Consider the following 57,671-nt stretch of genomic DNA (forward strand, 5'->3'; position numbering starts at 1 on the left):
CTTTCTTGATAGTTGACCTTCATAAAATATCCCTTATTTTTCTGGCATTGTAGCACTTATTTGGCAAAATGGTATTAGGACAAGTCCTTTATCAATAGCCACAGCCTCCTGTTCCTTAACGACTTCTTTGAGCAGTTTTTTGAGGTCAAAGGGGGCGCGCGCCAGAGTTTTGCAACCAGATTCAAACCGGTGAACCTCTAGTAAAGTATTGACTAACGAAAGCAAATTTTGGTTACTGTTGCCGATGGTTGCGATCGCCTCTACCGCTTGAACGGGCAGTTCACCGAATTTCCCTCGTTGGAGTAGGGTCAGCATTCTATCAGCGCCGACTAGGGGAATCCGCAAGTCGTGGGTAAGACGAGCCACAAAATCCTCTCGTGCCTTTGTCATTTCCAGCATCGCATCTATGCTGTGTTTGAGTCGCAGGAGGCTGCGGACACGAGCCAGCAACTCATTTACCTGGATGGGCTTGCAAACGAAATCATCAGCCCCCAAGTCGAGTCCATCTGCTATGGTTGTTGAGTTGTCAGCCGCCATTAACAGGATGGGGATAAAGGGAAGTTGAGGATTTGAGCGAATTCTGTAAGTTACTTCGTAACCGTCTACTTCTGGCATCATTACATCCAACAGGAGTAAATCTGGGGGCGACTCCTCAACTAAAGCTAAAGCATCAAGTCCGCTAGAACTTGTACTGACGCAGTAGCCTTCTTCGGAGAGGATAGCCTGCATAATAAATAAGTTGTCAGTCGTATCATCAACCGCCAAGATTTTACTGCGTTTATCTCTCATTGCCCTGGATTTCTCTCGCGCCTCCATCCAAAGCTTACGAACGAGTCCATATCTTCTGAGTCAGCCTTTTGGCGGATAAAACTTAAAAACTGTTGATAATCTTGAAGCTGCTTGGATTCTTCCAACTTTCGCTGCTTTCTGATTCGCAGCAAGTAGTCTTTGAGGCGAACATACCGCCATCCAACTTGAAACCCCAGCTCGTATATTTGAGTGGCTTTCGGATTCGCGATCGCGTTGAGTAAGGTTTGTGCGACGTTTGGCGAGCCTTCGTCAGAAATTGTTCTCCTGCTTTTTTTTCCATCCCTGCAACCTTTCCAAAACTCTTGGCTGCTAGTTGAAGTGTGGATGGAAATCTTGTACTCTTGCAGCGTCGTTTCAAGCCAATCTAAGTCTTGTTTTCTGTCATTTGAGAGCGAATCGTTGGGCTGATACTTGTTCCAAGCGCGGGCTAAAGCATTTAGCGACTTTTGAAAATCTGCCAAAAAACAGTCTAACAGGGTTTGATACTTTGCCGGCGGTGAAAGTCGGCTGTGGTTTGAAAGAGTGTGACTTTGTGGCATAACTGTCAACATAAGCCAAACAGGGTTTGAGTTTGCTTTTTTCGGTTTCATCTCTATGTCTCTAACCTATCAACTGCCAAGCTCGATCGAATTCTACCTAAAAGCTGATTTCTCATTCACTGTCGCCAAGCTAATAATTTCTCCTTCATTTCTCCTTCACTGCCACTCTTGGTTAGAATTGTTAGCGTGCGCGACTTTTCTTTTTACAGAAATAGTTGTTCTGTCCCGTGCGCGATTGCCTGTACCAGACCGCTCGCCAAAAAAGAATGTTCTCTCGATTAACACAGCATCCTTCACAAAAAGTTAAACTTTGCCTCCCACCAGCCAGGGCAGAAATAATATCAAGCCCTTTACTCGGCGCGATCGCGCCGCTCGCCCGAAGTATAGCTAGGGATTAGGGTAGCTCTTACTAGGGACTAGGGAAAAAACGAACTAGAATCAATGGTTTTAGGAACTTGAAATATCCTAACCGCCTTGCCGTTTGCTGTATGACAGCGTCCGCTAGAAGTCGCATATTTAATTACTCAGAAGTTTCCGAGCGCTTCTGTCTTTGAATGGGTACAACCATCCCTTCAATGGCGGAACTTTTTCTCTAGAATCCGGTTGCACGGATTAGGCAGAATGCGGCATTGCCCTTGTTTTTTCTAATCTACTAAGAGGGATTCTAGCTCTATTAGAATTTTTTGGAGGCGCTTCTGCTTCTTTGGATCGCTCCAAGCTTTGGACTTGTTCGCTTTTGTTAAAGCTCCTTTGATTTTGGTTTTCAGATTTTGTTCCGGTTCTTCTTCCGAAGTACCTGCCTTTAAATCCGCGATGCGTTCTTTAATCTGAGTTAAAGATAGACCTTCAGCGATCGCCGCCCCTAGAAGCGACTTTCTTGCCTGCTCGTCTTTTACTTTGGCGATCGCTCGTGCCTTGGTATACTCGATCTGACCTCGGCGGAGGGATTCTTGGATGTCTGACGGCAGCTTCAGCAGTCCCAGTCTATTGCTGACGAAAGACTCCCATGACATCCGCCCCAATTCGCTAAAAACCTTGACGACTATTTGCATTTCATGATGAATGATAACGTTATCATTCATCCTCTGTACGTCATTTTGCATCCGGTAGAGCAGTCGCACCACCTCTTCGAGATCGTATTCAAGGTGATGGGAGAGCAGTTGCAATATCCCCTCCGTTTCTTCGACTGGGTTGAGGTCTTCCCGCTGGAGGTTCTCAACTAATGCAACGCGCAGAGCTTGCTGTTGTGTCAAGTCCCGAATGATAACAGGGACTTCTGTCAATCCCACTTCTTTTGCAGCTCTATACCGCCTTTCGCCTGCTACTAGCTCGTATTTTTCCTCTCCCAAAGGACGGACTAATAGAGGTTGGAGAATTCCATCAGTTTTTACTGACTGAACCAAAGCCTGCATAGCTTGGGAGTCGAAGTATCGGCGAGGTTGAGAAGATGGAAGCTCGATCGACTCAATCGAGAGTTGTCTTTCTGCCGTTGGTTCTGGTACTTCATCATCTCCAAACAAAACGCTCAAATTGGCTTTACCTTTATAGGGCTGGTCATTCTTACTTGACATTGAGTTTCTCCATCTTGGCGGCTAGCTGGTCTAATATTTTGACGACGGGATTTTTAGGTTCGTAAACAGCAAGCGGGACTTGTTTCTCGGAAGCATCTGCGAAAGCAGTTATGCGCGGGATGGGGGTGTAAACGGGACCGAAGGTCGTAAACTGCTCGCTCATAGCCTTGAGAGTCCGCTTGTCCTGAGAGTTGGCAGCAGCATAGCGGGAGGGAACAAAACCAGCTATCTGCAAAGAGCGGTTTCCTTTCTTTCTGATTCTCGCTACTGTTTGCAACAGGAGGTTGGTGCCCTCAAAGGCTTTGTAGTGAGTCTCAACGGGGACTAAGACGTGATTCGCCGCTACCAGGCTGATGTAGCTGAGCAACCCTAAACTGGGAGGGCAATCTATGAGGATGAAATCGTAGTTGTCTTGAATAGGGGCGATCGCATCTTTGAGGCGAACTTCCCGAAAATCCATGTTAACCAGTTGAATTTCAGCCGCGCTGAGGTTGATGTTGGTAGGAGCCAAATCCATACCGTGAATGCCCGTGTGGATGGAAAGAGGTTCCTCATTGACAATGGCATCAAACACAGTTTTATCCAAATTCTGAGAGTCAACCCCCATGAAGAGCGTTAGAGAACCTTGAGGATCGATATCGATGAGAAGAACCTTGTGGCCTCGTAAGGAGAGGTGGTAGCCGAGATTGAGCGCGATCGTGGTTTTCCCCACACCGCCGGCTTGATTGAACAGTGAGATTATCTTTGTCATGAATTGCCCCCCGGTAGCGTGCCACCATAGTTCCAATACGGAGTGCAAAAGGAGGCGGCGGTTAAAACTGTAAGCATATTTACACTTTTGTTGAAGTTTGGGAATGTCTGCATTTTAGGCATGAACCCTCACTATCCCCAGACCGTTTTGTAGAAAAACTATAGTTATACTCTCATATCAAGGTGATGTCTCTGAAGGCGCATTAGGAATTTTTTTATTTTTTCCCATTCGGAAAGGTAATTGCCAACAGTGACCATACCGTTGCTGTGAAAGACAACGGCAATGCGGTCGGGTGCATGAATGCTAGCAGGTGCCGCTAAATACTTCTAAGCTCGCTCTTTCATTGACTTGTAGGGATAAGGATAGTTGATTGTTAGTTTGAGCGAGCCAGGAAGTACCTCTGGTTGATTAATAATGCAGTAAATGAGATATCCAGCCCGTTCCACTTCGGTCGTTGCCAGAGGCGAGAACAGGGCTGATTCACAAATGGCGCGTTTAATGAGTCGCGCTCTGCTGCGGTTCTCAAACAGAGCTTGCACAAACTGGGTGGGATTGGCTATAGCAGGAGATAGAAGCTTGCAAAATTTTTTAGGATGAACTGTCCGAAGGTAATGGATAGCAGCTTGTCCATTAAATGCTTCAACTAGAGATGGGGAAATTTGCAAGTGCTGAAGTAGCAACTCAATATCTTCATCAGTATTGGTTACTGCCCATAAATTATTCTCGAGCCACCCCCAAACTATCTGCTCAGCCTCTTTGTCAGTTGCTACCAAAAAGCGATTTCCTTTGTAGGTAAACCCTGATACGTGGGGCAGTTGGGGGAGAGACCAGTCGGCAAGAGCGCGATCGCTGTCCAGTAGCAATAGGACGGATGCTAGTATGTGCCTCCTGCTGTGCCGCAGCGGATCGGCGACGGGTGCAGGCTGTCGAGAGCTGTATTGATAGTCAAAATGCATGGGAACGCCGTTCTCCTATTAACAGTACAAGTTACTGCTTAAAGCTAAAAGCTAAAGGCTGTAAACTCAATCCGCCGTCCCTCCTAATTTCCCACCTCAAAAGTCATCGGCAAAATTAATCTTGCGGGCTATTAAAACGCGATCGAGAGGCAAAACTATCGTCCGAGTGGCTGTTGTTTCTTGTAATTCCAGCTAGTTATAGCAATAGGCAAAAGGCATTTGTTCAATGGCTTATTTCCGGACAATACTTTTTGATAAAACAATTACTGGTTTAATGTTCTATGCCTTGAGAACTAAAGTTAGTTACAACTGAAGGCGTACCGAGAGCGACAAGAGCGCATGATAGGTTGGTTGCTAAAAGATCGACGCGCTTTTAGATGGCGGAACACTTATGTTTTTATACACCATACAGAGATTTCCCCCTGACTATATCTTGAGGCTAAAACAAATAGGGCTGGCTTTTTTTGAGAAGATAGCAACTGACCGAGCAATAGCTGGAGAAACTCAAGATTTTTACCAGGGATTGCTGGCGGGATTGGATCGGGCAGTTAAATTAATAGACGAAGAAAGCGGTGTACAAATGCTTAGCCTTTTAGAAGCTAAAATAGCAACTTTTATCAATGATGAAGAAGATAACTCACCCGAACAAAGTTTAAGTTCAAGTTCAGTAGAAGGTGACTGTAAGCTATCCATTTCTAGGTTGCCTGTTAGATCTATTTCTCAACTTAGACAAATTGGAAGAGAAACCAATTGCGGACCAGGTATAGAAGATTGTGTCTGCATCGGCGAGACTCAAGATTTCTATCACGGCTGCCTCGCTGCGATTGATTTTGCTCTGTCCTTGGCAGGTGAGAAATATGCCTATGCTCAAATCAGTCTGGTAAAAACTAATGCCGCCAATTTCATCGAATTAAACAAAGATTGGGAACGCCGAGTTCTTGAGCTTAAAGGCTTATCCTCCTCAAAGAGGCAAGATAGGCAACCAAAACAAAATTTGCTGGTTTGGCTTTCGCAAGCGGATGGTGACAATCAAGTTGGGACGTTGGTTGGTGAAGGAGAGGAGGATGAAGCTGATTTGCGATCGACAGAAACAGGAACTTTAGAAGCTGAAATACAGGAGCAAGATTTAAAGAGCGATCGCTCTAATTCTAGCGAACTAATCGTACCTCTTACTTTAAGCAATTCGGCTATTTTGAAATACCAGAATGAAAGTGAAGAGCGAGTACGAGAACAGTTTACAGAAGAGGTAGTAAAGCTGCCAGAAGAAGAGCGTTTAGAGCTAGAGAATTTGCTCTCTAGGACTTTATTAGATGGCTGCCAGCAGTTGAAGCTAGGGAAACGCAAAGTTATAGAAGATTGGACAGCCTCTTTAGAGGATGGTGAAGCAATCAGGGTGATTTCAGATAGAGACAGCCACATCGTCCTACGGATTACTTTAGAGGGTGAAGTGCAAAGCGCTCTATCTTATGGCGATGCAGAGGTATTGGGTGCAACTGTTAAAGAAAACTCAGAGGATTTGGCTATATTCTCGAATTGGTTAGAGCCGATAATTCCGAACCTGCCAGCAGGCGATTTGAATCCTGATTCAGTACCGCCAGCACCGACAATGGATATTCAGCAGGTAAAAATGGCTGAGTCTATCCTGCCAACGGCTCAAAGAGCTTTTGAGTATTTAATCAATTATGCACGCGATCGCGTGGAAGAGACTGATGAGTACACTCGCGTTCGGGTAGGAGATTTGTACGATCTGATCGTGGGAGAGTCGGAAGGGGTTTCGGTGTCTTCTCTGACTGTTTCTGTCCGAGGGGAGTTAATCAAGGTTCGCGGAGAAGATTTGGTTTTAGCTCAGGGTATTTCCTCTGAAGATATTGATTTTTGGGCAGTGGTTGCAGAAGAGCTAGATCGGATAGAGGCGAGGAGTAGGGATGATGAGCGATCGGAACCAGATAGTCAAAGTGGTTTAGGGGGCTGAATCCCTCGAAATACCCCTCTTTTGTCACTCGGGGAAAATAACAATAAGAACCAAATTTTTACTGTATATAGAGCGAGCATTTGAGCGTTTATTTTTTGACAGGGCATTGCTGAATTAGGGTATGATAAATTTATTTATAGTGCTCTCGCCAAAAAATAATACTTCAAAAAACGCAGAGCTTATGAAATGTCCTGAATGTCAGTCAACTCATGTCAATAAAAATGGTCAGAAGAAAGGTAAACAGAATTATATTTGTGTCGGTTGTGGCCGACAATTTATAGATTGCTACCAACCTCATAAAGGTTACTCGGAAGAAGTTAAACGTGAATGTCTCAAAATGTATGTCAATGGTATGGGTTTTCGAGCAATTGAGAGGATTAAAGGAGTACATCACACCAGCATTATAAATTGGGTAAAGCAAGTAGGAGAATTGCTCCCGGATGCTTACGAACCAGAGACAGTTCCCCTGGTGGGAGAACTTGATGAACTAGAAACATTTGTTGGTCAAAAAAAATAAGCTTTGGCTATGGACAGCCGTAAATCATTTTCAACCAGGGATTTTAGGATGGGTATTGGGAGGTCATAGTGCTATAACTTTTCGGCCACTATGGGAATTAATTGGCAATTGGAAATGTTACTTTTATATCACAGATGGATGGCCAATTTACCCCATGTTTATCCCAGATGGAGATCAAATTATCTGTAAAACTTACATGACCAGAGTAGAGGGCGAGAATACGCGACTAAGACATTATTTGGCTCGACTTCATCGCAAGACACTGTGCTATTCTCCAGGAGGTAGAAATGCTTAAACATTCAATGAGGTTAGTAATTCATTATCTTAAGTTTTGGGAGGTTCCGGTTCCCTATCCATCGTATCATTTCAATCGCGCTCTTGCCGAGGCAAATCGGGTAGCCAAAACATCCCTTGACCCCATTGGTGACAAGTTAAGACTTAATTGCATTTGTCAATCAGTAATATTACTCAAAAAAACTGCTTTTTTAGGAGTGGAAAATTCACGATTTGAGAGCGAGTAGGTATAAATATCACCCTCGGCACGATCGCACGATCGCCCAAATCTCAGTTTTGGGCCCAAAATCCGAGTAAATGTTGAGCATAATTGCTGATTGACAAATGCTTTCTTAGCTTAACTTGTTACCAATGCCTTGACCCCACAAATCATACCTCAATTCAGCAACGCCAAAAATTCTCCTAAAAGCAGGTTTTGTAGATGCACTTACTCCACATAATTGAGGACTCTCACAAATATAGGGGGCCGATTGCTTCTGGCTTGGGAAAGAAAGCTCACGTCACCAATCGGGAATTTCTTCAGGCTCCGAGTCTAATAGGTCTTGTGACAGTTGTGACAGTTGCTCTCTCGGTAACGGCACAGCAGACAATTCATCCTCTACAGGGGGAAATTTTGGTAAATTAATGTTAGGTGTTCTGAATTCATACCAAGTAACGAGCCTAAAATCAAATTCATCCCGATGTTTAATTTTGTAAACTGTCATTGACTTTTCTCCGGCAATTTACCAGTTATTGCCATCTGGATAAACCCGGCTTGTGGCGGCACTTTCTCGCCATCAGTCCCCCCTGGACGCTGTTGAAAATGGAGGTGTGATCCAGTATCAGCCGTACCCGATTTTGCAATGACAGTCGCCTCATTTAAAGGCGGGGTCGGAAAGACAACTACAGCACTGCATTTGGCCGCTTACTTGCAAACTAAAGCACCCGCGCTTTTGGTGGACGGAGACCTCAATCGCAGCGCATTGGATTGGTCGGCTCGTGGCTCTCTGCCGTTCAAAGTGGTGGATGAGAAGCAAGGCGTTAAGTTTGCTAGGGACTACGAACATATCGTCATCGACACGTCTGCCAGACCCGCACCGGATGAACTTAAAACCCTAGCAGAAGGATGCGATTTGTTGATCCTGCTGAGTTCTCCCGATGCAATGGCCCTGATCGCCATGCTGCAAATGGTCGAGGCTTACATTCGCTTTCGTCCAATTACCGCATTTTGCTCACGCTCATCCCGCCAGGTTCGAGTAAAGTAGGGATTGAGTGCAGGGCAACCATTGAAAAAGCTGGACTGCCCATCTTCAAGTCTGACGTAAGGCGACTGGCAGTATTTCAAAAGGCAGCCCTCGCAGGGGTTCCCGTGAGCGCCGTCAAAGATGCCTACGCTAAAGCAGCTTGGGGTTGTTACCTCGCCGTCGGCAAGGAGATTTTGCCATGAGTCGCTTTGATGATTTGCTAAAAGCCAAGAAACTCAAGCCGGGTGAACCTGAACCCTCGCCCAGTTCCGCGTTGTCCAAAAGCAAAGACCCCAATTTTGTCCGCACTACTGTTTATCTGCCAAAGCAATTGCATCGCCAGCTTAAATCTGCTGCTGCACAGTCAGGCTCCGAAATGAGCTCCCTTGTTGAAAAGTCCGTTGTTTAATACCTCCAGCAGTTCGATGCCCATGAATATCTAAGCATTTAGATGATTAAATATTTAAAAATCTGACAAGGTTGCCCCTGAAACCGAATGACTTCAAAAAAGAGCTGTTGGGAGCGAAAATTGGGGAAACGAGATGAGTAGCGATCGCTCAAAGCTAGTTCTTGTCTTGGTCAAAAAGGCATTATTGGAAAGAAAAGAGCATAAAGGTGAGCCAAGCGAATAACGAAAAACCCGAATCGCGGCACGGTGCGACCGACCCCAACAAGTGTAAACAAATGGAGCGCAAATAAGGTTGGAAGCTCTTAAGAGTAGAAAAAACTCAAAACCCAATTAAAATAAGGGTATGATCATGATTCAAGCCCAAACCATATCCAAACCAGTCACCTTTGACGAATTCGTTGCCTGGTACCCAGAGAACTCTGCCCACCGCTACGAACTACACAACGGAGTTATTGTGGAAATGCCTTTAGGAACAGGCGACCATTTCGACGTTACGGGCTTTCTTCGCTTAAAACTATCAGTGGAAATTGACCGATGCGAGCTACCCTACTCCATCCCGGTGACTACCTGCTCAAACCCGTCCGTAACGAAGCAGGTTATCAGACTGATGTATTTGTTCTGAACAGAACCGCACTCGCCAACGAACCGCGCTGGAAAAAAGAATCCATCATCACGATTTCTTGAAGCAGGGGGTCTAAAGCGTGCAGTACCTTAACGTGAACGTAAAGAGCATCCGGTACTCCCTTACCAACTCGGCTTTGTTGGCAACAAGAAGCGATCGCGTCAATCTCCAGTATGGTAGAGTACATTTGTTCTAGTTTGTCTTGGCTATTGTTGCTAAAAGCCATTGCGCTCATGGATAAACAATTGCTACTTCCCAGAGAAACTTTTTGAGTTTCTTTAATTAAGCCATAACTAGGATTTTAGTAATTTTTAGACGATCCTTTGCTAATCTATTAACAGAATTTTTATGGTCAAGCAACTCAGCCTTAATTTAGATGGTGTTATAGGCCAAATTAATAGTGTAAATCCAGTCTTTGCTCGTCACGAGACGTTTCATCCCCGGTTTGGTTGGCTCAAAAAAGGTTTCGATGCCGCCCAGAAGAATGCCAACAATTCCAGCATTTTTTTAGATGATGATGTCCCGATCCGACTAGGGGTTGGCAAAAACATGGTAAATGCCATTCGCTATTGGTGTAATGCCTTCAAAGTGCTAGAAGATGATATACCAACAGAATTTGGCGAGCTTCTTTTAAGGGATAATGGTTGGGACCCATTTTTAGAAGACCCCGCTTCTTTATGGTTGCTACATTGGAACCTGCTCAAACCTCCCTGCAATGCAACAGCTTGGTATTTCACATTTAATATTTTCCGCCAAGTCCAATTTTCCCAAGATGAGTTTTTCAACGCCCTGTGCGATTACAAAGATACTGTAGCATCTCGTATCGTTGAATCTTCAGTTAAAAAAGATGTCAGCTGTATCCTGAGAATGTACGTCGAACAAGGAATCTCTAAGGCGGGTGTTAGCGAGGATACCCTTGATTGTCCATTTACCGAATTAGGGATTATCCATACTGCTGGAGACTCCAGACACTATACGTTTCGAGTCGGTGCCAAAGGTACTTTACCGCCAGAGATAGTTGTTGCTACTTGTTTGGAATATGCTAGTTTGGTCGGACGGGAACAAAGAACAATCTCGATTTCTCGGCTTCTCTACGATGTTGGCAGTCCAGGTATGGCGTTCAAACTAACAGAAAGTGCCATCTGCGAGGCTATCGAACGAGTGGAGAGACAATTAAGCTCAATTGGCTTCTCCGAATCAGCGGGATTAATTCAATTTTCCTATACTTCTGAGCCAGAGCAGCTGGCAAACGATATTCTAGACAAATACTACAGAGATCGATCTAAAGGGGCTAAGAATGAATAAACGTTTATCTCAATATTTCAGCCTCAAGCGGCGCTACTTTCGTTCTATCAACTTAGAACGGGATCTAGAAAAAGTAGATGCTTTGGAAGGCTATATCCCAACAGAAAGGTCACTTGATGCCATCAGACGTATTCTAGCGGGATTGAACGGGACTTCCAATCACCGAGCTTGGACGTTGACTGGGGTATATGGTACTGGCAAATCCGCCTTTGCCCATTTTCTGACTTCTTTATGTGCTTCTCAAAACAGCCCAATGCGGCAAGAAGCACTAAAAATTGCCGCTACAGCATTTGACTCTGATAGTTTGGAATATCAGGCGCTGAATGAAAAAATACCAGAGCCAGGTTTATTTCGTGCCGTTGCTACTGCCCAAAGAGAGCCATTAAGTAATACTATAGTTAGAGCACTTTATCGGGGAGCCGAACTATTTTGGACGGCACAACAACGAGCTAAAATTGGCGTTTGTAGAGAGCTGTTAGACCTAAGTAATGATATTACAGATGGTAAGATTATAGACAGCCGCCAGGCTCTAAAGTTAGTACAAAAAGTAGCAAGTAAAGCTGATACTGGTGTTTTATTAGTTATTGATGAATTAGGAAAAAACTTAGAATTCGCCGTTCAAAACCAAGGAGTAGAAGATTTATATTTATTCCAGCAATTAGCGGAACTACCTAAAGATAAGAATTATCAAATTTATCTACTTGGGTTGTTGCACCAATCATTTGCTGATTATGGAGAGAGATTAGCATCTGTACAGCGCAACGAATGGGCAAAGATTCAGGGAAGATTTGAAGACATTCCCTTTAGAGATTCTGACGCACAAATGATGAGGTTAATTGGTCAAGCGATTGACTCATCTCAAGCTGAAACAGTTCTTTGCGGAATTCACAATCACGTAGCTGAGTGGTTTGAATATTTGCCAAATGATATTACAAATGATATCACTCCTTCTATTCTAACTGCTGTTTACCCATTGCACCCTATTGCAGCATTAGTATTGCCAAAATTATGTAGTCGTTATGCTCAAAACGATCGCTCTCTCTTTACCTTTCTCACCAGTGCTGAACCTTATTCGTTTCAAAATTATTTAGAAGAAACTTCAGTAGTGGCAGGGGATGTTTTACCAACCTTAAAACTATATAGAGTTTATGACTACTTTATTGAAGCAGTGGGAGTAGGATTAGCATCTAGACCCAATCTGCAACGCTGGGTAGAAATTCAAAATTTAATTGACGATGCTAAGAGTTTAGATGAAGACAGTTTACAAGTATTAAAGATAATTGGTATTTTAAACCTGATTACTACTACAAGTCCATTGAGAGCAACTCGCAGTTTAGTCACGCTAGCTATGTGTGATATTGCTACAGATGATAATAAATTGCACTGGGAACAAAAAATAGAGAGCCTCCTACAAAAGGGTATCCTTACTTATCGACGCCAGTTGGATGAACTGCGAATTTGGCAAGGTTCTGATTTTAATGTTGATGCTGAGTTATCTAAATATATCGAGCAAGAACGATCGCCTTTAGTAAATCTTTTATCTACAGTTCGTCCTTTAACTCCTTTAATTGCACAACGTCATAGTTACAAAACAGGAACATTACGGTATTTTGAACGCAAGTATTTAGATGGTTTAGAAAATTTAAACCAACTACGGTGTTCTCATTCTGATTGTGATGGATTAGTAGGATACTGGGTTGATAGGCAGTTACCCAATCAAGTTCCTTCCCAAACAGCGGATGGAAAGCCTTTAATTATTTTGGCGGCTGCTAAACTTGATTCATTACAAATTAGAGCGCGAGAATTTGCAGCCTTGAAAAAAATTCAAACCAGCGCTTCTGAGTTACAAACAGATGGAGTAGCCAGACAGGAAGTTCGCTATCGGTTGGTGCAGGCTGAGGAACTATTAAATGAGACCTTAGCTTCATCATTTGATGTAGGTGCTAATAAAAATTCTTGTTGGATTCAAGGGAAATCAGAAACAATTAGCTACATTACAGATTTTAATGCCAAGCTTTCTGAGGTTTGCGAGCGAGTTTATAGTTCGACTCCTATTCTTTGGAATGAATTAATTAATCGCCGTGAATTAACTTCTCAAGGGTCGAAAGCGAGACGGGAATTAATTGAGGGGATGCTGGAACACGCAGAGGAAGAAAGACTTTCTTTGCAAGGAAATGGCCCAGAAGTTAGTATGTATTATTCTGTCTTGAGTGAGACGGGAATTCATCGCCAAGAAGAAGGAACTTGGGGATTTTATCCACCAAATGAAGAATCTGGTGTTAGCACGATATGGCAAGCGATTGAGGAATTTTGTTTTTCTGCTAAGGAGAAACAACAGACTTTAAATAATCTCTACAAATTATTAGAAGCACCTCCTTATGGTGTTAAACAAGGAGTAGTTCCGGTACTGCTGGCGGCGGTTTTGTTATACCACATCGATGATGTGGGGGTTTATCGTGACGGTACATTTATTCCAGTTCTAGGAGCGGAACATTTTGAGTTGTTCTTAAAAGACTATTCTAGGTTTGCTGTTAAGTATTTTGAAGTGGTGGGATTGCGATCGCAAGTTTTCAAGGAACTGGAAACGATTTTGCGCTCGTCCAATGCTCAAATGTTAGCAGGAATTAGAAATGCAACGCTGCTTGCAGTAGTAAGACCGTTATTTCAGTTTGTCAAAAAGCTGCCTGCTTATACTAAGAAAACCAAACGTCTGAGTTCGGAAGCATTGGCTGTACTCCAAACTTTACAGCAGGCGCAAGAACCCGATGAACTACTATTTACTTCTTTACCAAAAGCTTGTGGTTTACCTCCTATTGTGGCAAGTGATGAGGACGATGGTACGGTAGCGAAAACCTTACGGAAAAAGTTAGTTGCAGCGCTCCATGAGATTCAAACTGCTTATGATCGTCTATTAACTGAGTGCCTATCTCTGCTGCATAGCGCATTTGCCGTGCGGAGTAATGAGGATAGACTACGGGAAGACTTGCGGGTGAGAGCCAGTTATTTATCGGGTCAATGCTTAGAACGTCATATCAAGAGTTTTGTGATGGCGGCGGCAGATGAAACCAAGAAGGACGCTGAATGGTTAGAGGCATTGGTGATGATTGTCGCTGACAAGCCTGCTGAGTCTTGGAATGATGAAGACGTTACGAATTTTGAAGTTAAGCTTTCGGACTTGGCGAGAAAGTTCAAGAATTTAGAGGCTATTCAGAAAGATGCTCAAACCCGCGCTAGAGAAGGGTTTGAAGCGAGGAAAATTACGGTGACGCGCCCTGATGGACAAGAAACTCACTCTCTTGTTTGGTTCGACCATGAAAGTCAAACCAAAATTGATGGCGTTGTCGAGGAAATTGTGGGAATATTAAATAAGTATGACAATCCCCAGCTACAACAAGCTGTAGTAGCTAAATTGGCTGAGTGGGTCTTGGGGTCAGTTTCTCAGGACGGTTTGGTTAAAATTCCCAGAAAAAGCCAAGAGCCAAAGGATGAGCGAAAAACCAGTTAGACACATTTTGGGCCTATCCGGTGGCAAGGACAGCACTGCCTTGGCAGTGTTGCTGCACAAAAAGATTCCACAGATGGAATACTTTTTTTGTGATACCCATAAGGAGTTACCCGAAACCTACGAATATCTTGAGCGGATCAAAGCCCGTCTAGGCATTAAAATTCATTATCTAAGTGCTAAAAGAGGTTTTGACCATTGGCTGGAAATTCATGACGGATTGTTACCGTCACCGCAAATGCGCTGGTGTACTGTAATGATGAAAATTAAACCCCTTGAGGAATTTGTTGGGAATGACGAAGCTATTAGCTACATAGGCATTAGGGCAGATGAAAACCGTGAAGGTTATATTTCTACTAAGCCAAATATTAAGCCTGTTTTTCCATTTAAGGAACGCAGATTAGTTAAAGCTGATATTTTCCGAATTCTTGAACAAAGTGGAATTGGTTTGCCAGATTATTACCGTTGGCGTAGTCGGTCTGGTTGCTTTTTTTGCTTTTTCCAACGCAAGTATGAGTGGGTGATGCTGGCGCAGGAACACCCCGATCTATTTGCTGAAGCAGTTAAGTATGAGCAAGGACATAAAGACGGTAGAACATACACCTGGGTTCAAGGGGAGACTTTGTTGGAATTGCTTGAGCGTAAAGATGAGATTATTGCTCAACATGAAAAGTCAATGGCTAGGGAAGTTAAATCTCTAGGTAAACAATCTTTAGCAGAAGTATTGGAAAACATACTTGATGAAGAGGATAACGAACTACCCTGTTTAGCTTGTCACTTATAATTAGTTGAGTAAAAAGATATGGATATTTCTAGAGTATTTACTAATAGAAGTGAAGCGATACTTAACTTTTTTCAGCAGCCTGGTATTGGTTACTATATCCCTTTTTACCAACGTGAATATAGCTGGGATACCGAAAACATAGACCAGCTAATGGAAGATATCTGTAGTGGTGTCAGGGACATAGTAGATGGGGCAAGCGATCCTATCCATTTTATGGGAACACTTATTCTTGTAACGGATAGCAATCCAATAGTAAATATCAAACCACTTGATCCTCGTGCTCTGCCAATTCGTGTGGATAATGTAATTGATGGACAGCAGAGGATTTCAACGATAGCTATTGTTGCCTGCCAATTATATAAAAAATTATGCCTAATTGAAAAGACGCTTCCAACTGTTCAGGATTTTGATGGGTTGAGAGAAGCAATTAATACATATGTTGATCGGCTTATTGATGTTTTTTCACTCGATCTTAGAAGAGGTACTCCAAATCGCAAGCCGTTAATAATTAGAGCTTCTATAGATCAATGGACATTTGATGGTAAGGAGGATAATTACAAGTCTGAAATTTCTTCGTACTTGGCAGCGTTTATACGTTCTATACATACCAAGTCTAACTTGCCCGAGGGAGCTAATAATTCTTTAGTTGGGAAGAATATTAAAAGAATTAATCAATTTTTAAAGAATATAGAAGAAGCCCACGAAAGCAAAGACACAGATTTTCCGCCAGCTTGGGACATCCTTCGCAGGTTTTCAGAAGTTGATTTATGGACATATCCTCGACCAGACCTAGTAAGCAGGGTGGAAAACCGAGGAAATCCGATGTCTAGTGAAGAGAAGCAAATATGTAGCCTAATTCAGTTATTTGCTTTTTGTCACTACTTACTTCAGTGTTGTTGTTTCACTATTATTCAACCTATTTCCGACGTGAGAGCATTTGATATGTTCCAGTCTTTAAATGCGACAGGAACTCCTCTCACTGCATTTGAAACATTTAAGCCGTTGGTAGTTAACCATGTTGAATCATCTGGCTCCAGTTTTAAAAGCTCAAATTCAGAAAAATATCTTGAATCAGCCGATAGATTACTAAGTTCAAGAAAAAGCGCTTCATCAAAGAATAAATTAACTAACGAATTTTTAACTCTTTTCGCTTTAGTACATGATGGTTCAAAGCTGTCAAAACAATTTAGTGTACAAAGAAGATGGTTGAATGAAGGATATGAAAGCAGTTCTTCTGCCCCGAGTAAAGAAGAATTTATTAATCAAATAGGTAATCTTGCAACCTATTGGGATAACATAGTTAATTTTAATCCATTAACAACTCCTTTTATAGGGGGAACTGATAATATTCCTGAACCTGATAGAGGGCTAGGAACTGTTTGTATTAGCTATATTCAAAAAGCTAATCATAGGATGGCAAATACAGTTCTAAGCCGTTTCTATGCTCGGGTTATAAGAAGTGAGCAAAATGCAGACAAAGAATTTATTTTGGCTTCTAAAGCTATAGCAGCATTTTTCACTCTATGGCGTTCAGCTTTATCTACTTCAGGTCTGGATGAAGTTTATAGGAAACTATTAAGAGAGCATATTTCCTGGGAGAAAGGAGATGCTGAATTAACTACGCAGTTTCTCAAAAAGTATTTAAAGGATGTGCTAGCAGGTAAAAATATTGGAACGAAATCTGACTGGTTAAATAAAGCAAAAGATTATCTAAGATACGATGAATCTGCAACAATTTGTAGATTTGTTCTTTTTATTGTATCCGAAGATACAATACCCGATCCTAATGTTCCAGGTTTGATGAAAGTTGGAAATCGGGGTTCCACTCCATCTTATTTAACAGCCCAAAGATGGATTTCTGATGAGCTGAAAAGCATTGAGCATATAGCGCCACAAAAGCCTGAGTATCGTTCAAGCTGGGAGCCACTTCTATATGAGAATGATAACTATCAGCGTATAGGAAATCTAACTCTTCTTCCTACCCCAATTAATAGCTCACTTAGCAACAAAGGGTGGATAGAAAAGTTTATCTACTATCAGCACTTAGCTGAAACAGACCCAGCTAAGTTAACCCAATTACAGTCTGAAGCTCAGAGTTATGGAGTAGTCTTAAATCCCCAAACTATAGATTTATTAAAAAATACGCCGACTAAACAACATCTTGCACCAATAGTTCAATTAGGTGCTACTTGTGTATGGGATAAAGACTTTGTAGAGCAACGTAGTGAGCGGATTTGCGATATTTTGTGGGATCGTCTCTACCAATGGATAAATTAAAGTTAGAAAATTTATTGAATATTAATTTGAAATGTTTGAAGTTGTATAATTATTGATGTGAACTATGTCTTTACAATCGTCATCTTGTCAAGTATCTGAATGGATCGGTTTTCTCCGTCAATATGGACCCATTCCTCGAAATGATAATATGTACGATGAGGCGATTCAGCGTGCGCTCAGACGTAAAAAAATTCAGCCTATTGCTTTTGAAACTGAATATCTAAAAGAATTACTAGATAACTTTAGGGCAGCAGAGCCAAAAACTGTTATTTTGACAGGTACAGCAGGGGATGGAAAGACCTACTACTGTCGAGAAATATGGGAACAGCTAGGTGGTTCTTCAGAAAGATGGAACCAGAGTGAGGAAAAAATTCACACGCTAGAACTTGCTAATAGCCAGTTATTTGTTATTAAGGATTTAAGCGAATTAACTTCTGAGGAAAAACTTTCGCTATTACCTCAAGTTGCAGCAGCGATCATTGGAAAAGATACAACTAAAGTTTACTTAATTGCTGCTAATGATGGTCAGCTTGTTGAGGCATGGGCAGAAGCAGAGATTGCTGGAATTATCGAAGTGCGACAGGTAATCGAAGACCTGCTAGTTGAAGACTTGCGTGAAAAGGAACGCTTTAATGTCCGGCTTTACAACCTCAGTCGCCAGAGTGCCGCTATTATCTTTCCACGTATCTTAGATGCGGTGTTGAAACATTCTGGCTGGCAAGTATGCGATCGCTGTCCTCAGCAAAACCTTGGCTGTCCAATATGGGAGAATAAACTTCGTTTGGAAGGTACAGAAGCTAACCGAACGACAAGAGAAAGACTGACTGATCTGCTAGAACTCTGCGAACTCAATGAGATGCACCTACCTGTACGTCAGCTACTCTTGTTAGTTGCCAATTCGTTGTTTGGTCATCCGCATGCCAAAGATAAATTACTAACTTGCCAACAAGTTCCCAAGATTTTAGAGTCAGGGACAACTTCATTAGCTAGTCTTTACCGTAATATTTTTGGGGAGAACCTTCCTGAACGTAGGCGTGAATCTACAGCAGTTTTCAAAGTGTTGCGAAGTTTTGGCATTGGAACTGAGACGAGTAACCAGATTGATAACATCCTGATTTTTGGAGCAGACGATCCTGAATTGAAGCCTTGCTACCAGCAGCTAGTTCTTTCCGATTCCTACTATGGTGCTGATGTAAATTACCAGGCTCAACAACGAGCTTATTTAGAAGGTGAGTTTGTCGGCAATCGCTCGGATTTTTTAAATGTCCTACAATCTCAAAGACAGCGATTATTTTTCACGCTGCCAAACGATCGCGTAGCCGATTTGAGGTTGTGGAATCTCACTGTATTTCAGTATGCAGGAGAGTATCTGAGCGATGTTTACAAAGTTTTGAAAGAAGGCAAGAAAGTATCCAAGCATATCCTTGTTCGTATAGTACGAGGGTTAAATCGCATTTTTACAGGCTTTCTAGTAAAAAACCAAGATGAACTTATCTTGGCAACATCAGGAAGTTACTCTCAAGCAAAAATTAGCCGCGTTTACGAGGAATCAATATCTGTAACCAAGAAACGTGGTGAAAGTATTTCCATAGAATTATATAAAAACCAGCGCCAAGCCAGCTTAATTGTTCATCTCTCTCCAAAGCTTGAACCTATTTCGCTAAATTTAACCTTAACTCGCTATGAATATCTGAGCCGAGTGGCAGAAGGAACTTTGCCAAGTAGCTTTTCTCAAGAATGTTATGAAGATGTTCTTGCTTTTAAATCACAGGTACTCAAGGGGCTTGCTCTTAGAAAGCAATCAGAAGGTGAAGACGAGGACTCTGAAGAAGCGATGAGCATTCGTCTGCTAGAAGTAAACAATGACGGTATTGCTAGTTCGCGTTCTTTGGAGATTTACTTGTAAATGACTGAAACTCTCCCACGACCACAGAATATTGAGGAAACTCAACTTACTATGTGGGTTGATGAGTCCATTTGGGGGCATCGCCTACATGACGAGCAAACACCTTGGCTCTGTATCTTAGAGATGCTGTGCATTGCCCAGTCAGAAGCACGCAATGGGCAAGCTTTCGTAGAGAAAGAATATAACAGTCTTCAGTATTCTACGTATCCTCGGCTTTACCTTCGCAATATTCTGTTTAATAACCCTCATCTTGAGGCAATTACATCCGAATATTTAGGTAATACTGAACGTTGGAATATGTGGATAGAAGCAATTGTTAATAACGTGGGAGGTCTGACTTCTCCTGATTTTAACTACTTAGAAGCTAGATTTTCCTCTTTCAAAGATTTTGCACAAGTTGTCAAATTTATTCAATCAAATTCTATTGAAGGAGACAGCAATAAGCGGTGGAGTTCTAAATTCGTCTTTCCTTACGGACCTGATTGCTTGTATGAAGATCTTGGGGTTAAGGGCACTAACATAACAAATGACCGTCGTTTTTTTGGGAGAACAGGCGAACTCCTCTACCTAATGCTATGTCGAAGTGGTAGAGGAGAAGAAATCCTTTCACACCTGCAAAAACTAGGAATTATGGCTAGTGAATATTCCAGTGACCACAAAGATTCAAAGTGGAATAAATGGAATAAAGTTATTGTTGCCCTTCAACCAGAACACGATCGCACTGTAACAAAGTCAAGTGGTAAACCACCTTACCTTCCATACCAGAAGTTACCTGAATACGAACGCCTTGCTGATGATTGGCTAAACATCCTGCACTGCAATCTGCCTGATTATGATGCACTACCCCAGATTGTTACTATCACGGGACTACATCTAATCATCTATCTCCTAAGCCGTGCCAAAGCTGTACTGGGAGAACTAGAACCACCTCGATTCATATTGGAGATTATTGCTCCTAAGAAGACAATTATTCGTGACTTAGCCTCAGATGAATATCAGAAAAACAACAGCCTGTCTCAACGTGCGATCGAACATTACATACGTGGCACAATCGAACTTCCCGAATGGCAGATATGTCTAGAATCCTTTAATCCTCTTGAGGAAGCGATCGAACTGCTGCAAGAGCGATTTGCATGGCTGGCTAAGGAGGAGGACGATCTAGATGGAGCAAGTTCTCCTGAAGGATTGCTCGACAAACTGCGAGAGAAGGCAGTCAAGCGGCATAAACAACATCTTGCTAAGTGTCACAGTAGTTGGGCACGCGAGATTGGACTCTCATCTAGCAGAGGGAGCAGACGCACTCGCTATGCTCCTACCGATACTCTCCTGAGAACATTAGTTCTGACCTGCGTCCCCCATCGTATGGAATTTCAGGAATTTCTGCAAAAGCTTTACCAGAAGTATGGTTTTGTCATAGGCGACAAACAAGCCGAAGACATTATTAGTTCAGGCAATGCTGACCGCGAAGACTTTGCAGCAAATGCCGAACGATTGGAACGTCGCCTAGCCAGTATAGGGCTCCTGAAGCGTCTGTCTGATGCCTGTGCCTACGTCCGAAATCCTTTCGTAGTGGAGGTGAACTCATGCAAGCAATTGAACTAATTGGACAAGTTGCGACTAATTTCCTCAAACGTTCCATCAACGCCGATGAAACGACAGAGGGCGTAGCTCGGTTTCTGCTCGATCGCCTCACTGCCCAGCAGGTAGCAGCTATCTGCCGCACCATTTTGCAAGACTTTCAACTCTCATCACTGATTAAGATTCAAGTTCCGCGAAGCTTGGTAAAAAACTGTGAACTGCCCGACGAGATTCTGACTGACGAATCGACCGTTCACCTACGACACGCACCTTGCGATCTCTCTGCCCTACTACTTGCCAGCACTAGCGACGATCAAGCTCAATCTCTTGGCGACATTACACCTTTGGGAGCACAGGAACTTAAAGGACAGGTTGACCTCTGGATTGACATTGCTGCTGCGAATTTGCCAATTTCTGATGACCAAGTGGACTACTGGCGTAAAGCGCTAAATGGCCTGCGAAAGGTGGGAACCCCTAGCCTAGAAAATTTTGCCCAGTACATTGTTGAAACTCGATCGCGCATTGAACAAGAAGGTATCCCTGTTGTTGATGCGTTGGGTTGGGCGTTGCCTTCCCTGCGACTGCCTCGTGACTCCAAGTATTTCAGTGCTATTCCCGAAACCCAATGGGGACGGGCTACTCGTTGGGAGAAACTATTTCAACAAGCTTTTACTAAACGTGCTTGCCTGCTGCTAAAGCAAACACCGACGCGCAAACCCCTTGATGAACAGGACTTACAATCTACCTTTGAGAAAGTTAGAGAGGAAATCCCCACAAATGCTCATCCTGCGATCGCAAGATTTATCAGCAGTTCCGCAGGATGGAACTCAGAAACCGAAGCCTTGGCGCAGTTTGAATGGGAAGCAGACAATATTAACCTGCTATTCACAGGTTTGCAGGCACAGAAGACTGATATCGCATCCTTGACACTTGCTTTTTTTGAAGACGAATATCCTGAAACTCTCACCGCAGACGAAACTCAGTATCTCAATGCACTCAAGAAACGGAACAAAAAAGAGGCGCTTGACGAAGACCGCGAATTCTACGATACCCATCGTAACGAACTTGATGCAAATCGCCAACTAAAAGCCAAGTGGGATAAGTTCGTTTACGGACAGGCGATCGAATGTACAGATTTCCTCATTGGTTTGCTGCAAGCCTTTGAACGCCTATTTGAGCAGGCAGACTCAGTGGAGGGCATTAAGTCGCTGAAAATTACTACACAAAAGAGTTCTGCTAAAAGCAAGTGGCTGGACTTAAATGCTGATGTAGGGCTGTACTTTTGCACACGCTATCGGGGTTTTGAAAAGCTCACTAGCCCTTACATTAAGTGGGAAACGCACTGGCTCTTTAAGTACGACACATTGCTAAAAGATTCCAAGAAAAAGAATAAGTATCGTAAAAACATTTCAGCTGCCAAAGCAGCAACGGAAATCAAGTTTTATGTAGAGATGCGCGACAGTGGACAAGACCTGATTGCCAAGACGCAATTGATTTGGAAAGGCAATCCCAACACCATTGGGATGGAATTGTACAAAGATTTAGAGAGACTGTTGTCGCAATCTCCCTTCCAACTGTCTCAGGTTTCACTAGAACTTGTCAGCAAGAAGGGTCGCCTACAAGGGATTTCTCTGTCAGATGTAGGAACTCTGATGGCTGCTTACCGTCAGGATCGAGGCTCGCTGGTCGGTAAGTACGAAGCTAAGTACAATCTCGACAAAACCTTAGCCACCAAACTCAAGCAAGCGGTGTCCGAAGGCAGACTCTCTCAAGAAGCGTCTGAAACTATTAAAATGGCTTGGAAAGAGTTTAATGAGACTTACAGACAAGCGATCGCTAGCTTCCTCGATCCCGAAAGTAATGGAATTGCCAGCCCCTACCTACTTTACCAGTGCGAAGCCTACGGAAAGCTGCTCTCGGTCATCCTGACCCACGCTAAGGGCGATCGTAATCGTCTCGACTTTTATCAACCTGTTTTGCTCTTAGGGTGTGTGCGTGTTGCACGAGGTAAGCCTGCTGCAATCGTTGCACCTTGGCATCCTCTGAGACTAGCTACTCTTGCTATCAAAGCACGACAAGTTGCAGGGCTACTTGAATATATTACTTCCAACTCTGAAGTCTACTTTGGTGATTCACGACTGTTTTTTACAGATCTGAGAAATGATATTGTCCATCCTTATAGTCCAGAAGTTTGTGTTGGCTATCAGGGAAAGCAGCCAGAAATCCTAGCTGTTTCAGATACAGTTAATGATTATTCCTTGATGGAACGTCCAACAAAAGATGAAGATGAAAGATTTACCAACGAAGATCCTGCCAAATCTGCTGAAAAATTGTTGGGATTGGTGCGTCGCTATGTTGAATTACAGCCTCACGAAAAAACAAATTTGAGCATAATGCTCTATCAGACTGACTCTATTAAATTACCTCAAGCGATCGTTAATAAACTTGGCGAAGAACTACAAGAAGATTCTGAAGAGGTTCGCTGTCAGGTGATTCTGCGCCACAGAAATAGCCAAAAACTTGCTAAACTCTACGAGCAAATAATTGAAAGTTCTGATGTAGATCCTGATGCTTTCATTGCTAGTGAAGTTTCACAGGACTTTATGGCTAGACTGCGAATAGCAGTAATGTCTAATGATGTACCTACTGATAATCCTAGAGAAGGAAAGTTTGCAGACATCGTTTTTCTCCAGGATGCGATCTCCCGACAAGCTAAAGTTACTTGGCAATCGTCTCCCTTTGATAGCAGTGTACTCAATATCCTAACGCATTTTCCTGCACGCTGGTCACGCAAACGTCCTGCTGCAAAAGATGAATTAAAGTCAACTGTCTATCTCACTTGCCCCAAGCAGCCTACTGTTGGTCAAGTTTATATAGACATGGTGTATAGCATTATTGTCAATGAAGACTGTCCATTAGGACAACACTTCCTACCCGCACGTCAAATTTCTTTTCAAGAAGAAACAACCAAAACAATTTTCGATGAAATTCATCGTCTAGGGGAGTGGGTTGTTAACTATGATGACTTACTAGAACGGCGGCAATTGGTCAACCAAGGAGTTAAAGTTATCCGCTACCAACAAAACCGTACAGATGAACGAAATTTCTTAGTTTCGTCGGATGCGCCATTAAACTTATTAAAAGTATTGGTTAGGAAACGATTGGAAGCTCTTAATCTCCATATTGATAGAGAACACATTGACAAGCTTGTAGAAATTTTTATTGATAAAGCAAATGAGCTTTCTGGAGACATTGTACTGCGGGCTGCTAAATGCGGTAGGTTTGCCAGTGAACTAATCGGTGTTGTTCTAAGTAAGGCATTAATTACTGCTGAAATGGGAGAACACAACCATATCGGCTGGTATTTTCTTGATGATTATGCTTCTTGGCTGGGACAGAAAGAGGGACAGATTGCTGACATCATGGCAATTTCGCTACAGCACGTACACGATGAGCCTGTACTAAAAGTGATAGTGTCGGAAGCAAAATATGTTGACATAGCGGGACTAGCAGATGCTCGAAAAACTTCCCAAAAGCAGCTTAGGGATACAGTCGATCGCATTGCTAATGCCCTATTCATCAGCCCAAGTCGCCTCGATCGCGATCTATGGTTGTCTCGTTTGAGCGATCTTCTGCTGGAAGGCATAGAATTTAGTGCTGATGCTAAAGTGCCGATTGAGCAGTGGAGAGAAGGCATCCGCGCCGGAACAATACGAATTGATTTATCCGGTTACTCTCACGTTTTTATTTCCGGTACAAGCGGCAGTGGGGTTGAGAGCGAACGGATTCCCATTCCTAAAGTCAATCGCTGCTTCCAAGAAGTTTTTGATCGAGAATTAGTGCGTCGCATCGTTCTTGCTTATGAAGCAGAGCAATCGCTCTTTACTATTCGCGAACAAATAGGCGATGACAAACCTTGGTTAATCTCTCAACCCTTATTCCCGGCTAACAGAGTGACATGGGTTCTAGGTATTGAAGAAGCGAGTCAAGTACCAAATGTAGACGTGACTCCCGTAGCAGGTAATGAACCTGATGTAGACGATGAACCGACTCAGCCGTTTCAACTGCAGTTTCAATCCCATCTCGATACTCCTACTTCCACCAACAATACTCCTTCTACAACTTTAGAAACCGATGATAGAAGCAATTGGGCTAGTTCCGCTCTTGTCAGATGGTGCCAACAATATCAGGTACAGACAAGCCAGAGTGATGCTACTTCTGTTAGATGGCTGAACGATACTGCCATAAAGCTTAAAGGAGCATTGATAGGATACGACCTGCAAGCTAAGATACTCGACCAGAGGCTTACACCGAATGCGGCAATTGTGCACCTGAAAGGTTCTGATAAGCTTAAGCTCGAAGACATTGAGAAACGGCGATCGCAACTTCTGACGACTCATGCTCTGAACATTATCAGCGTCTATGGTCAACCCGGTGAAATTGTCGTTTCGATCAGTCGTCCTCAACGACAGGTTATCTCACTACGAGAGGTTTGGGCGAAGCGAAAAGTTAATCGCTCACCATCTGGTATTAACCTCAGTCTCGTGGTTGGGGTTAGGGAAATTGATGGTGAACTGCTATACCTCAATTTAGGCAGCAACTTTGAGAACCTCCAACAACATGCACCCCATACCTTGATTGCTGGGGCTACTGGAAGTGGTAAATCTGTTTTGCTGCAAAATCTTCTTCTAGACATCTGCGCTACAAATCCGAAGGAACTGTGCACTATCTACCTAATTGACCCAAAAGCCGGTGTAGACTACGCTAATATTGAGGAACTGCCCCATCTGCGCGAAGGAATCATCATTGAGCAGGATCGGGCGATCGATGTGTTAAACGAATTGGTAGCTGAAATGGACTCCAGATACCTAAAGTTTAGGCAACAAAAGGTTAGAGACCTTCTATCATATAACAACAAGGTTTCTGAAAGTGAACGCTTACCTATTTTATGGCTGGTTCATGATGAATTTGCTGAATGGATGCTAGTAGACGAATACAAAGATGCTGTATCCTCAGCAGTTCAACGGCTAGGAGTCAAGGCGAGAGCGGCTGGAATCCATCTTATCTTTGCCGCTCAACGTCCGGATGCCAACGTTCTACCTGTTCAGCTTCGAGACAACCTTGGTAATCGGTTGATTCTAAGGGTTGAAAGCATTGGGACTTCAGAAATTGCACTTGGCCAGAAAGGAGCAGAAAACTTGCTAGGGAAAGGGCATTTGGCGGCAAGGCTAACCAATGAGCCAACTATCATATACACGCAAGTTCCATTTCTACATGATGCAGATTTTCCATTAATAGTGGAATCAATTAAAGCTGACTTTAAATAAAAGCTAGTAGACTGACTATTGAATATTACTGTTTAGAGGATAGAGAATTTATGGTTCGTTGGGATAGTACGCAAATGTCAATTGGAGACATTCGTGATTTAACAAACTCTCATCGCCTTGAGTTACGACCTGATTTTCAACGGCAGGAAGTATGGGCTGTAGCAGCAAAAATTATGCTTATCGACTCAATCCTCAAAAATATACCAATGCCTAAGTTCTATTTGCTTAGAAATATTCGAGGAGAGGCTACTTTCCGCGCAGTAATTGACGGTCAGCAAAGGCTTAGAGCAATTCTTGGCTTTATGAACAATGAGTTTGCACTCAAAGCTCCTCCTTGTGAAGCTCACCTTCATAACAAGTATTTTCAAGATTTGCAACAGCCAGAGCGAGATAAATTTATCAATTATCGAATTGATATGTATGAAGTTACGGATGTCACAGATGCTGAAGTGCGGCAGATGTACTCTCGCGTTAATAAGTATGTAAAGGCACTTAATAAACAAGAATTAAGACGGGCTGATTTTCCTGGAGATTTTTTGGATGTTGCAGAAAATGTAGCCTTATTAGATATTTTTGATGATTTCAGGATTTTTACTCCTGCAAATCGCCGTCGGATGGCTGATGTTGAGTTTGTGTCTGAACTTCTTGCTCTAATGATCCGAAAAAAACCGTTGGATAAAAAGGAACAGTTAGATTCAGTTTATGAAGAATATATGGAATGGGCTGAGCCTCATTGTAGCGAGACAAGAGAATGTTTTAATCAAATACTGAGTGATTTTCAACGTATTTTTGATGAAGACGAATTAGCTACCGTTAGCTCTACTAGATTTCGCCAAAAAGCTGATTTCTATGCATTATTCGGAGCTATCTATAATCTTCGTTGCAGGGGAGGGAATATAGATAATCGGGACTTAACGCCTCTCCGTAGGGATTTATCTCTTCTTGATTCTTGCATTGAACCTTCATCAGATATTAGCGTTTTACGAGAGTATGCAATCCATTGTGTTTCAGATGCTAATTCTGCATCGAGTCGTCGTTAGAGAATCAATTTTTTGGAGTCTATTCTTCAGGGTACTTATCTGATAAAAATATCAGGAGATACTGCACGTTTCTTCTCTCAAATTCTCTACGATGGCGGTGGATTCTGTCCACCAGGAACTCAGACTTGCTTAGTATCTGAATTAGATTTTCAACCAACAATAGAAAATTCTGTTATTGCATGGTACAAGGAAAATCAAGTTTTCCAAATGGAGAATGCTGGATTTATTAGAAGAGAGGTTTTAGAAGAAGTAGATTCCAGCGTTTGGCTGGTAATAGATCCATTGTCTCAGGAACCTGATACTGAGGGAACTCAGTTGGAGATTAATGTATGACTAGCATTGAGTTTAATGGACAAATATATGTCCTGCCCGACGAAGTTAAAGGCATTGACAATTCTCAATATAAAATTTTAGAGATGCTAGGTAGAGGAGGTAATGGATCTGTATTTGAATGTGAAAATGCTGCTACTGGCGAAACATTTGCACTAAAAGTTCTCCTTAATTTAAAATTTCCTAGAATTGAGAGGTTTGAAAGAGAGATTCAAATAATTAGTCGCTTGAGTCATGAGCATATTGTTACATACATAACGCATGGCAAGATGTTAATCACTCATACTCCTAAGCGCGAAGCACGTTCCAGGAACAGAAGCTATCCAAATCCATTTGATGTTTCTTTCATAATTATGCGTAAGGCTAATTCTAACTTGAGGGAATTTCTTACCCAAAGCTCTTCCCCATTACGATTTGAAGATTATTATGGACAATTCGTTGGTCTCGCCAAAGCACTTGAAAAGCTTCACGTTGTTGCCATGCATCGTGACATCAAGCCAGATAACATCTTGATTAGTGCTGATGTTTGGCAGATCTCTGATTTTGGGTTGTGTGCATTAATAGAGGAAACTGAAAAACAGCTTACTAGAGCCGAAGAAGCTGTAGGACCCAGATACTGGATGTCACCTGAAGCTGTTTCAAAGGCAATGGGACTTGGAGATGTGATTAATTGCTGTTCCGATCTCTTTCAACTTGCCTCAGTGTTCTGGTTTGTTGTGACACGGCGACCACCAATCGGTATCCTAACAATGGACGACTGGTCGGGACCCCCATCCCTTGGTCAGCTTCTTTTAGACACTCTTCAACACAATCCATTGCGTAGACCTAGATCCACTACTGAATTTCTTCAACAGTTAGAAGACGTTAGATTCAGCTAATATGCTGTCTGCTGCGCCTATCAATATGATAGTTGAAGATTGAAGTGAATATGAGACGAGCGAACATAGAATTTGGTAAAACCAGAAGATTTAAACCGCTCACAAACCTGTATAGTTACCTATCTTCATCTAAATGTTAAATAGCTCATTTAATCCAAAGCCCATTTACCTCGATTATCATGCTACAACTCCTGTTGATATTAGGGTTGCCGATCGCATCTACCACTACATGACTGAAGAATTCGGCAATGCCAGTAGTGTGGATCATAAGTATGGCAATCGCGCTGAAGAAGCCGTCAAACAAGCTGCTAAACAGGTGGCTGAGCTAGTTGGAGCTTCACCGAGAGAAATTGTTTGGACATCGGGTGCAACCGAGAGTATTAATCTAGTAATTCAGGGTAGTCTCTTCCCCTATCCTGGAAAACCTCACCGGATTGCGCTGCTGCCACTTGAACACAAAGCCATTCTCGACACCTGCCATATTCTAGAGAAACGCGGCTGGACAGAACTGACTTACCTCCAAGTCGATTGCAGAGGAAGACTCAACCTCGATTATCTAGAACAGGTTTGCGCTGATGGACTCTCCCTCCTCTGTGTTATGGCAGCCAACAATGAGATTGGCAACATTTACCCAATTCAGCCAATCGCTCAGATTGCTCAACGCTACGGTATCCCGTTCCTCTGTGATGCCTCTCAAGCGGTCGGGAAAATCCCCTTAAGCTTTCAGGACTGGGGCATTACATATCTGGCAATCTCCGCTCACAAACTGTATGGGCCAAAAGGTTCAGGAGCTTTGGTTGTCAGAAAAGGGCATCACCTAGAACCAATTCTATTTGGGGGAGGGCATCAGAAAGGAATCAGGTCTGGAACTCTAAACGTTCCTGGTATTGTTGGTCTGGGAGAAGCTTGTCACCTGCGTTTGCTGGAAATGGATGAAGATGAGAAAGCGATCGCGTGTCTTAGAGACAGATTGCAAAGCTTACTGATAGATAAAATTTCTGGTTTAATCATAAACGGAGATTTGTCGTGCCGTTTAGCTGGCAATCTGCATATCTCTATACCCGATGTTCCCAATAGTGCCATTATTGCCAGAGTTCGTTCTAAGTTAGCCATCTCCACTGGTGCTGCCTGTTCATCTGGTGTACAAACCCCTTCTCACGTATTGCAAGCTATGGCTCTCTCTTCTAACGTAATTGAAGGGGCACTGCGGATTGGTATTGGTAAATTTACGACTTTTGAAGAAATCGAACAGGCTGCGGAAATTCTTGCCACAGCTGTTAGCCTCACTCGTCAACTTATGTAGGGTTTGCTGAATAATTGATCGCAAACCAATAACAGGAGGGCCTCAAGCCGAGATCCTTGCAAATCCGGAAATAGAGGCTGATATCCTGTCCGGTCGATTAACCATGATTAAACTTTTGCCTCCGACCACCAAGAGAAATGAGTCAAACCACTGATTAACTGTTTGGGGTAGATGTAGCGAAGCTGTTACCAGGGGCAAAGTAGGCTCAAACCTTTTTAGGCGGGGAAAGGGCTAAAAGTCAAATAAAGTCAAAATAAATCAAAATAAATCAACTCAACGCAATCTTTACCGACTTACCGGAGATTAATTTGTCTTTTACTGCCGTGATGCCGTGGTTGTCGGCTCCACTTGATGTGGAAGGCTTCACCATCAAATCGATCGCGCATAATTTTTCCGTGGTCAGCACCGAAAAATTGCACAGTGGCAATATGTTCATTTATGTAAAATTTATACAAACTTTACGTTTTTAACCCCGATCGCCCTTCAGTCCTAGGACGGAAGAGGCAGCCAGTGAGAGCACCAAGGGGCGATCGGGGGTAAGTTTTCGTTAGTTTTTGTTAGTTTTTGTTACTAATTTTATGAGTAAATATGAGCAGATATGAAAAAATATGAGCAAATATTAGTTTTACCCACTATTTTTCCAAAAGACGATCGGGCTAATCAGAAAGCCGACTACCCCTGCTTGTCCCTCAGTTTTTAAGCACGGAAGGGACAGGCTAGCATTGATAATATTGTTAGTGGCTGCGCTGTGGTTCAGTAATCTGAACTCAAAATAAACGGTTTTTTTAGCGCCCCGCAACTATTATAGCAATCCTAAATGATTTTCTATATCTAGAGCAATCCTAAATAATTTTCTGTGTGTAAGTATATTGACGTATTTTGGGGAAATCAAATTTATGTTCCTTATTAGTCAGCTTCACTCCAAGTAAGTGAGTTATTCCCATGAAAACATTTGTCGAATTCCAGCAGACTTATCTGTTCGCGACTCGCACCGTCGAGCGAAGCCGCCATCAATCGCATCACGAACAACCGCGAGCATCAAATATCGCAGGCGAAACTCGCAATCGCCACCGCAAACCGAAAACTCGAAAATTTAGAATCCTCGCGGATAGTGTTCCAAAGCTTTGCTGAGTACGAACTTGAACCGCCCGATGTCGGGGAGTTGCGGGAGGAGGTGGCCGCCCGTCGCAGCGACTGGGGGCAGCCTATCAACTTCCTTAATTTACAGCCTCTAAACGCGAGAAGTGGCTTGCTATCGAGCAAGTCCAAGAATTCATTGAAGGCGTGATTCTGATGTCTCAGTACCAAATCAATAATCAGATGGAATCCACAGTTATTTTTGCTGGAAAAGTATTTGTTGGCAAGGATTCCATTCCTGTCAGACCAAGACGGGGTGGTAAGCAGGTTGAAAGCAAAGGTGTGTCAAGGTTTTGAGTTGAGTGACCAAGCAAAAAGAGACGCTTGCTGTAATTCAATCCAGATGTCGCAACTTGACTATTAATTCAATTCAGATGTCGCAACTTGACTATTAAATCAATTCACTTTTTGTTAAAAACGCTAAAAAATAGCTAATTTTTGTGTGTCCTAAAGTCAGGCATTTGCAGTATAAAGTCAGGTGGAAAGCAGTATAAAATCAGTGAGATTACAGGCATTTGCAGGGACTGCACTCTACCTGTATTTACCTGAAAATATCCTGCAAATGCCTGAATTTTTCGGTCAAATTGCTGCTTTTTTGTGTCGAGCGTACATTTGCCTGTTGAGGCAGGTTATGGCTGTTCTTGATTAGTAGCAAGCAATGGTTTTGTCCGTACAAAGCTTTATTTATTACTTTTAAATAAAAACAATGCACCTCATGAATGCGGTAATCCTAAGTGCAAGGTGAGCGCGTTAGGCTGGCTATCGGATGAACGATTCCCTCGCCATCATCGACATCAGTCGGCTGCTTCGCTTGCAAACACGATAGCGGGCGCGCGAAAGCTCTTGGCATCCGCCGCCGATGCCGAACTGCAGCAACTGGCTTGTGTCGTACCCGACGACGCTCCTTCGTAAAGGCGGCTGTCCTGTACACCAACAGGCTCGCTCCTGGCTTCAATATCGACTCACGCGAGCGAGTGTACAGCGAGCGTCAAAGTCCAAACTGCCCATTAAACTTTCCAGCCTTGGCTTCCCAGAGTGTGCGTGAGCTAACTTCAATTTCCAACTGTTCTCATCGCAGTCTTGCAAAAACCTTTAATTTGCAAAAAGTGCTCAAATTCGACTCTTGTACGTACATTTGACATGGCTTGCTATGCGACTAACGTACTAATTCGGAGGATTGAGGAGGATTTACAAGGGTGTAAAATACAAAAAATCACGCCAAAAGCAACAATTCTTTACAAAAATTGATAAGCATTTATACTGATTGCGAGCAAAAAAGTAGGAAATAGGAGGTATAAAAAGGAAAAACTGTGCTGTTTTCTCCTCTTTTTTCCTCCTTTTTTAGCCTTCTAAAATCCGCATCCAGGTCAAATACGGTTTTTACAAAGTAAAATAGCTCTGAATCAAAGGGTGGGTGGGTGGCAATAAGCTTCCCCACTCCTCATTCATTCTAGGAGTGGGGAAGCCGCCCTTAACAGGCTATTTTTGACATTTTTAGTTGCTCAAGCGACTTAATCCAAATCATCGATGTCGTCGTCAGCAACATCCACTTCTTCATACACACTTTGCGAGCTGGAAGCAACTCCGCTGCTCTGACGGGCGAGTCGTTGATTGCGAATGCCCCGATGCTTGGCGCGGCGATCGCGGATTGCATCCATATCGGTCAATCCGTATAGGATGCGACTAGCACGCATCAACTCTTTTAAAGGTGTCTCGCTGTAGTCAGCGCGAAATTGGGCATTATGTGTCTCCCAATCAAATTCGCCGCCGTTAAAGCGAGCAACGCTTGCCAGTTCCCGACCTGATTCTTCTCTCAAAACTTCTAGTACCATTAGGCGAAGTTTATCGTTGTAACTAATACACTTGTCTAGCGCTTTTGTGTGAGTTTTTTGCGCTTTAGCGCTATTGGTTGCATTAGTCTTGTAAGCTTTTTCACTAACTGTCATTTTTCAGCTTTCCTGAATTTAATTTTGTTCGTTTACACAGCAGCAATAGCTGCCTTTTTGAGTTAACTTAAAAGTCTTAATGGTTTTAATGACAACAATAGTTGTATTGATAATTCATTGTTTTTAAAACGATTTAAAATTTTAAGAAACTGATTATTTTAGTTAAAGTTAGTTAACCTCCGCTAATAATATGATAAAAATAAAAACTCTGTTCAGCCTTTTTTAGGCAGAGCAGAGTTTTACATATTCGACAAAAGGAATGGTGAAGGAAAGCTATAAAATTGAGTGACGGCAAAAGACTATTCTAAGTCTTCATCTTCGTCTTCATCTTCGTCTTCTTCGTCCTCGGTATCGAAGTCTTCTTCGCTGTCCTCATCCAAGTCTTCTTCGGATTCATCTGTTTCCTCATCTTCATCAGCATCAAGTTCATCTTCTAAGTCATCCACATCATCATCTTCATCATCGGATTCATCCTGCTTGTTATAGCTATTGCGTTTAGCAAGCGATTCTTGATTGAATTTGACAAGACCTTTAATTGCTTCTTGCGGGTCAAGCTCGAAAACGTCGTATAGTTTTGCCATCACAAGCGCAATGACTTCCATATCGTGGCGCAGTGCATCGGGTTGACCAAATAGAGCTGGAAACACTTCGTTATTCCAACGCTGCCAGTTCATCGTTTTGCCACGTTTTTTCAACTGTGCAGCAATATCCAAACCTAGTTTTTCCTTGGTAGCGTGACCTACCTTAGTTTGGAGGCGTTTTTCGCGCAGTTGAATTTTGACTCCAAACTTTTTCAGGATGGTAGTTCGCACGCGGTCTAGAAGTGCGTCTGCTTGCTCTTCTACAGTGAGTGTCGAACGGCGACTGACCTGCGATTGGGTAGCTGTCGCTGGGTTCTTTGATTTAGCAGCACCATTGCTTTTGCCATTCAAAGTCACCGCTCCATTGGATGGGCGAGAGTTATGGTTTTTAGCTGTTGTTGTAGCCATGAAGTTTGATTTAATTAAACTACTTCACAGCTAACAGCGCCGTTAGGCGCTCTCAAATTTCATCAAATTTATAATTAGTTTTTTTAAGGGCTATTAATAATTATTTATAAAATTGTTACTTTAAAATAAATTTATGTAATAATTCGGTGTGTTTTTTTGAGAGCAGCCGAAATACATAATTATGTATATTTAGGAAATTAGGTAAATAATTCCTAAGAATTAAGACGAGGTTTGGCTGCTTTAGAACTGTTGGCTGATGGCAACGCTCGACCGTAGCATATCAATGAGAAGAGTACCTTTGAATATTTCTTACCGTTGAATTTATGCGTACCATCAATGACTGGCTCGCTTTGGCCCAAAGAGGCATTAAGATTGTCGGGCTGGAGTATTACACGCCTGACAGAATCAGAGTTTTAGCACAGTTTCACAATTGGGGGGGGGAGGAGCTGCATTTGCCTGTTTTCTTTTGGAACTCAGGGTACAGTTGCTTGCAGGAAATTGTGAGTCGGGACGGTCAGTGCATCTTGCAAAATACTGACTTGCGCCCAGATTCTGACGTGCTTGAGTTTCTATTAGAGAGTAAGAGAGAGGGAATTTACATTCTTGAGGGAGTGCTAGATTTTGACGAATGCGGTCAGGTGAGTTCGCGTCTGGGGTTTCAACTGGCAAATGCTTACTATCACTCATCTTGGTCTGCGGTTCCTCAGTTTTGGGTGATACTGGAAAACTACATACAACTGCCGGTGAACTTGCAGCCGTTGATTCCGGTACTGAGGACTCCATTACCGTCCCGAGTTGCAGCGCAAAAGGTGGTGGAGTTGTTTTGCGATCGCAATCCTTGGCTTGGCGACAAAGGCGACGAGGTGTTGCAAACTGCTTTGGTTCGAGCTTGCCAGGGGTTGCCCCAAGGTGAGATCGAGTTGATTTTGGAGCGATCGCTAGCTTTTGCTTCGACTGTGGAGGAAATGGCGCGGTTGGTGCTCGACCACAAGGTTAATAAGCTGCGGGGGCGAGGCCTAGAGTTTATTGCCGAGGCAGATGTGCCGGATGCAGGTGGTTTAGACTTGCTAGACGAATCGCTGTCAAAGGTGGCTTCTCTGTTGAGTCCAGAAGCAGAGAAATACGGACTCAAATTTCCCAAGGGAATGATTCTCTGGGGGCCGCCGGGTACGGGCAAAAGTCTGAGTGCTAAACTTGCGGCTAAGAAGATGGGAGTACCGCTGTTGGCGGCTGATTGGGGTTCGATTGTCGGTTCTTCCAGACCTGATTTAGCTTTGCGCGAATTGCTGGAACTGACTCAGGCTTTAAGTCCTACAATTCTCTATTGGGATGATTTTGATAAAGGTTTTGCAGGATGGGATTCCAATGCAGATGGCGGAGTTTCTAGGCGCTTATCGGGGAAGCTTTTAACGTGGATGCAAGAGCATCAATACCCAATTTATATCGTGGCGACAGTTAACCGTTTGGGGATGTTACCGCCGGAATTAATTCGTCGCTTTGATGATATTTTCTTTGTGGATTTGCCTCACGAAGGGGCAATGTATGAAATTTTTAATCTTCATCTCAAAAAATATTTTCCTGAGTTCCGCAATGCTTCTGAGTCGCCTTGGACTGATGATGAGTGGCGGCTTCTGTTGAGGGATTACAGGCTTTGTACGCCCGCAGAAATTGGCAATGCTGTGAGAAAATGTGCTGAGGAGATATACTATCGCGATCGGGTACAAGGTAAACAGCCGGATGAATTGAAAGTGACTTTGAACGACCTCCGGCAACAGCGTTACCAGTTTACGCCGTCGATGCTGCGGGATGAGGAGCAGATTCTAGCGATTCGCAATCAAGCGACTTATGCTCGATCGGCTATTGGGCAGGATCGATCGCGATTTTCTATTCCGTTACAGGAGTTGTTTGGTTAGCGATCACCAGAGGAAAGGGAGGGAAGGATTATCGTGAACTTGAAAATGACACCATTTCACCCTTCCCCCTTTGCATAAGTCATTTTTGCTCTGTCCTCAAATTCAATCGTTAAATCGCGACCTATAGCTATCGAACAGTTCATCAATTTTCTGGGGGTCAGATACAAGCGTCCCTCGCTCATCCCGGAACGTGCGATCGCGGTCTCCCTTGAAGGAAAGCCAATTGAAACTTGTTACTACAGCAAATTTCGCATCAGATATCAGAATTTTGGCGTGGGTATTTCCCAAACGCTTAAGGATAAAATTATCTTTGTACTGATTCGCTAATTTTTTAAGATTTTTCTCAGCTTGGATATCGGATGGGTATTTTTTATCATCTTCATCTTTTCCCAAACCGTACCCAATTAAAAGCTGTATGTTACACTTAAGTAGTTTTTCTAGCTGTTCAATAAACTGTTTCTTTACAACATTACCTCGAATCCAAGGAGAAATAATCATCAAACGTTTTTGACTGTCTTGAATAGCCTGTTTGAGAATCTCAGGGTGGTCGTAAACTTCTAGGTAACTAATTTGAAATGAATTCAAGCGCTGTTTAAGAATTTCTATTTCCTGCTCTTGCTCAATAATTTTTTGCTCTAAAGCAGCCTTGTCTTCATCCGTTTCAGCCTCTGCAACGCTATTTCGATCCGTATCAATTTTAGCTTGAGCTGAAGATACCTCTTCTTTCAGTGCTTCAGCTTCTTGTAAGGGAGCTTGAGCAACAAATTCATGCCCTAAAACTTCTTCTGCTAACTTTCTAGGTGCGCTTTCCCTCAATGCTTCTAGTAAGCGAAGTTTCTTGACACCATTAGCACGAGCAAAAGCTGCTTCATGTTCATTAGAAAGAACACCATCGATAGCAAAGGTAACCTGAATATCATCACTATCTTTTGCTTTATAAATTAGGAGCAAAGCAGGTTGAAAAAATCTCTGTCTGCGCTCAATAGCTTTCAAGGCTAAAAGGTCTCTATCTTGCTTGAATTTAGCTTTGCTTGCTCCCTCAATCTGGCGAATAATTGCGTCCACATCTTTGAGTTTAAGATCGGAAAGTTCGGGTGGCTTTTTCGGAGATGGTTCAATTTCTATGATTTCTTGATTACGCAAGTCTTTTTGCTTGAGTAAACGTGATTCCAATCGCCCATACCAGCGAGGACACCGTAAAAGCCCATCAAAATTTATATCAAATGTTCGCTCTTCGGGAACAATAATTTTGGCATCGCGGAGCGTTCCTTCGCCTTTCTTAGTCAATTTCCAAACTTGCATCAGAGAGCCATCAGGAGCTATGAGGTCAATATCCTCACTCATCCTTAAATTTATCATTGCATCCCTGATAATAGACGGTTCGAGACCAAGAAATCCAGCAATATCCACTTCTGAGGATAAACTAGCATTAATAGCTTTCAAGACATATTCTTCGATCGGGGGAATCGGTTTACGGAGTTGGGTTAGAGCTTGAACAGTGATTTTATAAACTGGCAATCCGACTTCTTTACAGCTAACTAAATCGAAGCCTGTACGATTGTCATAGCGGCGTAGTTCTTCTGGAGTAAGAAAAACTGATTCTTCTGAACTCATAAGTTAGGCTCCTTTATGGCGCAATTTTTAGGGTGACTTTCAACGTAATCCAAAACTCGGTGTAATGGGTTGTCATGTGAGGTTCTACAGAAGTGGTGATCTCCCACGATGACTAAGCCAACTTTCCCTCTGGATAAAGCCACATTTAATCGTTCTGCATCGCGCAGAAAACCCACTTTACCTTCTTTGTTAGAACGAGTCACAGAGTACACTGCAATATCAGCTTCGCGTCCTTGGAAGGCATCCACTGTATTGCACTCAACTGTTAATGCTTGCCAATTGTTTAATTCTGAGGCAAGGTTGCGAGCGAGCAACTTTAGCTGTGCTGCATACCCACTCAATACGGCGACACTGTATTTTTTCTGCGCCTTTACTGCCGTCTGGTTTAGCTGTTTGAGAAACTGAACTATGACGTTGACCTCACAAATATTGTTAAAGCTAGAATTGGCAGACTGTTCGCGACTATTCGGAAGTTTGGTTGTTGTTAACCAAGTCACAGGTTGTGGTAAAACACTGCGAAGATGCTGATCTAAGTCAGTCCTGGCACTTTTTAGCTGACCATCATAGAAGCACTCACTGACCAAATTGCCGATTGGTGCTACCATCCTATGTTGGATTGTTAACATCTTGCGACACCCATCTGGGAGTGTTCTGAGCAGTCGATCGAATAAAGTTTCTCGAATATGATCCTGATTAAGTTCGTATTTTTCCAAAAAGTCAGAATCTCTACTGGCTTCATCTCGAAATGGTGGGAGTTGTTTGGGGTCGCCTACGAGTATCCAGCGATGCGATCGCGCAATTGGAACCAACACTTCTGTCGCCGTAGCTTTTGAAGCCTCATCAACAATACACAGGTCAAATTCTATGTCTTGAATATCTCTAGGAATTCCGATGCAAGTTCCGGCTACTACTTGCGATCGCTTAATCAAAGGTGCATTGAATTTCTCATTTCGACCAAACTGATCGAACCACTCCGCCTGAATAGCTATCAGCCGTTGGAGCATTTTCGCATCGGGTGCATTTGGATCTATTAGTTTATTGATCCGCTCTTCTATCTCCTGAACCGAAAGTCTCAAAAGTTTATTGATACTGATTCCGGTTAATTCTTTAAGACGCTTTGCTTTTTCCTTCTGTTGCTCTCGTGCTTCTTTTAATTGCTTACGCAGGATACTAATTTCAGCTTCAATACTCTGACATTCCTCTAGCTTATCCTTGGGGATTTTAGTTTCCAACAATGAATCTGGGTTTTCTGGGTTGTAATTTATTGCTAGTATTTTATCCAAATCCTCTTTCCAGATATTAACATCTCCTCTGAGACTTTCAATTTTTGTAACCAGAGTTTTCATTTCTTGAAATAGTGTGGCTATTTCACTGTTATGCTGAGAAATACCTCGTTGCGCTGACCAATTCTCAATAAATTCCTGTCCTTTAGCAATTGCACCCTCTCGCCACTGTTCCATCTGTTCTTCGAGTAAGAGCGAATGAACATTCTCTGATACCCGTTCATGGTTACCAAGTCGCACCAACTTCAAGTTAGGATTTTTAGCTTGAATCCGTTCTAAGGCGTTATCTAGTGCAACATGAGTTTGTGAACTGAGCAGAATTCGAGCATCAGGATTAGCTTTAAGAGTTTGCAGAACAACTTCTGTAATAAATGTTGTCTTTCCTGTACCTGGTGGACCTTGGACAATCAGAAAATCTTCTGTGGCGAGTGCAGCTTTAACAACTTCCTGCTGTGATTCATTGAGAGGTTGAATAAACTGTAAATCTACTTCTACGTCAGGAGTACGGACTTCTTGAGGATTGACGAGTAATTGGCGAATGTCTGACCGTACTCCCTGGTCAAATCGAATGGCATCAAGGGCATTTTTTTGTCGATTTAGGGCAACCTCAGCAGCACGAGTATCAAAGCGTAACTCACCAGATTGTGGGAGTCTGTCTGGTTCTCCATATTTAACATAAAGAGTCAATCTGTCACTGATGACCTGTTCAACATCTCCCCCCAAAATGCTAAATCCTTTTGAGTTTGTCACATGGCGGGGTTGTCCAGCTAAGTCATCTTCTGGAAGCTCTGATAGTTCAAAGGTAACGCGGTTTCCGTCACGAGTAACGCTTGTGTATTTAATCGGTTTTTCTCGTTTTTTCTCCCAATCTGTTTTAGCTCTGAGAATATCCCACCAAACTTGGAATATCCGTTGCTTTTCTTTTTCATCTTCTTGTTCTTTTAAGTCTGCTTCATGCTCTATAACTGCATCCTGTAGCTTCTGAATAACCTCTTTTGCTTCATATAAATTCAGTGGCGTTCCAAATTTGAACTCGTAGGATAGATTCCAAGCACGCTCTCGACGCTGTTCCAGTTGCGAGTAGGAAGTAGACCAAGCATTGAAAATAACTAGGTGATTTCTTCGGTTTTGATCCACCTTCATGTGATACCGATAGGAAATACCATAAATTTCGTAATGATCTTCACGAGATGGATCGTCTGCGTCGTCCTTAAATTTATAGGGACGAATCCCACAACCCGATTCATTATTGAGATCGTCAAGGATAAGATTCTCGATCTCAACTTCAGAAGAAATCTCAATTTCACTTTTAAGTCTGTTCAAGCACTTTGGTATAAGCTTAAGGAAGCAAGGAGGCTTCTTAATTGCTCCTGTTTTTGTCTTCCCTTGAATAACATTAAGTTCAGCTAGTAGTACCTCTGCATTAGGTTGACGCTCGGCGGGGTCGAGGGAAACAGCACGCTCGATTATTTCAAGGATTTCAGGTGGTGCATTAAACGCTTTCTGTGCGCTGGGGATACTATTATGGTCTGTGAGTTCAATATTGGTCAGGCACTTCAAAACCAATACACCAAAACTGAAAATATCGCGGGTGTAGGTATAGGAACCATCGTCGGTTTCTGGCGGAGTGAATGTACGCGATACAAAGTCTTTGAGAGTAATGCTTGGTTGCAAATACCCCTTAAGCTTGGATATGCCAAAGTCAGCAAGTTTGAGTTTACCGTCACTCCCCACTAAAATGTTGCTGGGCTTGATATCGCGGTGTATTATTCTGCGATTATGGGAAAAAGCCAGAGCCTCCAACACGGGTAACGCTACCGCTTTCCAGAAAGAATCCCAACCGTCTGGTGGAGATTCTTTCAGAAGTGTTGCCAAATCCTTTTCCATCCACTCCAAGACGAGAAAATAGTTACCCGTAGTTTCATCCTTGCCAGAATCGAGAAGTTCCACGATTCCCGGATGCTTCAACTCTTGCAGGGCTTGGGTTTCACGTCTGAAAGACTCGGCTAGAATATCTGCTTCAATCTGCCCGTGTTTGAATTCTTTTACTGCCACCCGCCGGAGGTCATCAAGCATATCGCTTGCCTGATAGACATCAGCCATCCCGCCCGATCGCGGGTTGGGGGATATAGCATAGCGATCGTTTATCAAGCGAGCTGGCATAACTTAGCTACCCATAGAATATTTCTATTCTTTTTGTAACACAAATCCCAATTAGGCTGGTTTTTTAGCAATTATCTATTGCTTAGATTTCCATGCACTTTACCAAACACAGCAGGAACTAATGCGTTTAACTTGCCCATGACGAGGAAATAGTTACTTCCACTTCTACAGGAACTTGCTGCAAATATACCTCTCCAGATTCTACCATCACTTTTTTGAGAATGCGACTGGTTCTTTTTAAAGTAGTCTGCGGACACTCTAACAGAATCTCGTCATGTACCACACCGATTAATTTTGCTCCCGTCTTGGGTAAGAGCTTAAACAGACGAGCGATCGCCACTTTCAACATATCAGCAGAAGTTCCTTGAACAGGGTGATTTAGCAACTCAGAAAGTCGGGGTTTCTTTGCCCACCGTCTTCTGCGTCCGCCAATTGTACGGATTTGCTTGATGTCTTTGACGTACACCGTTTTCCTGATGCTGTCGTGCCATCTTCTGACTCCAGAATAAGCTTGGAAAAATCGTCTTCTGAACTCTTTAGCTTCGTCCAAGGTTAAAAAAACCTCGTACTTTTCCTCAGCATAAGCTTGCAGTTTGGCAGCACCCATCCCATAAATTAATCCGAAATTAACTGATTTAGCTATCCGTCTATCCTCTGCCGTTATCTCCTCTAACGGCTTTCCCGTAATCAAAGAAGCCGTTAAAGTATGCAAATCTTCGCGTTTAGCGTAGGCATTCAGCATTCGGCGATCGCCAGATATTTCAGCGACAATCCTTAGCTCGATTTGGCTGTAATCTGCTTTAATAATTTGATATCCGGGAGCGGCAATGAAGCACGCACGCATCCCATTTGCCGTACAATTCCTGGGAACGTTTTGCAAGTTTGGCTTCTTGCAACTAAAGCGTCCAGAACGAGCGCCGCATTGCCGATAGCTGGGGTGAATTCTCCCCGTTATCGGGTGAATGTGTTTGGGCAATGCCTCAGTAAAATTTGAACACAAAGATGCTAATTTCCGATAATTAAGTAGCAACTGGATAATCGGGTATTGACCAGCTAGAGGAATAAGTTCGCTCTTGGTTGTTGACTTGATTGGAATGTTGAGAGCCTGAAGAGCACTTAAAACTTGTACAGACGAGCGAGGGTTTATGGTTTCCACCATCTCTGGAAATAGCGAAAGTTGTGCGCTAGGGGCTGGTTTGAGACCGGCTTTCACTAATTCAACCAGCGTAGTCTGCTTTTGAGCTTTCAGTTCCTCCCCCACCAAATGCCATTGTTCTGCATCCAGTAACATTCCATTTAGTTCCATTTGGGCTACAGCAGGCATCGCTTCAAATTCAATTTGGGCGGTTTCTAGTAACCCAGCACTCCGAAGTTTTGAGATGAGTCGCGCTCTAAGTTTCAGCAGGACAGCAGCATCTAAAGCGGCGTATTCTAACTGAGAAGCTGATAGCTTACCTCCGAAATTGCTCGACTGTAGGCTCTTGTCAAGTTTGATTCCTAAAAATTCAAGAGCGAGGGATTGTAGATCGTGGTCTTTCTTGAGTCCAGAGCGCAACACCTGGCTCGCTAGCATGACATCAAAAAATGGGCCAGACGGTCTAAGCCCAGCTATTTCTAGTACCTGCCAGTCGAATTTACCATTTTGAAATATTTTGAGCGCACTGCTGTTTAGAAGTGCTTTTAAAGGCGATAATTCGCGATCGGCAAAAGCAGCTAGATCGACAATTATCACTGGGCGGTGGGGGACGGCTATTTGGATAAGTCGGATGCGTTCCGTAAGTGGATCTAGCCCGGTGGTTTCTGTGTCTATGGCTATAACACGAGCTTTTATTAAAGGCGAGAGGACATCGTTTAGTCTGGAAAAGTTTGTAATCAGCTCGTATCCCACAATAGGATTTGGGGCGTAGTGTGGGGAATTATTCATGGGAGTACAGGGGTTTTAAGGTAATATTGTTAGTCGTAAAATTGATAGAACTAGCGGAGATAGTTGGGCAGATATTTGGTATTGAAGTGTAAGTTACATTCTTAATATTTATTTTGAGAATAAGTAATAGTAATGTGTTGAAAGGTAAGTTGTGCTGTCCCCACTAATAAAACGGTATAGTGGGGAAGCAATCGTCTATTTTTTGTCTATTACGACTAGGTAGCTCTCAACAGTAACCGGGCGATCGCTCCCCCAAAATATTTCTAAGGGAAGTTCGATTAACTTGGCAGACGTGCGCTTAAGAAAGGCTCGAAAGGCTTGCGATCGCGGATCGCCTCGGACATTCATGGAATTGCTAACAACACTTACCAGGCGTCCAGAATTGGCTAGAAAAAGGTTATAGGCACGTTGTATAATATCTAAATCAACTCCTTTGATGTGGGGCGTAGAAAATGGGGGATTTGCCAAAATTCTGCTATATCGCCTCTGCGGTTCAGTTGTTAAAAAGTTACTTCCTACTAGATTGAACCCTTTTTGAAACAGAAGTTGTTGTAGCAGCGGGTTTATTTCAATTACATCAACGATCGCACCCGCTCTAACCATAGCCTGCGCCAATAAGCCGTCTCCTGCTGTTGGTTCTAAGGCGTAGATTCCTGAAATAATTTGAGCTTCTTCAATCATAAGCTCAATTAGCTCTGGGGGAGACGGAAACCAGGAATAAGGTGGAGCTTCTCGGATTCGCTCATATAGCATTTCTGCAAGCGATGAAGTATCTTTCATTTTAATTTTGCTGCTATTTGGGCTATAATTGGCGAAGATTGCGTTTTTTTTCTTGTTAAAATAAAGTCAATTGCCCTTCAACTTTTGACTTATCTTTTGGTGACTTAGCTGTTACCATTTCTGTCGGTAAATCTGCATCAGCGCTTTTATCTTGGGACAATTTACGTTTGCCCCAGCCTTGGGACGCTGCATGGCGGACAACGCTTTTCCTAATTGCTCCAGCTAGATGGTGATAATCATTTTTGATGCTGTCAAAGTTCACCGCTGAAAATTCAGATAATTCGGATAAATTGTAACCATTTGGTAGCCGATTGTGTCTCGTCAAGGTGTCTTGTGCTGCCCACATATAGACGTTGTAATAACTGTGCTGCAGAGGAGCTTCAAATGTGGCTCCCATCATATACGCCACGACTTCTGTGGAAGTGCAGTAATTCCCTACAATTCTGTTGCTGTACTCCTCTACAATCAAATCGAGCCTATCGGATAGGCAAGCCGTTTTCAACCAGTCAGGTATGCTTTCTGACCAGGGAGTTTTGTGTAAAACTAATGGGCCTGCATAGTAACGTAAAAGCGGAAGGGGAATTCCGGTCAATTCCAGTAGCACGGCTATTAAGTCGCGGTGCATACCTATCTGGGCTAATAGCTTCAGCTTTTCCAAAATGCCGGACTGAGGTTTTACAGGGTGAGTGGTAATTTCTTCAAGTAATTCGGGCGTTAACAGATTTAGCTGAGTCATATCTTTGTGAAGGATAATTGTGTGACGAATGAAGATCAGAAAAATCGCGTAGCGAATTCAGTTACAGGGATTTGCGCCGTCTGTTGGGCAAACAATTCGGCAGAGATACGCGCCTCTATATTTCTGAGTAATTTTTACCCACCTTGCTGGATGGAAGGCGGGCGAAATTAAGAGCAATGGCAGCACTATATTTTGTTTCGTGCAATAGCAGTAGGTCTTGGTTGTTTGCAGATAGGCTACGTCGATCGCCGCCGTAGCCTATCCGCCGATAGGCGGTAGTTTAATTACGACTATCGGATGAAACCCCTACTCGTTATCCCTAGCTACGCTTAATTGTTGATTCTTACGACTTTGTAGCTACATAATTTATGAACTATCCAAACAATATCTGTGGCAATGAACCAGGTTACAGCGCTGATGGTTATGCTGTTAGTGGCCGTGAAAGTAACCCGTGCGAATCCTCCCTTAACGGATATCGAAGCAACAGTTATAGCAGTCAGCAAACAGAGGGATACGGGGTTCCAGACTACTTTGCTGATGGCTATCGAGAAAACGTTTTTGAAGGCGATTTAAATTTAGCAGATACTCCGTGGACGGAGACGGCTGCTAACCCTAACCCCTATTTTAAGGGAGGCGTAAATGACGCGAATCCCTATCAAAATCAAACAGCTACTTCTCATTTCTACGGCGGTGACTTAGAGCTGTAGTGCTTCAGATGGCAGGCTACAAATCGCCTGTATGAAACTTCTCATTTCGGCGAGGATGACTTAGAGCTGCAGTGCTTTACGCCGAGGCTGCTCCATGTAAAGCCTCGGTTGACTGCTTTATTTATTTTAAGAAGCGCAATTGCAGCCTCATCAAGTTCGGTGGGTTCCTTTCTCCCACTTAATTGCTTAACTTTTGTACAGTATCCTCAACCAATAACCCAAGTTTTTTACACAAACATGAGAAGAATATTATCAACAAGATTCGGGCGATCATCAGTATGGTTATTCTCTCTCGCCTTAATAGTTTCCATTTTGTTTGAGCAACCAATATTTGCTACGGCACGAATTCCTGCTGATACAACTGAAATGCCAACCAAAATTTTAGAAATACCAGGGATGGACAGGCAAGGAAATCCTACTTCAGTTAACGCCCTCTTGCCAGATTGGACACAAATTTCTTTTTCTCAAATGCCACCCATCAGTCAATCGGGAAGCCTTTCAGCGGGAGAGTACAAGCAGGCAGTTGGCTACGATTTGAGCCGAAGTTGGACAGCAGGCCAAACTCCTGACCAGTACATCATGTTGGGCGATATCAGCCAAGCTTTGCAACCAGAATTGCTATCGTTCGGTTTTGTCGCGCAGCAAGCTGGTCTGAATTTAGATAGCGTAGCTTTAAGCGCATTTACTTTAGTTGCCAAGCAGTCCTTAAATCAGTTAGTTCAGGCTATCCCTCTTCTTGGTGAATTTAAAGTCGCAGAGATTGCGCCGGTGGCGGGACTGCTAGCAACAAAAGCTGCTGGCATTGATGTAGCCGATCGCACTCTAGATCGGGTTCTCAGTTCCAATCCACAATTAGGTCAGTTGAAACTGGGAGAAATTGACCTGTCTCAGTATTCAATATCTTCGATTCCGAACTTAAGCAGCGCTCAACTTGGCGCGTTTTCAGATTGGCAAACGACCTTAATTAAAGACGTACCTGGGCTGAATGCTTTACCTCTGTCTAGCTTTCCCAATCCAATAGCAGAATTCGGCAATTTAGTAATGAGAATTGATGCAATTTATGGCCCCGCCGAGCGACGGCGAACTAAGACGATATCAGGCTCCGACGTTCAGGGATTCTCAGTTACCTGCCAAGAAAATGATTGCGCTTACATCGAACTAGACGATCTGGAGAATTCGGGTCGGAACGCTCGCGGTTCGCTCGAAGGCAAGCAATGGATTAGCGGTAAGTACCAGGAAGTCGAGGGCGGATCGGGCTGTCTTAAAGGTGTCAACGGCGGCAAGGAACCGACGGGAAGATTGCCTTTTGGCAGCGCTTTTAAGGTAGTGGTCATGGAACCGGACGAGCAAACCGATACCGTTGATACGGCTCTATTCTTCCGATTTTGTTCGCCTTGCGGCTGCTCTCCTTATTTCATTGGCCCAGTACCTTTCTTCACCTATCGGGTTAATTCTCCCATTTTCGTTGGGGCGCTGGAATCGTCCTCTGGCGGCTCTTCCTCTGTACCAACTGGGGCAGTTCGCGGCGGAGTATCTTCTCCTGTTACAAAAGGCGTAGCTACAGCAGCTAATATTAATGTTCCTTGTCCTCCGGGTAGCACTGCACCAGCGCCAGTGTCAGTTGGCAATGTTCAAGGAGTCAATGTTCCCGCTTTGTCGGAAGCGATCGCCAGTATTGAAAGCAGCGGTTCTTACGAGAAGGCCGGCGTTAATGCTTGCGTTGATGGCGGAAATAATTGCGGGGTTCCGTTGGGCAAGTACCAGTTTATAAACTACGACGAGTACGCTGCTAGTTCAATTTCATCTAAACCAGGGGGTACGCAATTTTTAGCCAAACTGCGAGGCGGTTATCAACCCACTCAAGCAGAACTTTTTCAATTTTTTCCGCCTGCCGACCGAGAAGCTGTTTTTGCTCAAAGTCTCGCTTCTAAGCTGAATGCCACCTCTCAAGAAAAAGACCCTACTACTGGAAGTTTTTTTAGTGGCGATCGCCTAATTGAGCGAGTAGCTCAAAAGCATTTCGGGGGCGACTATTCCAAAGTTGACGGCTCTTCAACCGATACATTCGGTCGTTTAACTCTCTCAAGTTACGGACAGGATGTTTTGAGGCGCTATCGAGAGGGAAGTAGGGCGATCGCGGAGTCAAATGCTGCTGCTTGCGTTCCGACTTCCAGTGCAGTGCAATCCTCTAATTCTGCGAGTGCTGCCCCCGGCGGCGGTCAATCCACGAGTCAGTATATCAAGCCTGCGAATGGGCCAGTAACCAGCCGCTTTGGGATGCGGACTCGTCCGGTTTCCGGGGTGCGGAAAATCTATAACGGCATTGGAATTGCCGGTTCAATGGGAAGTCCGGTAAAAGCTGTTGGCGACGGCGTTGTCAAGACAGCGGTGTCTAACTGCCAGGAAGGGTTAAAGAACTGCGGCGGTGGCTACGGCAACTGGATCGAAATCGAGCACGGCAACGGTCGCACAACTCGCTATGCTCACCTGCGCGAGGGTTCAGTGAAACTCAAAGTTGGCGATCGTGTTTCTCAAGGTCAGGTCATAGGCGGACTAGGCAGCACTGGGACAACGGCAGACCCTCGCTTGCACTTTGAAACCCGCATTAATGGAACGGCTGTTAACCCATCTCAAGAAGGAATTTGAATTAAACGGAGATGTTCTGCACCATGATTTCCTTGAAAAAACGGACAATTATGTTGAAATTTACCTGGGGCTTGCTAACAGCTTTTTTGGTTTATTTGTTGAGCAGTTTATTCACCCATCCCCCAGCTTTTAGCCAACCGACTCGGAACGCTGATTTCCCTTCAGCTTGCCTTCCAGTTGGTCTAGGGACTCTCAGGACAGAGTTTGTAACTGAAGTAACAGATGGCAGCACTCAATATCGCTTGTTCGATGCCTATTTGCAGGGAGATGCCGTGCCTTTTTCTGTATTGGTTTCTCTCCAAGAGAAGCAGTGTAGCTTGCTTTATTCCAACCCGACAAACGATTTTTATCCTTACAGCCACACTGTCAAGCTGCCGATAGCAAGGCAAATCGCTCTGGGAGAATTGCGTTACTCCATCAACAAGGCAGGGAGTATTGATAAGTTCCGTTCTACCTTGCAGCCGAATTTGGGAGAACCCACTTGGCAATTTTCGGAAGAAGAGCTTTGGGCATTTAAGCAGGTTGGGATTACTGTTCCTTCACTTAGTAAAAGCAGCAAAGATAAGTGAGATATGTTCGCTTTAATAAGACTCCTACAAGGGAAAACCAAACTTTTGCTTAAAGCGGATTTAGTAAATCTGCCGGGTGTCTTTCCTAACCGGATTTAGTAAATCTGCCGGGTGTCTTCCATAACCGGATTTGGTAAATCTGCCGGGTGTCTTCCATAACCGGATTTGGTAAATCTGCCGGGTGTCTTTCCTAACCAGATTTAGTAAATCTACCGGGTGTCTTTCCTAACCGGATTTGGTATGACATCTACATAGAAATAATTTACGGAGGTTAAAGCAATGTTTAGCAAAAATCAACAACTAACTTCAGGTTCAGAACACATAGGGGAGCCACCAATCATAGCTGCAAATAAAAAATTATTACTGTTTTCTCAACCTTCTCATAAGGAACTCCCAAACCCCGCTTCTAATTCCCTAAATAATTCTCGGTCCAGAGTATCATCGTTTTTATTTATTGGGCGGTGGTTCCGCTTTGGAGTGGTCTTGTTCTTGCTGTTATCGGTGTTGTTAGGAACTGCTGGTTGCACCCCGAGTGCTACAACGATTTCTTGGACACCTGCTACTAGACTCATCCCTGTTGAAACTGTTCAAGGCATAGTTGCCGAAAATTCTGACCTGAACCCCCAGAATTCAGCATCAAATGTGTTGGCTTGGGCTGTAAACGGACAAGCAGGCCGGTTAGTTATTTTTAATTTTAACAGCCCTGGAGTTTGTGGGGCGGGAGGTTGCTTATATGCTGGGTATTTATTCAGAAAGAATGTTCCTCCTCATCGTCGTGTATTTGCTACTTATTTAAACGAAAACTTGCCACCTAATAAACCGCTACTTCAAGTAGTAAGTGACCTCTCAGAAACCTCTGATTTGCCTTGCTTGCAAGTACAGCAACCGTCACAAAATGGTATTCGGCAGTTGTTTCTTTGCTTCAACGGCAGCCAGTACCAGTTAGCTAACAGTTCCTTGATTAATCTTCCCAATAAAATGGAATAGGCGATTTTAAAGTATTTGAGCTTGGCTCTTCGTTAGCGATCGCCTGTTCCGCACCAATAAAAAAATGCCTCGCTCCCTAACTGGATATGAGGCACTTCTTCAAAAGTAACTAACCGAGGCTGTTAGTCATCTGCTTCCGCATCAAAATCATCGTCGAACTCCTCTTCTTCATCAAAATCGTCAAAATCATCCTCTTCTTCTATTACTTCAGCGGCAATTTTACGAGGGGATTTATGATTGGCGGTCTGCTTTTTTCCATTTTCTATTTTACGAGCAGCGGGTGGCAGCACTTGAATTTGCGGTTCGGCTGTACCTGGTAATGCAGGAGTTTCAGTGAATCCGGCAATGATATCGTGCAGCCCCCAAATCGCATTTTTATGCTGCGGGCGTCCCAGATATAGAAAGGGGAAATTATCAGCAGTTGGCTTAGTATAGCTCACAGTTTTGCAACAGTAGCTCTTATTAGAGCCTTCACCTTCTTTAACTCCTTTGAATTCCACCTCTAGGATACCGAGGCTTCGCCATTTATCGGTTTTCCCGCTGAAAGGAATTTGGAAATAATCGGCGAATGCTTTTTCCAACAGACGGTAAAATTCGTCTCTGGCTGCTTTAAAGCTCCAAAGCGCAACATTTTTAAATCTGACGACAATAGGCGTGCTGTGTCTGGGACGATTGTTTTCATCCAAGAAGACAATGGCGTGTTCGCTAACAACATCCATTATCTTTTTATCGAGTTGAGCTTTATACTCTTCGTACAGCCCGACAACAGTACCGCCTAGATCGGGAACGTCATTCTTGTAACGAATGTATTCAGGGACGAATCCCAGCACGCATAAGTGGCATTTAGAGAACAGCAGGCCTGTAACATCTTCTGTTAGTCCAATTGTAGTCATTTCCTCTTCTGTTGGCATGACAAACCAATTGGCTTTTTCTAGCTGATCCTCTGGAATTAATATTCCTGCCACTTGTTCGTTGATGACGATGCCATAGGGCAGAATTGGCCGCCTTACTTGATTGTGACCGGGTTCTAGGAGTTCGGGGTCAATTTCAAAATCAAGGTCTTCTGAGTCAAATTGAGTTGTATCTTCTGTGATTTCTCGTTTGACAGGGGTTTTAGTTTTAGCTTTGCTATTGGTTTTAACCATTATAAAAGTTTGGTGAAAAGAGCGGTTCACCAAGGCGGTAGCCTTTAACCCAGAATGGAAATCTGGCAATATTTTTGTTTTTGATGTAGAAAAGAACAAGATAAAGGGTATTGTTTAAGTTTAAGCCAGTGCTATTCCTCTAAGTTAACCTTCAGTAGATGCCTAACCCTGATCAGTTGATAGCGATTCTCGATCGCATTCTCAATGGCAGCCGAGATGAGTCAGAAGTTGCCCAACTGCGGCAGTGGCTCAAACTCAGTGGCAGTACGCTGCAATTCGTCTCTCAGGATGGCAAGTTCAATACCAATATTGGGCAGGTGCAGGGGGGCGAAATTCACATTGGCGATCGCCATTACCAATTTGACGTTGAAGCACTCCGGGAACTCCTCCAACCGACGACTCCTTTAAGCATAATTGATGGTGGCTCTATTCTGCTTTTTCACGTTCGCGTTTTTCGAGTTTAACAATTGGTAAAAATAATGATTCTTCAATTATATTTTTAACTTGCTTACTTATTGAAGATAAACTTATGCAATCTACTAACAATTCATTTGCATGGTAATACTGTCTTAGTTGATGTTCCTCATCTTTACTAAACTGCCAATCATAACCAATATTACGAAACTCTATTAAAGCTTGACGAAATTCATTGATCCATTCTAGAGCATTTTCATCCCAGATTTTCTGATGTGTTTCAGACCAGTATGAATTACACTCATCCCAATCCCATATAAACATCACAAGATTTCTGATTTCAAATTTAAATAACGAGAAAAACTTTTGTATTTTGCTATTTAATTCATTGGATATAACTATGTCATCAACTTGCTCAAGAAGGTTTTGACTACAACTTATAGCTATAACTAAGTCATGCAAAGATGATTTCTTAAAAAAAAGTTGACTAGAACGATTTAGAGTTAAAATTAAGGCTAGATCTAGAGCAAGGTCAAAATTAAAATCTTTAATCATATCGATCATTATACATTCAGTAAATATGCCTATAGCATTATCAGCATCCATGTAATCACAGCGTTGACGCGCTCTTTCATAAGCGAAGGCAATATTTTTTCCTAGTTTAATAGATATATTAATAACGCCCGGGAAATTTCCTATTCTCCTTGGCGAACTAATCAAATCTTCTACATCAAGAACGAGATAGAAATAAAAATTTTTTATTTCTATAGAAGTAGAAGAAAATTTTTCTGATTGCATTTTTATCCAATCTAAAAATGTTTGAATTTTTAGATGATTGGCAATAAGATTATCAATTTCTTGCTTTATTAAGCTCACTAAAGTATCGGCATTTTTTGTTATGTCTATTGCCATTAAAAAAATTTGTTTCCAATGAGTATGTATTATATGGGCAATTAAGCGCTTGTTTATTGTTGAATGATTAAACTGATTAACAATATAGTGAGCTGCTAAATATTCCTGAAACGTTAGATGTGAAAAAGACCAAACTTTTTGTGCACGCTCAATCAACAATCCATGCTGTGTCTCAATTGCATTCAACACCACCCGACTATCCCGGTGTCCAATCCCCAAAAACTCCGCAATATAGCCCTCAATCTCCGCCTGCTCAAACAATACATACTGCGGCTGCTCAAACTTCTTCACCGCCAGATAGCTTAATAGCTCTAGCTTTCGCTCCACCGATAAATCCCTATAAATCTCATCCCGCTCAATCTCCCGCGACTTGTCCCACTGCTCCAGCAGCAACTCCAAGCCTTCTTCATAGAGCTTGGAACACTTTGAGTAAAACTTCCCCGTCTGGTAAAACACTGCACAAGTCAAACTCAGCAAGATCGGCGTAATCGCCAACTCTCGAATCGGCTTATACTCCTCTAAAAAGAGCAGCCCCAGAAACTCCTGCGCTTTCGCCAGTCCTGCCGACTCATCCCCCATCACCGTCTTAAACCAATGCTCGGCAAATGCCCACACCTGAGGCTCATTAAAATCCGCCACCTCCACATAATCAAACCGCTCAAACCGCGATTCTTGGCTCTGTGTCCGACAGCTTACAATCACCTGCACCTGCGGATAGGCACGAGCAAACTTCTTGATTTCCTTCGTGATGTTCTTCCCATCCTCCCCCGTCACCTCATCCAACCCATCGAGCAGAACCAGCGCCCGACCTCGATCAAACACCAACTGAGTTTCTGCATCCGATAACCGCCAGCACTGCTCTAGATGACGCTCCAGCGAATAGGCAACCTCACGCCCATCCTCCACAAACTCTCGCAGTTTAATCAACACCGGAATCCGGTGAGCTTGTAAGTTTCCTGCATTGCACTCGGTCACCACTCGCTGCAAATACGTCGTCTTCCCCGAACCCGGTTTACCCACTACCATCAGGTTCGTATTCTTCGCCAGCACTTCCAACCCTGAAACTCTTTGCCGTTCTTTGCCCAAGCCAATGCGATCCAAACTGCGATAGCTGGGATTCTTACTGAAGTCCTGCCACAGGTCATCCAGTTCCGACTTCCGACTACTGCTCAGTTGCTCCAGAATATTAACATCCACAAACAACTCACCCAACGGCACCCAACGATCCACGCCCCAAAGCGGCATCGTGCCGTGCAAGCGTTGGATGTCATCGTGGAGGCGCGATCGCACCTGTTGCACTAACTCATCAACTGAAGCCCGTTGAGGTTCAGCTGATGAGTTAGCAGATTGAAGCTTTTGGAAAATATGATGAGCGATCGCCCCAATTGCTTCATCATTTAATTCGGGGTAATAGATGTTATCGCCAATTCGTACATCTTGCCCTTGACCAATATTGACGTTGTACTTACCGAATTGCAGAGTAGTTTGTTCGCTGTGAGTGAGGAGAACGAGTCGCAGAGTTTCAATATCTGCTTGGGTTGCACTTCCCTCTGCAATCTTCCCAATAATGGTATTTAAAGCGTTGAGGTTAGACATCCAATTCTTCTATCCAAAATAAGTCTGACGAGGAAAGTTGCCAAAACCAAAAATCTTAGTGAGATCTTCCCGCAACCAAGAGTAGGCTAAAGCTGTAGCAGGACTGTGGTGAAAAAGCTCTTTAGAGCAGCCCCATCGTTCAGGAATAGATTTAATCCAAACTGCTGACTTTGGACGTAACAGGCTAAGTTGCTGATTGGCTAAATTTATACGGTGGTTGTTAGCTTTAATTAAAGGATGATCTTCAGTAATAACAACATCAATATTACCAATAGTAATCTCAGCTTCATTTTGGGCATTTTCCGGTAGTGCTTCTATAAACAAATCAAAGTCTATAGAATTGCCAAAATTTTCAGGCTCTTCAGGAGATGTGTGTGGTGCGATTACACCCACAAGACGTGCTGGTAGCATGGCTGCTATATACATTCCAGGGATTAATTGCTTGAACCAGGTGTTGGTAATTTGTTGATAAGCATCCAGTGCTGCTTTGTATATCTGTTCGGCTGTGATACGCAATTGCTCAAGGTTGTATTCCTTACAATGCCGTTTATCAAAAGTACGGTTAAGATTTTGCCAGGGATTTTGCAATACTAACTCGCCTAAACCCTGAATACGATCCACCTGTTTCCTAAGTTGCTTTAGATAGTAATCCTGCACTTTTGCTTGACTACCTATACCAGGTAAAGTAATGAAACAATTCAATTTACTTTGAGCTTCAATTTCACAGAGGGTTTCTTCAATTTCACCCAGAGTAACTTCATCAATTCCCGAATGATTAAGTTTAGTTAGTCTAAGATTTTGTCGATATCTAATAATCGAAATTGCTGCTCGCCATGCTGCTTCGCAAATTATTGGTTCACTATCAACTGGCAGTATTGGATATTGAAGTTGTCGCGAAAGGTTATGGATAAGTTCATCTAGCGTCCAACGCCAAGCCCAAGCTGATTCATGTCCAGGTCTAGAACCTTTACCACTAATCCAATTGTTCCGCTCTTGGGAGTTAGGACTCATCCAATCTAAAGGTAAATCAACTATATTTCGTTCTTCGCTTCCACTATGCCAAGCTGCTTCCAGTCTTGCGCCATCAGTCCGCACACCGATAGCTCGAAGTGTTCCATCTTGCTGAATTGGAGCGATTAGTTTAGCTAGCGTACCAATTCCCTTAACCCAAGCTTGCATAGCTGTTTGGATTTGTTTTCCACACTGGTAAGGTGTCGGCAGTGATATTTCGTTACTTCCCCAGCGTGTAGAACTATCCATAACAATTTCAGCAGCAAATGCTGGGTATTTTTCAGCAATTGGTATTAATAGTTGTGATACTACTTCATTATTGAAATTTGCAGTAGCGATGGTTAGAGGATACCGCCAATTCTCCAATTGTCGAGGGTCATCGACAAAATCTTTCACTCTTGATGGGTTATCTGCTAAACTCTGGGCTGCAAACCACTCAGTTAGGATTCGCAAAGGGAAGGAAAGAGTTCCTCTGGAAGGTTCGATAACTAATCTCGAATTTAGAAGCGGTCGGAGAGCATCTGGTGTGATTGCAACATCAGCAGAGCGAACTACACTACCTCCGCATTCAATTAATAGCGTTGCTAGCTGTTTCAGTAGTTGGTCACAATTACTGTATTCTGCTTTAGCCTTCTCCAGTGCATCGTGAACCATCCATGATAATAGTTCTCCAGTTGAACGCGGAGCTTTGACCGAATCTGACTGCAAGTATCCTGCTAAAATCAAAGCAAACAATGGACGATGAATAGCATCTCTAATCCCCTCTGTCCAATCCGAACAAATCATCGCATTAATTTGCCGCTTTGTTAGTCTTTCTATAAGAGCATAGGCTTGGTCTTCAGATAGAGGAAGAAGTTCAATTTTTCCTTGAATTTCATCAGTGTGTCTGCTGGGTCTGCTGGTGATAATTACCGTAGTTTTCTCCCATTCGTCAATAATATCTTCAGCTTCAATCAAAATTTCACTAGCAAGTATACTCTTTACCTCATCAAGTCCATCGAGAATTACTACAGCACCTTGAGTTTTAGGATTGCCTAAACCATTAGCCGTATTTTCTAGAGCTTTTTGCAGGGGTATTACTTGCTCCAATTTGCCTAATTCCAAATAGATAGGTATAGGTGCATCTAAATCTTCTATTGCTCTTTGAATTGCCTGTTGAAAAAGACGTTGAGCAATCAATGTCTTGCCTATACCTAGTTGTCCGACTAGCAGAATTACTTTACCTGGAAACAGTTTTAGGTTGGAGGGAGGTATACCAATTGATAGGTCGTCAGCTAGACTTACAGCCTCTTCCTTGTTGGAGACAGTAATCCGAAAGTGCTTTATGCACTGTTTTCTAGATTCTTGCTGCAATTCTTCTAAACGCTTTAGGCGATCACATGGAGAATTTTCTCTATCTTTATGGGTTTCAGAAATAACCTCTCGAAGAATTGTGCGGATAGCTTCAGCATCAGCACCTTGATAGATGCGATCGCCAAGCTGAACCTCTCCCCCAGTGATTTGCCCAATATTGGTGTTAAACTTGCCATCTTGTGATACAAATTGCAGCACGCTGCCAGCCATGCTAAGGGATTGGCGCAGCTTGGCAATATCCTCCTCATCCCGCCTGCCACTGAGAATACTGTCAAGAATTGCAATGAGTTCATCCTGCTTGGTCACGCCACTCTTGCCTAAATATAGGGTGCATCATCTTTACTTCTTCTAGGACTATAGCAACTGCTAATAATCATCTCCAATCCTGACGTTACTGGCTCGCTCGAAGTTTAAGTTCACTTCTCCATGCTGCTGCACGTTCTGGATAATTTGAATACTATCTTTAGCGGTAGGCTCTTGGCTGGACTCGTTGGGTGCAGTTCCGACTTTCGACTTAACTTCAGCACCGTGAGGCTGATGCACGTTGTGAGCAGAATCAACATAGGTGTTGTATTTGCCTTGCTGGTTCATATTCTGATGCTGCCAAATTCTGAATATTCTGAGCATTTGTTAACGATCAGCAGCTAAACATCTATATTTCATCATATTTAATGTATTTTCCTAACTGGCAGAGATTGGCTCTGAAAAATTTCAAAGGCGCTCATCTTCTCCAATACTGAGGTTATTGGCTTGCCCAAAGTTTAAGTTCTTCTCTCCAGACTGGTGCACGTTCTGGATAATCCGACTACTATCTTTAGCGGTAGGCTGTTGGGGCTTGCTAGGTAAAGCATCGGCTTTCCGCTCAATTTCAACACCATAGTAATTGCGATCACCAAGCTGAATCTCTGAGCCAGTTATTTGCCCAAAGTTGGTGTTAAACAACTTATCAACAGGTTGGCCATTAAGCTGTCTGGACTCAGCTTCTGCCTCTTGACGTTTGAATAGATGTCCATCCTGCACGCGCATGAAGATGACAGGGGTGGCAAAGTCTCGTTTGCGATATTGAGTTGGACTAAGTGCGATCGCACGTCTTGCATATTGAACCGCAATATCAACCGGATCTTCTGCTGCCAACTGTTGATAGAAGCGCAGTGCAAAGCGACTAGCAGTGCTGTTCGTCACTTCATATTGCATCGCCACAACCACAGGCACATTTTGTTGGACAACCTTAGATGCAACTCCCACAAATGCTTGTGATGAAGACAGCATTCCGCCTTCACAAGCTTGTAACATGACTATGCCTGGGCGGTGTTGATTAAACAATTCGCTGAAGTAATCTGCATCCACCCACATTGCCTCATTAAAGTCAGGATCGACTAAAGCTATCTCACCGACTTCTTGTTTACCCTCATTTTGCATCCGTCCATGACCAATGAAGTGAAAAATATGAGGGTCTTTTGACAGAATAGTATCAATAGTTTCAGGGTTAGCAGAACTGACAATTGGCAATAATTCTACTCGCTTTGCTTGTTCAACTGCTAGTTTTTCTAATGTTGCTTGGACTGGTTCGTAGGCAACGGGCGGTAAATTAGGAGGAGCAGAGATAATTAAAGCAATTCTCAGCTTTTCATCAGATTCTAGTTGAATTGGTTGTGCGGCAATCCACTGCGATCGCCTGCGAGAGAAAACCAGATCCGGTACTGTTCCCATCCAAATTGTACCTAGATTAGCTCTTGCAGGCACGCACATAAATTCCCAAGGCAGGGCAGCTATTTCAGGCATTCCCTGTTCGTCGATATCCAGTTCAACTCGTAGTAGTTGTTTTTCCTGTTGCACTACCTGATAGTAAAAGTTGACGAAATCTTGGCGCAGCACGTCATCAAACAAGACATCAAATAAGGCTTCTCCGAGCGATCGCACTAAATTAGAATCGTTCAACTCGTTATTCTTGG

The 57,671-nt window shown here is 43.1% G+C and carries 42 protein-coding genes and 2 pseudogenes (1 of these 44 running past the window's edge); 24 read left to right on the forward strand and 20 right to left on the reverse strand.

Annotated features, from left to right (window positions below):
- Positions 1-33 precede the first annotated feature (33 nt).
- The 5 genes from QUB56_RS10530 to QUB56_RS10550 form a co-directional block, all read right to left on the reverse strand.
- The gene (locus QUB56_RS10530) at positions 34-789 is read right to left on the reverse strand and encodes a response regulator (RefSeq protein WP_332955094.1); all 756 of its coding nucleotides are present in this window, start codon (positions 787-789) and stop codon (positions 34-36) included.
- Positions 786-1,349, reverse strand: coding sequence for a hypothetical protein (locus tag QUB56_RS10535; RefSeq protein WP_332955095.1), 564 nt, complete (start codon positions 1,347-1,349; stop codon positions 786-788). Before QUB56_RS10535 ends, QUB56_RS10530 begins: the two co-directional genes overlap by 4 nt.
- A 644-nt stretch (positions 1,350-1,993) precedes the next feature.
- Complete coding sequence (locus QUB56_RS10540) at positions 1,994-2,920, reverse strand: ParB/RepB/Spo0J family partition protein (protein WP_332955096.1); 927 nt, start codon at positions 2,918-2,920, stop codon at positions 1,994-1,996.
- Positions 2,910-3,671, reverse strand: coding sequence for a ParA family protein (locus QUB56_RS10545; RefSeq protein ID WP_332955097.1), 762 nt, complete (start codon positions 3,669-3,671; stop codon positions 2,910-2,912). Before QUB56_RS10545 ends, QUB56_RS10540 begins: the two co-directional genes overlap by 11 nt.
- Before the next feature lie 326 nt (positions 3,672-3,997).
- Positions 3,998-4,627 (reverse strand): hypothetical protein, encoded by a 630-nt coding sequence (locus QUB56_RS10550; RefSeq protein ID WP_332955098.1) that lies wholly within the window; start codon positions 4,625-4,627, stop codon positions 3,998-4,000.
- 391 nt (positions 4,628-5,018) lie between these two features.
- Here QUB56_RS10550 and QUB56_RS10555 point away from each other — a divergent pair, with 391 nt between their 5' ends.
- Entirely contained in the window at positions 5,019-6,599 is a 1,581-nt protein-coding gene (locus QUB56_RS10555; RefSeq protein ID WP_332955099.1) for a hypothetical protein, read from the forward strand.
- Between the two features lie 181 nt (positions 6,600-6,780).
- Positions 6,781-7,466: pseudogene (locus QUB56_RS10560) on the forward strand (IS1 family transposase); the annotation flags it as partial.
- A 444-nt stretch (positions 7,467-7,910) separates the two neighbouring features.
- Here QUB56_RS10560 and QUB56_RS10565 read toward each other — a convergent pair.
- Positions 7,911-8,114, reverse strand: coding sequence for a hypothetical protein (locus QUB56_RS10565; RefSeq protein ID WP_332955100.1), 204 nt, complete (start codon positions 8,112-8,114; stop codon positions 7,911-7,913).
- 138 nt (positions 8,115-8,252) lie between these two features.
- Here QUB56_RS10565 and QUB56_RS10570 point away from each other — a divergent pair, with 138 nt between their 5' ends.
- The 4 genes and pseudogenes from QUB56_RS10570 to QUB56_RS10585 all read left to right on the forward strand — a co-directional run.
- Positions 8,253-8,654, forward strand: a complete 402-nt coding sequence (locus QUB56_RS10570) for a ParA family protein (protein ID WP_332955101.1) — start codon at positions 8,253-8,255, stop codon at positions 8,652-8,654.
- A complete protein-coding gene (locus QUB56_RS10575) occupies positions 8,618-8,836 on the forward strand; it encodes a hypothetical protein (protein ID WP_332955102.1) in 219 nt (72 codons plus the stop codon). The genes QUB56_RS10570 and QUB56_RS10575 overlap by 37 nt, the downstream gene beginning before the upstream one ends.
- A complete protein-coding gene (locus tag QUB56_RS10580; protein WP_332955103.1) occupies positions 8,833-9,042 on the forward strand; it encodes a hypothetical protein in 210 nt (69 codons plus the stop codon). The genes QUB56_RS10575 and QUB56_RS10580 overlap by 4 nt, the downstream gene beginning before the upstream one ends.
- A gap of 349 nt (positions 9,043-9,391) precedes the next feature.
- Positions 9,392-9,720, forward strand: a pseudogene (locus QUB56_RS10585) (Uma2 family endonuclease); the annotation flags it as partial.
- Here the strand turns inward: QUB56_RS10585 and QUB56_RS10590 are convergent.
- Positions 9,642-9,899, reverse strand: coding sequence for a hypothetical protein (locus QUB56_RS10590; protein ID WP_332955183.1), 258 nt, complete (start codon positions 9,897-9,899; stop codon positions 9,642-9,644). The pseudogene QUB56_RS10585 and the gene QUB56_RS10590 overlap by 79 nt on opposite strands.
- A 113-nt stretch (positions 9,900-10,012) precedes the next feature.
- Here QUB56_RS10590 and QUB56_RS10595 point away from each other — a divergent pair, with 113 nt between their 5' ends.
- The 11 genes from QUB56_RS10595 (at position 10,013) to QUB56_RS10645 (ending at position 29,894) form a co-directional block, all read left to right on the forward strand.
- Positions 10,013-10,969, forward strand: coding sequence for a DUF4007 family protein (locus tag QUB56_RS10595; protein ID WP_332955104.1), 957 nt, complete (start codon positions 10,013-10,015; stop codon positions 10,967-10,969).
- A gap of 253 nt (positions 10,970-11,222) precedes the next feature.
- Positions 11,223-14,474 (forward strand): hypothetical protein, encoded by a 3,252-nt coding sequence (locus QUB56_RS10600; protein ID WP_332955105.1) that lies wholly within the window; start codon positions 11,223-11,225, stop codon positions 14,472-14,474.
- A complete protein-coding gene (locus QUB56_RS10605; protein ID WP_332955106.1) occupies positions 14,455-15,255 on the forward strand; it encodes a phosphoadenosine phosphosulfate reductase family protein in 801 nt (266 codons plus the stop codon). The genes QUB56_RS10600 and QUB56_RS10605 overlap by 20 nt, the downstream gene beginning before the upstream one ends.
- A gap of 18 nt (positions 15,256-15,273) precedes the next feature.
- Entirely contained in the window at positions 15,274-17,532 is a 2,259-nt protein-coding gene (locus tag QUB56_RS10610) for a DUF262 domain-containing HNH endonuclease family protein (RefSeq protein ID WP_332955107.1), read from the forward strand.
- Positions 17,533-17,596: 64 nt separating this feature from the next.
- Positions 17,597-19,438, forward strand: a complete 1,842-nt coding sequence (locus QUB56_RS10615; RefSeq protein WP_332955108.1) for a hypothetical protein — start codon at positions 17,597-17,599, stop codon at positions 19,436-19,438.
- Entirely contained in the window at positions 19,439-21,040 is a 1,602-nt protein-coding gene (locus tag QUB56_RS10620) for a hypothetical protein (protein WP_332955109.1), read from the forward strand.
- Positions 21,022-26,343 carry an FtsK/SpoIIIE domain-containing protein gene (locus QUB56_RS10625; RefSeq protein WP_332955110.1) on the forward strand — a complete coding sequence of 1,774 codons (5,322 nt, stop codon included), beginning with the start codon at positions 21,022-21,024 and terminating at the stop codon, positions 26,341-26,343. Before QUB56_RS10620 ends, QUB56_RS10625 begins: the two co-directional genes overlap by 19 nt.
- A 50-nt stretch (positions 26,344-26,393) precedes the next feature.
- Complete coding sequence (locus tag QUB56_RS10630; protein ID WP_332955111.1) at positions 26,394-27,383, forward strand: DUF262 domain-containing protein; 990 nt, start codon at positions 26,394-26,396, stop codon at positions 27,381-27,383.
- 12 nt (positions 27,384-27,395) lie between these two features.
- On the forward strand, positions 27,396-27,716 hold the full coding sequence (locus QUB56_RS10635) for a hypothetical protein (RefSeq protein ID WP_332955112.1): 321 nt from the start codon (positions 27,396-27,398) through the stop codon (positions 27,714-27,716).
- Positions 27,713-28,591 (forward strand): protein kinase domain-containing protein, encoded by an 879-nt coding sequence (locus tag QUB56_RS10640; protein ID WP_332955113.1) that lies wholly within the window; start codon positions 27,713-27,715, stop codon positions 28,589-28,591. The genes QUB56_RS10635 and QUB56_RS10640 overlap by 4 nt, the downstream gene beginning before the upstream one ends.
- Before the next feature lie 133 nt (positions 28,592-28,724).
- A complete protein-coding gene (locus QUB56_RS10645) occupies positions 28,725-29,894 on the forward strand; it encodes a cysteine desulfurase family protein (protein WP_332955114.1) in 1,170 nt (389 codons plus the stop codon).
- A gap of 268 nt (positions 29,895-30,162) precedes the next feature.
- Here QUB56_RS10645 and QUB56_RS10650 read toward each other — a convergent pair whose 3' ends face one another.
- The gene (locus QUB56_RS10650) at positions 30,163-30,330 is read right to left on the reverse strand and encodes a hypothetical protein (RefSeq protein ID WP_332955115.1); all 168 of its coding nucleotides are present in this window, start codon (positions 30,328-30,330) and stop codon (positions 30,163-30,165) included.
- Positions 30,331-30,846: 516 nt separating this feature from the next.
- Between QUB56_RS10650 and QUB56_RS10655 the strand changes: the two genes are divergently transcribed.
- A complete protein-coding gene (locus QUB56_RS10655) occupies positions 30,847-31,182 on the forward strand; it encodes a hypothetical protein (protein WP_332955116.1) in 336 nt (111 codons plus the stop codon).
- A 1,360-nt stretch (positions 31,183-32,542) separates the two neighbouring features.
- Here QUB56_RS10655 and QUB56_RS10660 read toward each other — a convergent pair.
- Complete coding sequence (locus QUB56_RS10660; RefSeq protein ID WP_332955117.1) at positions 32,543-32,977, reverse strand: aminoacyl-histidine dipeptidase; 435 nt, start codon at positions 32,975-32,977, stop codon at positions 32,543-32,545.
- Between the two features lie 299 nt (positions 32,978-33,276).
- Positions 33,277-33,966: a hypothetical protein gene (locus QUB56_RS10665; protein ID WP_332955118.1), complete on the reverse strand. Its 690-nt coding sequence runs from the start codon at positions 33,964-33,966 to the stop codon at positions 33,277-33,279.
- A gap of 323 nt (positions 33,967-34,289) precedes the next feature.
- Between QUB56_RS10665 and QUB56_RS10670 the strand changes: the two genes are divergently transcribed.
- The gene (locus QUB56_RS10670) at positions 34,290-35,879 is read left to right on the forward strand and encodes an AAA family ATPase (RefSeq protein WP_332955119.1); all 1,590 of its coding nucleotides are present in this window, start codon (positions 34,290-34,292) and stop codon (positions 35,877-35,879) included.
- 102 nt (positions 35,880-35,981) lie between these two features.
- On the opposite strand, the gene QUB56_RS10675 is transcribed toward QUB56_RS10670, so the two are convergent.
- The 5 genes from QUB56_RS10675 to QUB56_RS10695 form a co-directional block, all read right to left on the reverse strand.
- Positions 35,982-37,322, reverse strand: a complete 1,341-nt coding sequence (locus tag QUB56_RS10675) for a phospholipase D-like domain-containing protein (protein WP_332955120.1) — start codon at positions 37,320-37,322, stop codon at positions 35,982-35,984.
- A gap of 167 nt (positions 37,323-37,489) precedes the next feature.
- Complete coding sequence (locus tag QUB56_RS10680) at positions 37,490-40,939, reverse strand: AAA domain-containing protein (protein ID WP_332955121.1); 3,450 nt, start codon at positions 40,937-40,939, stop codon at positions 37,490-37,492.
- 127 nt (positions 40,940-41,066) lie between these two features.
- Positions 41,067-42,863, reverse strand: a complete 1,797-nt coding sequence (locus tag QUB56_RS10685) for a bifunctional 3'-5' exonuclease/DNA polymerase (protein WP_332955122.1) — start codon at positions 42,861-42,863, stop codon at positions 41,067-41,069.
- A 195-nt stretch (positions 42,864-43,058) separates the two neighbouring features.
- Entirely contained in the window at positions 43,059-43,643 is a 585-nt protein-coding gene (locus tag QUB56_RS10690; RefSeq protein WP_332955123.1) for a class I SAM-dependent methyltransferase, read from the reverse strand.
- 55 nt (positions 43,644-43,698) lie between these two features.
- Positions 43,699-44,379, reverse strand: coding sequence for a hypothetical protein (locus QUB56_RS10695; protein ID WP_332955124.1), 681 nt, complete (start codon positions 44,377-44,379; stop codon positions 43,699-43,701).
- 368 nt (positions 44,380-44,747) lie between these two features.
- Here QUB56_RS10695 and QUB56_RS10700 point away from each other — a divergent pair, with 368 nt between their 5' ends.
- The 4 genes from QUB56_RS10700 to QUB56_RS10715 all read left to right on the forward strand — a co-directional run bounded on the left by QUB56_RS10700 (position 44,748) and on the right by QUB56_RS10715 (position 49,288).
- Positions 44,748-45,086 carry a hypothetical protein gene (locus QUB56_RS10700; RefSeq protein WP_332955125.1) on the forward strand — a complete coding sequence of 113 codons (339 nt, stop codon included), beginning with the start codon at positions 44,748-44,750 and terminating at the stop codon, positions 45,084-45,086.
- A gap of 366 nt (positions 45,087-45,452) precedes the next feature.
- Positions 45,453-47,732, forward strand: coding sequence for a M23 family metallopeptidase (locus QUB56_RS10705; RefSeq protein WP_332955126.1), 2,280 nt, complete (start codon positions 45,453-45,455; stop codon positions 47,730-47,732).
- A gap of 50 nt (positions 47,733-47,782) precedes the next feature.
- A complete protein-coding gene (locus QUB56_RS10710; protein ID WP_332955127.1) occupies positions 47,783-48,301 on the forward strand; it encodes a hypothetical protein in 519 nt (172 codons plus the stop codon).
- A gap of 279 nt (positions 48,302-48,580) precedes the next feature.
- On the forward strand, positions 48,581-49,288 hold the full coding sequence (locus QUB56_RS10715) for a hypothetical protein (protein WP_332955128.1): 708 nt from the start codon (positions 48,581-48,583) through the stop codon (positions 49,286-49,288).
- Between the two features lie 122 nt (positions 49,289-49,410).
- Here the strand turns inward: QUB56_RS10715 and QUB56_RS10720 are convergent, their stop codons facing one another.
- Entirely contained in the window at positions 49,411-50,433 is a 1,023-nt protein-coding gene (locus QUB56_RS10720) for a DUF5895 domain-containing protein (protein WP_332955129.1), read from the reverse strand.
- Between the two features lie 158 nt (positions 50,434-50,591).
- Between QUB56_RS10720 and QUB56_RS10725 the strand changes: the two genes are divergently transcribed.
- Complete coding sequence (locus QUB56_RS10725; RefSeq protein WP_332955130.1) at positions 50,592-50,897, forward strand: hypothetical protein; 306 nt, start codon at positions 50,592-50,594, stop codon at positions 50,895-50,897.
- Here the strand turns inward: QUB56_RS10725 and QUB56_RS10730 are convergent.
- From QUB56_RS10730 to QUB56_RS10745, 4 genes are all read right to left on the reverse strand, one after another.
- Entirely contained in the window at positions 50,860-53,355 is a 2,496-nt protein-coding gene (locus QUB56_RS10730; protein WP_332955131.1) for an NACHT C-terminal helical domain 2-containing protein, read from the reverse strand. The genes QUB56_RS10725 and QUB56_RS10730 overlap by 38 nt on opposite strands.
- A 9-nt stretch (positions 53,356-53,364) precedes the next feature.
- The gene (locus QUB56_RS10735; RefSeq protein ID WP_332955132.1) at positions 53,365-56,025 is read right to left on the reverse strand and encodes an NACHT domain-containing protein; all 2,661 of its coding nucleotides are present in this window, start codon (positions 56,023-56,025) and stop codon (positions 53,365-53,367) included.
- A gap of 60 nt (positions 56,026-56,085) precedes the next feature.
- A complete protein-coding gene (locus tag QUB56_RS10740; RefSeq protein WP_332955133.1) occupies positions 56,086-56,310 on the reverse strand; it encodes a hypothetical protein in 225 nt (74 codons plus the stop codon).
- 120 nt (positions 56,311-56,430) lie between these two features.
- On the reverse strand, positions 56,431-57,671 hold the 3' portion of the coding sequence (locus QUB56_RS10745) for a CHAT domain-containing protein (protein WP_332955134.1). It continues 157 nt past the right edge of the window; 1,241 of the gene's 1,398 nt are visible here — the last part of the coding sequence; its start codon lies off the right edge, out of view; the stop codon is at positions 56,431-56,433.

The organism is Microcoleus sp. AR_TQ3_B6, from assembly GCF_036702785.1.
Taxonomy (GTDB): domain Bacteria; phylum Cyanobacteriota; class Cyanobacteriia; order Cyanobacteriales; family Microcoleaceae; genus Microcoleus.

What these genes read in the sequence shown, in the direction of transcription:
- QUB56_RS10610 (WP_332955107.1), top strand. Translation starts at nt 15,274, where the DNA reads ATGGATATTTCTAGAGTATTTACTAATAGAAGTGAAGCGATACTTAAC.
- QUB56_RS10565 (WP_332955100.1), bottom strand. Translation starts at nt 8,114, where the DNA reads ATGACAGTTTACAAAATTAAACATCGGGATGAATTTGATTTTAGGCTC.
- QUB56_RS10580 (WP_332955103.1), top strand. Translation starts at nt 8,833, where the DNA reads ATGAGTCGCTTTGATGATTTGCTAAAAGCCAAGAAACTCAAGCCGGGT.
- QUB56_RS10640 (WP_332955113.1), top strand. Translation starts at nt 27,713, where the DNA reads ATGACTAGCATTGAGTTTAATGGACAAATATATGTCCTGCCCGACGAA.
- QUB56_RS10720 (WP_332955129.1), bottom strand. Translation starts at nt 50,433, where the DNA reads ATGGTTAAAACCAATAGCAAAGCTAAAACTAAAACCCCTGTCAAACGA.
- QUB56_RS10540 (WP_332955096.1), bottom strand. Translation starts at nt 2,920, where the DNA reads ATGTCAAGTAAGAATGACCAGCCCTATAAAGGTAAAGCCAATTTGAGC.
- QUB56_RS10620 (WP_332955109.1), top strand. Translation starts at nt 19,439, where the DNA reads ATGACTGAAACTCTCCCACGACCACAGAATATTGAGGAAACTCAACTT.
- QUB56_RS10600 (WP_332955105.1), top strand. Translation starts at nt 11,223, where the DNA reads ATGCGGCAAGAAGCACTAAAAATTGCCGCTACAGCATTTGACTCTGAT.
- QUB56_RS10715 (WP_332955128.1), top strand. Translation starts at nt 48,581, where the DNA reads ATGTTTAGCAAAAATCAACAACTAACTTCAGGTTCAGAACACATAGGG.
- QUB56_RS10710 (WP_332955127.1), top strand. Translation starts at nt 47,783, where the DNA reads ATGTTGAAATTTACCTGGGGCTTGCTAACAGCTTTTTTGGTTTATTTG.
- QUB56_RS10625 (WP_332955110.1), top strand. Translation starts at nt 21,022, where the DNA reads ATGCAAGCAATTGAACTAATTGGACAAGTTGCGACTAATTTCCTCAAA.
- QUB56_RS10630 (WP_332955111.1), top strand. Translation starts at nt 26,394, where the DNA reads ATGGTTCGTTGGGATAGTACGCAAATGTCAATTGGAGACATTCGTGAT.
- QUB56_RS10705 (WP_332955126.1), top strand. Translation starts at nt 45,453, where the DNA reads ATGCCAACCAAAATTTTAGAAATACCAGGGATGGACAGGCAAGGAAAT.
- QUB56_RS10660 (WP_332955117.1), bottom strand. Translation starts at nt 32,977, where the DNA reads ATGACAGTTAGTGAAAAAGCTTACAAGACTAATGCAACCAATAGCGCT.
- QUB56_RS10725 (WP_332955130.1), top strand. Translation starts at nt 50,592, where the DNA reads ATGCCTAACCCTGATCAGTTGATAGCGATTCTCGATCGCATTCTCAAT.
- QUB56_RS10530 (WP_332955094.1), bottom strand. Translation starts at nt 789, where the DNA reads ATGAGAGATAAACGCAGTAAAATCTTGGCGGTTGATGATACGACTGAC.
- QUB56_RS10605 (WP_332955106.1), top strand. Translation starts at nt 14,455, where the DNA reads ATGAGCGAAAAACCAGTTAGACACATTTTGGGCCTATCCGGTGGCAAG.
- QUB56_RS10670 (WP_332955119.1), top strand. Translation starts at nt 34,290, where the DNA reads ATGCGTACCATCAATGACTGGCTCGCTTTGGCCCAAAGAGGCATTAAG.
- QUB56_RS10685 (WP_332955122.1), bottom strand. Translation starts at nt 42,863, where the DNA reads ATGAATAATTCCCCACACTACGCCCCAAATCCTATTGTGGGATACGAG.
- QUB56_RS10545 (WP_332955097.1), bottom strand. Translation starts at nt 3,671, where the DNA reads ATGACAAAGATAATCTCACTGTTCAATCAAGCCGGCGGTGTGGGGAAA.
- QUB56_RS10650 (WP_332955115.1), bottom strand. Translation starts at nt 30,330, where the DNA reads ATGAACATATTGCCACTGTGCAATTTTTCGGTGCTGACCACGGAAAAA.
- QUB56_RS10730 (WP_332955131.1), bottom strand. Translation starts at nt 53,355, where the DNA reads ATGTCTAACCTCAACGCTTTAAATACCATTATTGGGAAGATTGCAGAG.
- QUB56_RS10680 (WP_332955121.1), bottom strand. Translation starts at nt 40,939, where the DNA reads ATGCCAGCTCGCTTGATAAACGATCGCTATGCTATATCCCCCAACCCG.
- QUB56_RS10665 (WP_332955118.1), bottom strand. Translation starts at nt 33,966, where the DNA reads ATGGCTACAACAACAGCTAAAAACCATAACTCTCGCCCATCCAATGGA.
- QUB56_RS10535 (WP_332955095.1), bottom strand. Translation starts at nt 1,349, where the DNA reads ATGCCACAAAGTCACACTCTTTCAAACCACAGCCGACTTTCACCGCCG.
- QUB56_RS10645 (WP_332955114.1), top strand. Translation starts at nt 28,725, where the DNA reads ATGTTAAATAGCTCATTTAATCCAAAGCCCATTTACCTCGATTATCAT.
- QUB56_RS10590 (WP_332955183.1), bottom strand. Translation starts at nt 9,899, where the DNA reads ATGAGCGCAATGGCTTTTAGCAACAATAGCCAAGACAAACTAGAACAA.
- QUB56_RS10690 (WP_332955123.1), bottom strand. Translation starts at nt 43,643, where the DNA reads ATGAAAGATACTTCATCGCTTGCAGAAATGCTATATGAGCGAATCCGA.
- QUB56_RS10615 (WP_332955108.1), top strand. Translation starts at nt 17,597, where the DNA reads ATGTCTTTACAATCGTCATCTTGTCAAGTATCTGAATGGATCGGTTTT.
- QUB56_RS10555 (WP_332955099.1), top strand. Translation starts at nt 5,019, where the DNA reads ATGTTTTTATACACCATACAGAGATTTCCCCCTGACTATATCTTGAGG.
- QUB56_RS10695 (WP_332955124.1), bottom strand. Translation starts at nt 44,379, where the DNA reads ATGACTCAGCTAAATCTGTTAACGCCCGAATTACTTGAAGAAATTACC.
- QUB56_RS10595 (WP_332955104.1), top strand. Translation starts at nt 10,013, where the DNA reads ATGGTCAAGCAACTCAGCCTTAATTTAGATGGTGTTATAGGCCAAATT.
- QUB56_RS10740 (WP_332955133.1), bottom strand. Translation starts at nt 56,310, where the DNA reads ATGAACCAGCAAGGCAAATACAACACCTATGTTGATTCTGCTCACAAC.
- QUB56_RS10550 (WP_332955098.1), bottom strand. Translation starts at nt 4,627, where the DNA reads ATGCATTTTGACTATCAATACAGCTCTCGACAGCCTGCACCCGTCGCC.
- QUB56_RS10700 (WP_332955125.1), top strand. Translation starts at nt 44,748, where the DNA reads ATGAACTATCCAAACAATATCTGTGGCAATGAACCAGGTTACAGCGCT.
- QUB56_RS10570 (WP_332955101.1), top strand. Translation starts at nt 8,253, where the DNA reads ATGACAGTCGCCTCATTTAAAGGCGGGGTCGGAAAGACAACTACAGCA.